We start from the raw sequence: 56,418 nt of genomic DNA, 5'->3' as shown, positions 1-56,418 counted from the left end.
CCAGTCACGCGTGTCTTCCCAACCGCGAAACCCGTTGTGCCACCATCCGAAATCTCCCCGGGCCAACGAGGGAGCATCAACGAATACGAGCTCGACGCCCGGACCGAAGTCACCGGCCAGCGGTGCGATCTGTCGACGCAGCATAGCGGCGGACCCGTGATAGCCGTGCAGGCACAGCATGCGCAATTTTCGCATTGTCACTCCTCCAGCCGATACGGAATTGGCGGTCATGGAAACGATCCTGCGGCGACCCGAATCATTTGTCCAACAAGTAGATAGTCTCGAACCTATAATCTGCGTGCATGTCGGTCTCACTGCGCCAGCTCGAATACTTCGTCGCGGTCGTCGATGAAGGCTCGTTCACCACCGCCGCCGCCCGGCTGCACGTCAGCCAGCCCGGCCTGTCGCACCAGATCCAGGCGCTCGAACGGATCCTCGGCGGACCGCTGCTCGAACGCCTCCCCCGCGGCGTGCGGCTCACTCCTGCCGGGCGCACCGCACTGCCCCATGCCCGAGCCAGTCTGGCGCATGCCGCCCGCGCGGCCAGTGCGGCAATGCGCGCCTCGGGAGTCGATGCCGGCGAGCTGCATGTCGGCACGCTCTATTCGATCAGCGTCGGCGTGCTGCCCGCCGCATTGCGGACCTGGCGGCGCAAATACCCCGATGTACAGGTGCGGCTGGTCGAGTTCCGGCATACCAACGACCTGATCGAAGCCATGGAGGCCGGGCGCGCCGATGTCGCGGTCGGCCCGACACCCACCGGCTGGGAGGGACCGGTCAGCGATATCGGCGTCGAACAATTCGTGCTGGCCGCAGCTCCGGACGCGGACCTGCCGGGCACCGCCACCGCCGTGCCCCTGGCCGAACTCGCGAATCATGATTGGGTGCACTTTACGCCGCCCAGCGGACTGGCCGATGTGCTCGACGCCGCCTGCGCCGCAGCGGGTTTCACCCCTCGTGCCGCCGTGCGCACCGAGCAGGCGCCGTCGGCGCTGAACCTCGCGCACGCCGGCCTGGGCGTCACACTGCTGCCCGGCAATGTGGTGCCCGCATCCTTCGACGGCACACTGCGGCACCCGAATCCGCCGGTGCAGCGAATGCTGTCGGTCTACACCCGCGTGCGGCCCGATCCCATCACCGCCGCATTCGTCGATGCAGTCTGCCACCACTGGCTGGCCACCCCGGAACACTTGGGCGCATTGCTGCGGCCGGAAGATGCCGTATAGGCGGTTCATGCACAGAGCTTATGAGAACGAGACTTACTACTTGTTGGACTTGTAGATGCGGCCGGAGCAGCATCGTTTCCAGATTCGCTCATCCGGAGCGAACAATGAAACCCTTTGCATTGGAGGCTTTTCCAATGGCTCTCAGGCTCCTCCGATACACCGTCACCGCCGCCGTCCTCGCATCGATCAGTGCCGCGACGGGCTGCTCATCCGGCGGCTCCGCCACTGGCACCCCGACGACAACACACACCGTCGCCCCTGCGGCCGACAACCAGGCCGCGCCGGGCGGAGTCGACCCGTACCGGTACCTCCCGAAGGTGCCGTCGTTCGCCCTCACCAGCCAGACCGTCCCCGGCGGAGCCGCGCTGCCCAAGCCGCAATGGTCCGGCATACTCAAAGTTCCCGGCGGACAGGATCTCTCGCCACAACTGTCCTGGTCCGGATTCCCCGCTGCCACGAAGAGTTTCGTCGTGTCCATGTACGACCCGCAGGCGCCGACCGGAAGCGGGTTCTGGCACTGGATCGTCACCGACATCCCCGCCGGCACCACTTCACTTCCGGAGGGTGCGGGCGTTCCGGACGGCACAGCCCTGCCCGCCGGAGCCGTCCAGCTGGGCGGCGATGCCGGCGCGGACCGCTATGTCGGCGCGGCGCCGCCCGCCGGATCCGGCGTGCACAACTACTACGTCACCGTGACCGCACTCGATATCGACAAGTCCGGCGTCGGCCCGACCTCGAGCGGCGCTCTGCTCGGCTTCACCATCGGGGGTCACACCCTCGCTCGCGCCACGTTGGTGTTCCCCACACCTGCCGACTGACGTTACGCACTTCGATGACAATGTAAGTTAGGCTAGGCTTACATACATTGAAGGGAGTGGGGCGTGCGCGTCATCGTTCTGTTCGGATCTGAACTGGGTACAGCCGAGATGGTCGCGGAGGCTCTGGCCGACGAGCTTTCCGCCTACGACGTCTCGGTGTTCGATATGTTCGACTTCGATCCCGGCGACCTCGACGCGCACGACTTCCACATCGTGGTCTGCTCCACCTACGGCGACGGCGAATTGCCCACGGGCGCAGAACCTTTCTTCACTCTGCTCGATGCCGCGCAACCGGATCTGACCGGGCTGCGCTTCGCCGTTTTCGGGCTCGGCGACTCCATCTACGGCGACACCTACAACCGCGGCGGGGAGATCGCCGCCGAGCAGCTCATCGCCCGCGGCGCGACGCAGGTCGGTGAGCATGCTCGCCACGACTCCTCGACCGAGGTGCGCCCGAAGGATATGGCGCGCGAATGGGCTGAGACGCTACCGATCCCGGCCCTCACGACCAGCTGAGTCGCGTCGGATCAGTCGCCGAGCGCGGTGAACGTTGTCAGCGCCGCCTGTGACGAACCGAAACGGATCCATTCGAGCGCTTGCACGCAGTATCTGCGCAGCGGGCTTCCCACCATGACGGTGGTCGGATCGCCCGACGGGGTCGGCGCATTCGGCAGGAGCGGCGCCGCACCGCCTCCGGCTTCCGGGGTGAGCCCGGGAATCGGTTCGGAGATCCAGCGGATCACCCAGCCCGAACGCACTTCGACGAGGGCTGTGTAGGAGCCGGAACTGCGCGCGATCCGGTTGGCGATATCGGCGTCGGCGGTTTCGATCTCCAGCAGCGGTTCCTGACCGAGCGCGGTCACGTCGTGATCGATACCGCGCAGCACAACACCGCAGGGGCCCGAGACGCTGCGGCGGACGTATCGGATCAGCCGGCGGCGGCCGCTATCGTGCCGCGCGATGAGATGCCCTGATCGGACGTCCCCGGCCACGGCGGAATCGACACCGTTCATGACGATCGCGACATCGGACATGCGCGGGATTCGCCTATACAGATCTGCCAGACCGAATTCAGCATCCTCGGCCCGATCGTCCTCGATGCCGTAGAGGTCGCGGAAGTCGCTGGTGAAAGGCGTGCGCATCGGCGCACCGATCGAATTCGTCCGCCAACTCCAGGCTGCGGCACGCGGCGGTAGCAGCACAGCGGCGTCGGGTTCGCCCAGATAGACATGCACACCGAAAACCTCACCGCACGGCGCTGTGATCGGATGCGCGATGAGCGGGCAGGCGTCGGCTTCAGTGCTGGAAAGGTCCCGGTAGAGCGGTTCGCGGGAACTGCGCACCTCCGCGACGACCTCACTGACCGATTCGAATATCTTGCCGCGCAGCACATTTCCGAGCGGGCGCAGTTGCCGCTGGCGATCGCCTTCCGCAATCACGGTCGGCACCTCGGAGAGTGTCTCGATCAATAACCAGTTACGACTGTCCCGTACTTCCAACACGGCCCCCTTCGACGACGTCGTACGCATCGTCGCACCAAGATGCGGCCGGGGCATTCCTTGGAAACTGTGATGAACGAAATAGTGCGCCGCCAAAGGTTCGACTTGTCTCGAACCTCCAGGCATGCGACTCTAGGTTCGATCACAGCCGAACCTTCTTGTCGCACGTCTGGCGCTCGTTACGCGGGAGGACGCACATGAGCACTGATCTATCCACGAACACCGACACCGGGGCGAAAACACCACCCTCGAAATCGCTGGTACTCGGCACCGTCCTATTGGCCGTTTTCGTCGTACCGATGTCGATCTCGGGCACCGCAGTGGCACTACCGGCGATCTCGGCGGATATCGGCGGCGGCACCGCGGGCCTGCAATGGGTGGTGAACGCGTTCAACCTGGCCTTCGCCTGCTTCACGCTGGTCTGGGGTTCGCTCGCCGACCGGTTCGGCCGCGGCCGACTGTTCGCACTGGGCGCGGCCACCTTCGCAGTCGGCAGCGCCGGGAGCGCACTCGCACCCGGAATCGGCACGCTCGATATCGCACGCGGCATCGCCGGACTCGGTGGCGCGGCGATCTTTTCGTGCGGCGCCGCCATTCTGTCCTCCTCGTTCGATGGGCCTGCCCGCCATCGCGCGTTCGCGCTCTTCGGCACCACGGCGGGCATCGGCGTGGCACTCGGACCGACAATCTCTGGCGCACTTGCCGATTCGGCCGGCTGGCGAGTGATTTTCGCGATCCAGGCCGCAGTGCTGGTGGTTGTGCTGGTGCTGTCGCCCGCGGTCGGCTTGCGCGCCCCGGCGGTCAAGGTCTCCGGAAGTTTCGATATCGCCGGCAGCGTGCTCCTGGTCCTCGGACTGTTCGCCGCGATGATCGGCATCGTGCAGGGCCGGCCCTGGGGCTGGGGCTCCCCCGGAGTGATCATCGCGTTCGTGCTCGCGGTGCTGTTGCTCGGCGCGTTCACCGTCGTCGAATCCCGGCTCGCCACACCACTATTGGATCTGCCGCTGCTTGTTCATCGGCGTTTTCTCGCGCTGTGCCTCGTCCCGGTGGCGGCCTCGTTCGGCTTCGTGACACTGCTGACCTACTTTTCGACGTATCTGCAGTTCGTCGCCGGTGATTCCTCGGCGAAGGCGGGCGCGACAATCGTGCTGCTGACAATCCCCGTCGTCGTCGGACCGCTGGCGGCCGGCCGGGCGGTCAGCGCGGGAGTGAATCCCCTCGTGGTGATCTGGCTCAGCCTCGCCGCGCTGGTCCTGGGCGATCTCGGGCTGTTGCTCGCCGGGCCGCACACCCTCGTCGCCGTCCTCGCTCTGCCACTACTGCTCGCCGGTTGCGGTATGGGCCTGTCCGCAGGTCTTGTCGATGGACAGGCATTGGCTCTCGTACCGGAGGAACAGGCGGGAATGGCTGCGGGCGTGGTGAATACGCTGCGACTCGGCAGCGAGGCGATCGCCGTCGCGGTATACGCGGCAATCCTGTCGGGACTCGCAGCGAGCCGGGCGCGGGACGGCCTCTCGGGTATCGCGGGTGTCGCCGATCCCGACGCCGTCGTCACGAAGACGGCTACCGGCGATCTCGGCAAGGCCCTCGATTCGGCGGGAACCGCTCGCGCCCAGGTGCATTCGGTGGTCGTGGACGCGTACAACGGCGCATTCCACACCACGCTGGTCACGATGACGGTGGTAGTCGTAGCGCTCTCGGGCGCCATCGCGCTCCTCCTGCGCGGCGGCCGTAAGGCATGACATCCAATTCGCACTATGAGGTCGTGGTCGTCGGTTCGGGCCCGGTCGGTTCGCTGCTCGCGGCCGAGCTCGGCCGCTGGGGTGTGCGGGTCGCGGTGATCGAGGCCGCGCCGGCCACAACACTGGTACCCAAGGCAGGCACGATCCATGCGCGGAGCATCCAATTGCTCACTCGGCGCGGCTATTTCAGCGCGCCGAACGTCGGTTTCGGCCCGCAGTCGACGGTATTCCACTACGCCGGACAACCCGGGTTGGAGATCTCCGTTCCCGGCGGAGAAGGCCCCGCGATCGTCGGCATCGGCCAGGGTCAGCTCGAAAGTTCTTGGAGCGCACTGCTTCCTCACCTCGGTGTCGAGGTGGTGCGACCGGCGACCGTGACCGGGGTATTCGACTCCGGCGACGGTGTCGAAATCCGTTACCGGCGTGCCGGAGTCGAGGAGTCCGTCTCGGCCGACTGGGTAGTCGGCGCCGACGGCGCGCGCAGCGTGGTGCGAACGAGTGCGGGTTTTCCGGTCACCGAAGTACCGCCGACGGCGGCGGCGCTGCTGGGCCTGGCCCGCTTGGGCAACCCGGCGCAGGTGGTGGACGGGTGGGTGCGCACCCCACGTGGCTGGACGGTGATCAACCGCTCGCCTGTGGGCCGCAGCCGGGTGATCACCTTCGACATGTCCGGCCCCGAGCGCGACCACCGGCGCCCGCTGACTCCGGCAGAACTGCAACAGAGCGTGGAACATATTGTCGGCCATTACGTTCCGATGCACGGCGTCACCCATTTGTCCCGATTCAGCGACTTTTCCCGTCTGGTCGACAGCTACCGGCACGGACGGGCGCTGGTGATCGGCGATGCCGCGCATGTGCACTTCCCGCTCGGTGGACAGGGGCTGAATCTCGGCATCGCCGACGCGGTACAGCTCGGCTGGCGGCTCGGCCTGATCACCCGGCTCGGTGCACCCGCGGCCTTGCTCGACGCGTTCTCGGCAGAACGCCGCCCGGCCGCCGCGCGTGTGATCGCGAATGTCGCCGATCAGGCGGACCGGATGCGGTCCGGCCCTGAGGGTGACGCCCTGCGTGCCGAAATCATCGACCTCTTCGGCGATCCCGCACGCAGCCGTGCCCTGGGTAATGAAATCAGTGCGCAGGTGGACGGCGTGCCGATGCCGATCGAGACACCCGCGGTGGGTTCCTTGCTGACCAACCGGCAACTCACCACGACACTGGGCGTCACCACGGTGATCGAACTGCTGGCGCAGCGTGCGGAGGCGGTCCTGTTGGTCGCGGCGAGCCGCGAGGACGAACTACGTGCCGAGCTGGGCCCGTGGCACGACCGGGTCGACATTGTCCCGGTGCTGTACCCCACGCTGGAATACGATGTGCTGCTTCGCCCGGACGGCTTCATCGCGTGGTCGTCGGCCGAACTCAGTGCACGACTACGCGAGAGATTGACCGAAGTATTCGGCGCGGCCCAGGAACTGCGGACGTCATTGTCCGCCGCTCCTGTCTCGTTACCAGCGCACCGGCAGTAGTGTCGGCCGCCGCAGCAGCACTCCCGAATCCCACGGCAGCGATTCGGGATTCGCAGCCAGCCGCAGCCCTGGATACTCGGTGGTCAGCCTGCGAATGACAACGGTGAGCTCCATGCGCGCGAGCGACGCGCCCATGCAGTGGTGCATGCCGTAACCGAATTGCAAGTGCCGCGGCCCTTTTCGTTCCGGATCGATGCGCTGCGGATCCGGATACTCGCTCGGATCGCGATTGGCGGCGAAGGCATCCGCGTAGACGACGTCCCCCTCAGAGATGACGCCGTCTCCCACGGGCAGATCGCGGGTCGCGACCCGCGGGAAGGTCGAGATGGTACCCAGTGGCAGCACACGCAGCAGTTCCTCGACCAATTCCGGTGTGCGGCTGGGGTTCTGCACCGCCCATTCCCACAGCGGCGGCGCCGACAACAGCACGTAGACCGCCTTGGCGAGCACCGACAACACATTGTGATCCGCGCCCAGCAACGAACCCATGAGCAGTCCGACCAGCTCGGCATCGGACAATCGCGGCTCCACAGTGTCGCGCCCCGCGATGAAGCGAGCCACCAAACCGCCCTCGAGCACCTCACGTTCGCCCGTGACGAGATCGGTGAGGTAGTCGTATACCAGCCAGAAATGCTCCAGCAGCCCGGGAACATCGGACTCGGGCGCCATTTGCACCACCCGCGACGAGGGCCGGAAGTAATCGATATCGCTGATCGGCAACCCGAGAAACGCCATATTGACCTCGACCGGGATCCGATTCAGCACGGTCCCGAAGAGATCCGGCTGCGCCTCACGCCGCAGATTCGACAGTGCGTCGTCCAATATCCGGGTAGTGGCCGATTCCAGCGCCGCCACACTGCGCGCGCTGTAGTCGGACGTGACATAGCCCTTCATCCGCGCATGGTCGGGCACATCCAGATTGAGCGGAAGTTCCGGCGGCATGGTCGTGGGCAGAAAACTCGCACCGTCATCGGTATTCGTGACACTGCGACTGAAGGTCGGGTCGGCCAGCACGGTGAGGACGTCCCGATACCGCGTCAGATGAACGGCGGTGTGTCCGCTGGGCAGCACGATCTGCGGCAGCGCTCCCTTGCTCAGTTCGGCGAGGGGTGTGTAGGCGGGCGGTGGGTCGAGATTCGGAATGTCGGTCAGTAGAACGGGAGCCGATGCGAAGATCGGCAGCTCGGCGATGGTCATGAGCCTTCTCCTTCGAGACGGTCGTCAAACGACGCTGTATGTTCCGGTGCGGTACGACAGTTCACGCAAGGTCTGTTCGTTGGATGTGAATCGGATGGCCTGCCAGCCGGATTCCTCGGCTGCCGCGCAGTTCTCGGCGAGATCGTCGATGAGCAGGCATTCGAACGGTGCGACACCGAGCGCTTCCTCGGCAATGCGGAAGATCCGCGGATCCGGCTTCCGCACTCCGACGAAGCACGAGTCGATCAGGGCATCGAGCTCGCCCGCCGGCTCGATCATCCGATGCCAATGCGGTTCCCATTCCACGACATTGTTCGAGAGCACGCCCACCAGGTGTCCCTGGGCGCGCATCGACCGGACCGTCGAGGCCATGAGGGAATTGCAGCGAATATTCGAGAACCATTGGCCGCCGAACATTTCCAGCTCGGCGCGGGAAAGGTCCAGCGCGGGATTCGCAGCGGCGAGATGGGTTCGCAGCCGGGATCCCCACTCGAACTCGGTGATCGAGGCCAGCTCGATCGGGGCCAGCGGATGTGCGCCGAGATCCGCGCCGACGGCGTCCATCGCGGCACGCAGCGCACGCGGCGTAATCCCGGTCTTCTCCTCGTACGCGTCGAAAAGATCGGACAGCGGCGGCGACAGCACTCCCCCGAAATCGAACCAGATCGCCCGCGGCGCTATGGCGTTCATGCCGGGATCCGAATGGCGTGTACCCGGGGTGACGTGCCGATCCGCTGCAGCAGGATGGTGGCGGACGCGATCTCCCGCCCCTCCTGGTGCAGCGAGGCGGCAAAGGCGAGCTGGTTACCGCATTCGGTGGTTTCGGTCGTCACGTCGCAGTCCACCGGCAGTTCGAGTTCACCGATGCTGACGAACCGTACGGCGCACTCGACCAGCACGATTCGATGCGGCGACAACCCGAACAGTTCGTGCGCCGCCACGAGCGCGGATTGCCGGACCGCTTCGAACAGCAGCGCGCCGGGCACGTGATCGAGGGGGTGATCGAACAGCGCCGGATGGTCCTCGTCGACGAGAATCCGCGTCGCGATCGCATTGTCGTGCACCTCGAAGCCCGCGACCAGAACATTGCCCGCCAAGCGCCGGGCAACCTCCCGCGCGTCGACACGAGTGTCGAGAGCATGGGCCCGGGCCGGTTCGAGCACCAACGGCGCCCGCACCTTCGTGCGCAAACGCGCCCATGCCTCCCGCGGCATCCACTGGATCACCATGTCCATATCCGCCGCGGGCCGGTTGTCGAGGGAGAGCGTCATTTTCAGCGTGATGCCGACAATGTGGCCGTCGCGGGTCTTCTCCTCGACGATCTCGGCATCGAGTACACCATCGGCGGGGCGCGGTCCGATGGTCAATGCCTCCAGCGAAACAATGCGGAGCTCACCGATATTGAAAATGAAGGCAGAATCCGCTGGTGCCTGGACATACCTGTGCGCAATGAGAATCGATGCCTGCCGAAACGTTTCGAGCAGTAGTAGCGGGTCGTACCGTTGTTCGACGGAATCGTGGTCGCTGTAGTAGCTGTGCACCCGTGGAAGTTGCGCTCCCAGACGGAATTTCGGATAGCGATCGCACACGATATCGGTGAGGAATACTTCACAGATGGCGGCGCGGTGTACGTCTTCGCGGGGTATCGAGGTGCGATAGGACAGTCTGGGTTCCACAAATGTGGTCACACGTATCTCCTCAACGTCGCTGGACCGAACGGGTGCAGGAGAATTCGTCATGCCGGACGCGGTGACGGATGCATAGACGGCAGTGGGGCTGTGCCGCATCGCTGCGCCGGGCATGGGGAGTCTCCGAGAAGGAGCGATCCTGCACCGGACGATGGGCACAGCGATCAGGGTCGCCGTGCTGTCCCAAGAGAGGGAGTCCGACTGAAGTAAAACAGACCATCCGGCACCCGGCAACCCGGGGAAGACCAGGTCACATCCGCCGCCTGGTTCGATGAAAAACGAACCACTGGTAAACTGGGTTCGTGCCCGATACCGAAGGTCACCCCGAGGTCAACGAGATCGAACTCGTCGATGTGTTCGCCGCTCTCGCGGACCCCCTGCGCCTGAAAGTCGTGCGCGACCTGCTCGCCGAACCCGATGGCGTAGAACGGCACTGCACTTCCTTCGGCCTCCCGGTCTCGAAATCGACGCGCAGCCACCACTTCAAAGTGCTCCGCGAAGCCGGCCTCATCCGTCAGGTCGATCGCGGCAATTCGCGAATGGCCACCCTCCGGCGCGCCGATCTGGAAACCCGTTTCCCAGGCCTGCTCAGCTCATTGAGTTAAACCCGCGCTGAAGACTGCGCCCATACTGCTTCGGCCAGTCGCCGATGCGAATTCAGGCGGGCCTCGCGGTCGTAGGTGCTGGTGTGTACGAGGATTTCGTCGGCTCGGGTGTGGGTGATGAGACGGTCCAACGCGGGGAGGACGGTTGACTCCGGGCCGTGGATGTGGCCACGGAGGGATTCTTCGAGGAGGCGGCGCTGACGGTCGGTCATGGGTTCGCGGTCGATGTCCTCGGGCGAGAGCAGCGGGGGGAATTCGCCGCGAGTGCGGGAGTAGGCGGCGGACCAGGCTTCGGGGAGCAGCAGGCGGTGAGCGGCTTCGGTGGTGTCGGCGACGACTACCGAGGTGGAGACGATCACGTAGGGGGCGTCACCCCATTCGGTGACACGGAAGCTGTTGCGGTAGTTGGTGATTGCTTCGACCATCGCCTCCTCACCGGAGACTGCCGCGATGACCAGTGGCAGGCCGAAGCGGGCGGCGCGCTCGGCGCTGGAACCGGTGGCGAGCAGATAGGCCGGGACGCGCAGACCTTCGGCAGGCCAGGCGTGCACACCGTTCCGCCCGCGGGTGAAGTAGTCGAGCAGTTCGGTCAACTGGGCGTCGAAGTCCTCGGCATCGTCTCTGCCGTGACCGAGTGCGCGGCGCACGCCGTCGGTGAAGCCCACCGAGCGGCCCACGCCCATATCGATGCGGCCGGGGTACAGCGATTCGAGGGTGCCGAATTGTTCTGCCACCACAAGCGGTTGGTGATTGGGCAGCATGACGCCGCCGGTGCCGACCCGAATGTGGTCGGTGGCGGCGGCAATGGCGGCGGCCAGCACGGTGGGCGCGGAGCCCGCCACGCCGGGAACGCTATGGTGTTCGGACACCCAGAAACGGTGGTACCCCCAGGCTTCCGCGAGCCGCGCGAACTCGACGGTCTCGCGCAACGCCTCCGGGTGCGACTGGCCCCGGCGGGTACGCGATCGGTCGAGAATCGAGAAGCGGGTCGCCTGCAGTCCGGAGGTCATATACATGACCAACGCGCTCCGCGCGTGTTGATTCCGCGCGCGTGAGCCTGCTCGCCACCCGTGCAAATGCACAAAAGCAGTGGTCAATGCTCGGCGTACCGCCGATTGCGCGCGCCATCGCAGTGGTGTGAGCTAGGTCGCATGGGCCGAAGTGTGTGATTCGGCTGTGTGGAAACAATGGAGTTTTTGGAGGCTCGGTGAACAGGTCTCGGATGCGGCGGCTGCTGGTTTTGGCCACGTCCGCATGTTTGGTGACGGTCGGGACGGGTGCGGTGTCGGCGCAGCCGGCCTATCCGCCGAATTTCCCGTCGGATCAGAATCAGATCCCGCAATTGCCGTCGGAACCGCAGATTTACGGCATGCTGCCGATTCCGTCGCCGGATCAGGACGCCTGGTACAACGATCCGCCGAACCTCGCGGACTTCAACCCGGGTGACATCGTGCGCTCGCGCGAAGTGCAGACCCGCATTCTGGGCATTCCGTTCCCCGTGTACACCAAGCAGCTGCTGTTCCGGTCGAACGATGTGCACGACAATCCGATCGTCACCGCGACAACCGTTATCGTGCCGGGCATTCCGTGGCAGGGCAGCGCGCGGCCGGTGGTGTCCTTCCAGGAGGCCATCGACTCCACCGATTCGGCGTGCAATCCCTCGCACACCCTGCAGGTCGGCACCATGAAGGAGTCGACGCTGGTCGCCGGTTGGCTCGCACAGGGTTTCGCCATCAACATCCCGGACTTCGATGGAAAGTTCAATACGTTCAACACCTTCGACGAAGGCAAGATGGTTCTCGACAGCCTGCGGGCGATGAAGAACGATCCGGCCCTGGGATTCGCCGATTCGGGTATCGCGCTCTACGGCTATTCCGGCGGCGGTTCCGGTTCCATTCGCGCGGCCGAATTGCGGGAGTCCTACGCACCGGATGTCCGGCTGCTGGGGACGGCCTTCGGTGGTACTCCCGGCAACCTGGTATCGGTGGCGAACTACGGTTCCGCGCGTGAGCCGGGCGTGACAGGGACCAGCAATTTCACCATGTGGCTGGGTTTCGCCTCGCTGTCGCGTGAATATCCGGATGTGTTCAAGGCCGAGGATTTCCTGACCCCCGAAGGTCAGGGGCTGCTCGCGGATATGCAGCACCGCTGCTATGCCACCATCGCGGCCGAGGGCGTCTACCGCCCGATCAGTGAGTATTTTCAGCCGGGTAAATCGCTCAATACCTCGCCCGAGGTGCTGAAGGTCCTCGAGGACAACAGTCTGGGCAAGCACATTCCGGATACTCCGCTGCTATGGTGGCACGGCGATTGGGATGAGCTGATTCCGCCGTCCGCAGTGCTTCCGACCGTCCAGTCCTACTGGGATCGCGGCGCGGACATGCGCTTCTACACCGATCCGCTGCCCGAACACCTGACCAATGCCGTCGTCGGCTGGGTGCCGGCGGTCGCATGGATCAGTGCCGTATTGCGCGGTCTGCCGCCCGGGCCCAGGTTCAAGGCCGATTTCCAGCCGCTCCCGCCGGGATTCCCGGGCAGCTGACCCCCGGGGGCTATCTGTAACGGCGTGTAGCGCCTAATGTGTGCTGACACACAGTTCAGACAGAGCCGGGAGGAAGCAGTGGACAACCGCATCGTGGCGGATCAGGTCCTCGTCGTGGAACCCGCCGCCACACTGGAACTCCTGCGAGCCCGCGCGGCAACGCTGGCCGGGGAGTTCAGCGGTGAGGTGGCGCCCTACGACACCCTCCCCCACTCCCTGCGGGACGCGGACTTCGTACCCAGCGCGAAGCTGAATCTCGAACTGTTCTTCCGCTACCTCATCGAGCAGGTCGAACCGTCCGTCGAGGACACGCAGCCGCTCATCGATCGTGCGGTGACGCTGGTTCACGACGGTATGGGCCTGACCGAGGTGCTCACCAATTACCGGGTCGGGGCCGCGTTCTTCTGGTCGCAGCTCATCCCCCTGATGGATCGCGACGAGTACCGGGTCGTTCCGGAGGTCGGCCTGCGGCTCACCGAGTACATGGGCCTGATCATGGCGCGCATTGCGACCGCACTGGTCGAAGATGCCCGCCAGCCCCGCTGGGATGTACTGGAACGGCAGCACGAGGTCGCGGACGCCCTGCTGTCCGGTCGTGAACCCGGCGGCTGGGCGGTGGATCCCGAATCACCTCCTGCCCCAGCATTTCTCATAGCGGTGGTGCGGCTCGGCGAACCGACCCCGGGCACACTGACCCGGCTGCGCAGCCGCATCGCGCATCTGCCCGGCACGCTGCTGCACCGCGACAGCGGGGGTTGGACTGCGCTGGTGCCGATGCCGTCGGATACCGACGATCCGGAGCGGCTGCTGCTCGACGCGCTGGTACTGCGCGACATTCAGCCGCATCCGCAGTTCTGGATCGGCGTGGCGCCGGCCCCGGCACACGCGGCCATTCCCGCCGCGTATGCCGAGGCCCAGATCGTGGCCGAGGTGGCGCGCTGCCTGCAACTCCCGGAGATCGTGTGCCGGCAGCAGGACATGATGTTCGAGTTCGCCATCGCGACAACCGGTTCCACCCGGCGCACCCTGGCGGCCCTACTCGATCCACTCGACGATCAGCCCATGCTGGCCCAGACCCTGGATGCCTTCATCGACAACCAGTTCAACCACAATGCCGTCGCCCGAACCCTTTTCATTCACCGCAATACGGTCACCTATCGGCTGACCCGCATCGCGGACCTCACGGGTTACGACCCGCTGCATCCGTCCGGCATCTCGACGCTCATGGCAGCGCGTACGGCTCGCCGGCTGGAGTCGAAGTCCTTCCAGCACGACGCCGAGCGCCGGCCTCGTGCTGGATGACCGCGATCGACAGCGCGACTTCCAGCACCGCCCCGAGGGTCGCCGGTCCCAGGCTCGACGAACCGCTGTGCGACATGGCCCCGCGCATCAGCACGGAGTGCACGACGACCATCACCGCACTCATCGCCCCGGTGACCGCCCACGCCCGGAGGGTCGGGCGGGTCCACAGATGCCATGCGCAGGCCAGGCACGCCAGAATCATGACGTTCATGAGCACGGTGAGCGGCGTGGGCCCGCAACCGTCCCCCGATAGTCCTGCCGCGTGCAGCAGTGCCGAGCAGGCGGCCAGGACCGCTCCGCACCGCCCCACCCAGCCCGACCGACCCGGCCGTGCCAACCGGACGGAACGCCTGGCCCGAGCGCCACGCCGTGCGCGGCCGCCGCGACGTTGCGGCACATGCACACTCGTGGTCACTGCGGCTCCGGGTGGCAGCAATGCGATGCGGTCGTGGCAGGGACGCCCATGACCGGGTTGCGGTCGAAGAAGCCGTAGGGCTTCAGGGTGAATCCCACATAGTCGACGGGCATGACCGGCCAGTCCTCCGGGCGCGGAAAATGGGTGAGGCCGAAGGTGTGCCACAGCACGATGTCCTCCCCCTCGATCGGCCGATTCGCCGCCATGTACGCGGGCAGCCCGTCGCCACCGGCGTGCTGATTCACCAGATCCCCTGCGGGATAGCGTTCCTCGGGCGCGTACCGGGTCACCCAGAGCTGGCGGGTGGTGAAGGCCGCCCTGGCCGCGATGGACGAGGACGGATCGGCGAGCAGCGTCGGCGTCTGCTGCGCGTGCAGGACGTACCCGGTCGGCTGACCCATGCGATTGGTCTGCTCGGTATTGACCACATGCCATACCCGCCCCACCGAGGCATCGGCATCACGTGCGCCCTCCGACTCACTGGTGAGCCGAGTCGTCTTGGCGGTGAAGGCGTTTCCGTACGGATTCCCGGGGCCGACCGGCACCCGGCTCACCTCGACCTCGTCCACCGCATTGGCGAGCCCGTCAACCGTCATATCGAGTCGCACGCTGAACAGGTGCTGGTGATACGGGAGCCCCAGGCCGGGCGCGACCTCGTTCTGATACGGCGAGCCCTCCGGCGGATAGGCCGCACTGAAGGCCACCCCGGTCAGCTTGGCCTCGCATTCGATGGTGCCATCGAGGTACAGGTACCAGTAGAAGCCGTAGTCGTAATTGCCGACAGTGGTGAAGAAGCTGATCACCAGCCGGCGCTGCCGCCGCACCTCGCTCACCCCGGTGAACAGGTCGGTGTGCTTCCAGAGCGTGCCGTAGTCCTCCTCGTGCAGGCAGATCGCGTTCTCGATGGTGCGCGGCATGCCGAGCTCATCGCTGAGAGTGGCGTCGAAGTAATGGATTTCGCCCAGGCAGTCGCAGCCCAGCCGCAGCGAATTGGTGAAGCGCCCGAACAGGTATTCCCCGGTGTCGAAGTAGTTCTGCCAGAACCGGCTCGGCGACGGATCTGCGTAGGGCACCACCATTTCCGCGATCGAAGCCCGGTAGAGGACCGGGCGGTAGCGCTCACCGTCCCGAAAGGCCAACTGGCGCAGGATCAGTCCCTCGCGGGCGTCGAATCCGATGCGCAGCCGCCAGTTCGCCCATTCGACGACGTCACCGTCGACGGTGAAGCTGGGGCCTTCGGGCTGGGTGATCTCGATGGGCTTGAGCCCCTCGTATCCCGGCAGGGCCAGCGCGGGGTCTTGGAAGTTCCCGTGTTCGTCGGGCACCTCGAAGGTCCGGTAGTCGATGAGATCGACGAGTTCGCGGTTGATGATGTCGACATAGGCGCACAGCCCGTCCACCGGATGCGCCCACGGGTGATCTTCCGGGTGATCCTGACGGAAGGCGAAGACGCGAATGATGCGCCGCCCCTCTTCATTCGGGATGTCGTAATGCCCGGCCGACAGCGGCACGCACACCGTCATCGCGGGATCGACGCCGCGTTTGCGCAGCGCCTCGCGCCAGGCCTCGTTCGCGGCGAGCACAACACCGACCTCCGCGAATTCCTCCTCCAGAATCGGTACCTGACCGTGGGCGGTGTCAATTTCGGTGTCCGAGTGCACTTCCCCCGTGGTGAGCGATACCAGCACGTCCCTGGACGCGCCGGTCGCGATGTCCAGCAGCAGGATTCGCACCAGCCGTTCCGGCGCGGGGCCGCCGTCCTGGTGCGCCAGCACCTGCGCCTTGCCGGGCTCGTCCAGGCCGACATAGACGAACCGGGAGGTAGGACCGATCAGATCGGCCCTGCTGAGGATTTCACGCACGGTGCTGATCTCTGCGGCGGACAGACTCTCCAGCACTCGCACCTCGACATCAGCTGCGGCCGAGAGGGATTCGACAGTGGACATAGGGCAACTCCTCGTGAGAAGGGCGGTGATTCCGAATGATGGTCAGGCGGCGATCGCGTCGACGATGCCGTCGTAGACATTCCGATTGGCGCGCCGCAGCGCATACGCCTGGGCGATACCGGCGAGCGGGAAGGCGGCGGTGATCAGCAGCAGCACCGTGGCCAGGGTGGTCGAGCCGCCGATCAGCGTCGGGAAATTGACAGCGATCAGCCAGGCGGTCAATACCAGTCCGATCAGCCCCAGTGCCGGTGCGACGCGGGTGTGCCAGATTCGCGTATCGGCGCGGGTGCGCGCGAAGTAGACGATCACCGCGGCACAGGTGAGTGCCATCAACACCGCCACCCCGAGGCTCGCGACACCCGAGAACCACGTGAACACCTCCAGTTCCGGATCGAGGCGGCAGAGTGCGAACACCACCACCACCGTGGCCGCGGTCGCCGTCTGCACCAGCGACGACAGATGCGGTGACGCATGCCGGGCGTGCACGCGGGCCAGTCCGGCGGGCAGCACATTCGTCGTACCCATCGAATGCTGATAGCGCGCAATAACATTGTGGAACGACAGGACGCAGGCGAACAGACTGGTGAGCAGCAGCACGTTCACCGCCACCGCACCTACCGAACCGAGATACTCCGAAGCGGTGCGCACGATGAGCCCGCCCGGGTCCTTAGCGGCCTCGTCCAGAATCCGGTCCGGCCCCCACGCCATCACCAGCGCCCAGGTGCCGAAGGTATAGAACAGCCCGATGGAGATCACCGCACCGTAGGTGGCGCGAGGAATGGTGCGGGCCGGATCGCGGGCCTCGTCCCGGAAGATGGCGGTCGCCTCGAAGCCGATGAAACCGGCCAGCGCCATCATCAGTCCGAGCCCCGGCGAGCCGGACAACGCGAGGTGCGGTGTGAACGGCTGCGCCGACAGTCCGGCCGCCCCGCCGCGCGCCACGATCACCACGCCGAGCAGCAGCACGATCCCGACTTCGGCGATCAGCAACGGCCCCAGCACTTTCGAACTGAATTCGATATGCCGGTAGCCGAGCGTGCCGACGATCGCGACCACGGCGAGCGCATAGACGTACCAGGGAATATCCGGACCGTGGATATCCATCACGGATCGGCGCAGCGCCGCGCCCAGGAAGCCATAGACCGCCACCTGGACCGTCGTATAGGTCAGCAGCGCCAAATAGGCCGCGCCCAGCCCGGCGGGTCGCCCCAGTCCGTAGCCGATATAGGTGAAAAAGGCACCAGCCTTGGGGACATGGCGGCTCATGGCGCTGAGTCCGACCGAGAACAGCAGCAGCACAACGGCGGCCACCACGAACATGGCAGGGAAGCCTGCCCCGTCGCCGATCATCATGGCGATGGGCGCGCTGCCGCCGATCACGGTGAGCGGTGCGGCGGCGGCCACCACCATGAAGATGATGGCGCCGGTCCCGAGCGAGCCGTGCAGCCCGGCGGGCGGTGCGGACGCGCTCGCGCCGGGCGGGGATATGGGGGTCACGGGGGCACCTCCGAGAAGCGGAAAATGGAACTCTCAATACTGTTGGCGCACACCTTTTCCGGACCGTGACCCGGCAGTAACGGTCATCGCTGCTGCTTTTGAGACCGCTGCGGTGACAGGCGTCTCGTTTGCCAACACATAGCGCTGACATTCCGGAAACATCTGCGACACACCACGTTCGTACGTTCCGAGCGTATGAACCCACGCGGCAGCGCACTGGATCAGGCGATCGCCGATCCACCCCCGGTCACCGGGGTGCGCGATACCTCGCCCATGTCCGGGCTGCACCGCCGCAGCCTCGGCTTTCCCGGTCTGCTGGCGCAGTCGGTCTCGGCCATCGCACCGTGTGCGGCGGCGGCCACGATTCCAGCCATGCTGGTAACCGCGAGCGGTGACGGGGCACTGTGGGCGGCGGTGCTGGGCGCGGGACTCACACTGCCGGTGGCGGCGGCGATCAATCAATTCACCAAACGCGTGGCCACCGCCGGATCGCTGTACACCTTCACCGCGAAGGGGCTCGGGACCACGGCGGCATTCCTGTGCGGGGTCGGCATGATCCTGGGGTATGCGTTCATCGCCATGTACTCCCTGGCGAATATCGGATTGCAGCTGTCGAATCTGCTGGCGGCCCTGGGTTTCGGCACCGGCGTGCTGGTGCCTGTGCTGTGCGTCCTGGGCTGCGGTACGGCGTGCGCGGTGGTGATGCTGCGCGGGGTGCGGGTGTCGGCGCGATTGAGTCTGCTGGTGGAATCGGTCGCGGTCGCCGTGCTGGTCGGGCTGGTGGTGGTGCTGTTCCTCGGGCAGGGGCGGCAGCCGATCGCACGGGATCTGCTGGCGCCGCAGCATCTGTCGTTCGCCGGTCTGGTGACGGGCGTGGTCATTGCGATCACCGCATTTGTCGGATTCGAGAGCGCGGCATCACTGTCGGTGGAGGCCCGGCGTCCGTTCGCCGCGGTGCCCCGGGTGCTGATCTGGTCTCCGATCGCCACCGGGGTGCTGGTGGTCGCCGCCACCTCGGTGCAGACCACCGGATTCCGGGCGGCGGGGGTGGCCCTGGACCAGGATTCCGCGCCGGTGCACGCACTCTCGTCGTTCTACGGGGTGGGCTGGATCTCCCCGATTCTCGACTGCGGTGTCGCGGCCTCGTTCTTCGCGTGTGCGCTGGCCTCCTCGACCGCACTGGTCCGGGTCTTGCTCAGCATGGGAATCGACGGTGTGCTGCCGGCGGCCATGAGTCGCACACATCCGAAGTTCCGGACGCCGCATCTCGCCATCGGGGTGTCCATGCCGATCGTCACAGCGGTGCCGCTGGTCTTGCTCGCGGTCGGCGTCACCAGCAAAACAGCGGTCGGCATTCTGCTGGTCGTGTCCGCGGGCGGATACGTGCTCGCCTACACGCTCGTATGTCTCGCCGTGCCGTTCTTCCTGCGCCGCATCGGCGAATTCACGCTCGGCCCAGCCGCAGTCGCGCTGGCGGCGGCGATCGGGCTGGCGGGCTGTCTGCTGGTGTTTCTGGGCACCGAATGGCGTGGCCCCCGATCCGCCGGGGTATGGCTGTTCCTGCTCGGTGTCGCACTCGGGCTGGCTGCATTCCGGCGCGCACGACAGCGCGGGGCGCTGCTGGTCGGCACGCACGACACCCCGATCGGCGCCGAAGTTCTGGGCGGGGCGGCGACGGTACCCGGTGACCGGGGGCCGGAGTGAGCACACCCGGCGGCATCGGCGGCCGGCAACCCAAGGCGGTCCTGAGCGCCCTCGTCGTGCTCGAGGAGGTGGCGGCGTGCGGGCCGGGGGTGAGTGCGCGCGAGATCAGCCGCAATCTCGCCATGCCGCGCGCCACCGCCTACCGGCTGCTGAATCTGCTGGTGCAGCAGGAGTATCTGGTGCGCACCCCCGACCTGAGCGGCTTCGCGCTCGGCAGCAAGGTGACCGAACTGGCCGGAATGGCCACGCCCGCACCGCTTCCCGTCGCAGCCCTCGAGGTGCTCGAACAACTGCGCGGGAATATCCGCGGCGGCGTGCATCTGGCCGGTTACCTCCGCACCGGCACCACCCGGCCCCGAGTTCGCATTCTCGACGCCGACCCGGACTATCCGATCGAGCACGAGCAGATGATCACCAGCGATCTGACCACCTCCGCCATCGGCCGCCTCGCGCTCGCCGAGTCCGATGCGCAGGCCCGCCGCCTCGGCTATGCGCTACAGGTGGACGAATTACGGCCCGGCAGTGGCTGTCTCACGGTGCCGATCCGCGACCGCCGCGGCACCCTCATCGCCGGGCTGACGCTCTCGACCACCTCGGCACGGCTGCGCGACCTCGGCGATGCGCTCGGACTGCTGACACCGGGCCGCGAACGGCTCGAAGCCGCCTTCACCGACCGCTGACCCGGGTGCGCTGCACCCCACTGGTTTTCAGCACCTCGATGACCATGGAGGTCTCCACCGATTCGACGTGCGCCACCCAGTCCGCGCCGGTCAGCAACTCATAGAGGCGCAGTTTGTCCGGTACCGCGACATCGGCGACGATCTGGTGGTCGCCCATGATCACCGCGGCGTACCGGACATAGGGCGATTCCAGCAGCAATCGGCCGACAAGCTCGACGGTGCTGGGCTGGGTGCGAATCCACAGCAGGGCTTCCACACCCAGGCCGAGCGCCGCCGGGGCCACCACGGCACGAATGTGCACGACCCCGGTGCGGCGCAGCGACTCCACCCGCCGCCGGGCGGTCGGCTCGGAAATGCCTGCGATACGGGCGATTTCGTCGTAGGTGCGGCGTCCGTCCTCGGCCAGCGCGCGCACGATGAGACGTTCCTCGCGGCCGAGTCGCTGCGCGCCCGCTCCGGTCGGCGCGGGGGTGAGCGGCGGAAGTTCGGTCAGCTCGGCGGCTTCGGTCGCCGTCAGCAGGGCGGGCTGCCATTCGTGCACGGTGCGGAAGTAGCGCAGCACCGGCAGGGTATTGCTCTCGACCAGGCCCGGGATACCCGGACGTTCCTGCAGCACCAGGTCGGCGACCCGTTCGGGCAGGCAGATGATCTCCGCGACACAGTCGACCGAACCGGTCAGGACGTAGCTGAACACCGCGTCGGGACGATGCGCGAGCGTGCGACCGCAGACACCGGCGGTGCCCGGCGTGCACCGGATACGAACCAGCACAGCGTCACCGCGCGGCGCGAGCGCGGTCACCGTGACGGCGCCGCTCTCCAGCAGGCGATTGCCGTGCCGGGCGACGGTGCGCTCGGGTTCACCGAGGACCGCGGCGATCCGGCTCCAGGCGGCGCGGCCGTCGATCTGGAGTGCACCGACGATTCTGCGGTCCAATTCGTCCAGCATCGGCCAAGTATGTGGCTGTATTCGTCAATCCGCCACTGGGTCCTGTCCGAAATCTCGCTCACCGGGCACGGTGGGTCCATGCGATTTCGGCAGACACTCACCGCCCTCGGTCTCGCGCTCGCCGCCGGACTGGCTTGTGCCGCACCGGCTCCCGCCGATCCGGCTCCCGGCCCGCCGGTGGTGCACACCGACGGCGGCGCGGTCCAGGGTGTGGCCACCGACACCGACCGGTCGTTCCTCGGGATTCCCTTCGCCGCACCGCCGGTCGGCGCATTGCGCTGGCAGCAACCACAGCCGGCGCTCCCATGGCTCGGGGTGCGCGATGCGACGCAACCGGGAAATGCCTGCCCGCAGGCCGCTTCACCCTTCGGTGGAGCGGATGTGACCACCGAGGACTGCCTGAACCTCAATGTTTGGACGCCCCGGCACGAGGCGCAGGGGCTGCCGGTGATCGTCTTCATCCACGGTGGATCGATGGTCAGCGGTTCGGGCCGCGAATATGCGGCGCATCGCATGGTGGCGCGCGGCGACGTCGTGGTCGTCACCATCAACTATCGACTCGGGGTGCTCGGCGGGTTGTCGATGACGCCCGATTCCGGCGCGGAAATCACCGGGAACTACGGCATTTCCGATCAGCAGGCGGCGCTGCGCTGGGTGCAGCGCAATATCGCCGCATTCGGCGGCGACCCGCGGCTGGTCACCATCGACGGCCAATCGGCCGGGGCGGTATCGGTGTGCTCGCAGCTGGGTTCGCCATTGGCGGCCGGGCTGTTCCAGCGCGCCATTGTGCAGAGCGCGCCCTGCGCCGGAGACGGATTCGGGGCCTGGCCGACCCGCGACCAGACCGATCGGAAGGGACAGGACTACGCGGCGGCCGTCGGCTGCCCGGATCCGCACACCGCCGGAATCTGCTTGCGCACCATGTCCGTCGGCGAGCTGCTCACCGCTCAAGCTCCGTACCAATGGTTTCCGGATATCGACGGTCACGTCCTGACGGAGCCGCTCCGGGAAGCGTTCGGGGACGGGCATTTCAACCAGGTGCCGGTGCTGATCACCGATGCCCACGACGAGGAACGCTTGATGGTGCTACCCCAATACGGTCTGGGCACCGCGCTCACCGCCGACGCCTATCCGCAGGCAGTGCGCGACTTCTTCGGGGCGGACCGTGCGGACCAGGTGATCGCGCACTATCCGCTGCGCAACTACGCGCAGCCGGTGCTGGCGTATGCGGCCGCCCGCAGCGACTTCGACTATATCTGCGGGGTTCCCACCACCGCGGGCCTGCTGTCACAACATGTTCCGGCCTATGCCGCCGAATTCGCCGATGAGACCGCACCGACGCTGCCCGGAATACCGCCGGCCAGCTTCCCACTCGGTGCGGCACACGCCTTCGACCTGCCTTATCTCTATGAAACCGATGGCGTCACACCGGCTTTCACCCCGGCACAGCAGCGACTGTCCGACAACATGATCGACTACTGGACCGCGTTCGCCCGCACCGGCGATCCCAATGGCCAGGGCCGCCCGGCCGCCCCGCGCTTCGATCCGGCGGCCGCGCACATGCTGCAGTTCGCACCGGACGGCCCCCGGCAGTACAGCGGGTTCGCCGCGGACCATCAGTGCCGCTTCTGGAATTCCTTCATCACCTGGTGACCATCCCTTTCGAAATATGCACGGAGCAGCCATGAATCGCACCCTGATGTCCCTGTCCCCCATCCTTCCCGTGGCAGCCCTGCTGTCGGCGATCTGGCTGCCGTTCGTCAATTCCAGCCACCTGTGGTTCGGCATGCCCGCGCTGTTCGTGTGGCTGTCGGCGTGGGTCCTGCTGATCACCCCGACGCTGCTGCTCGCCGAGCGCGCACGCACCGGCGGGCAGGGCGACCGATGATCCTCACCATTGCGCTGATCGGTATGGCCGTGATCGCCGCGCTCGGGCTTCGCGGCCGCCGCGGCACCCATGACCTCGCCGAATGGACCGTCGGCGGCCGGAATTTCGGCAAGAGCGCCACCTGGTTCCTGCAAGCCGGGGAGGGCTTCACCACCTTCACCTTTCTCGGAGTGGCCAACCGGACCTTTATCGGCGGGGCCACCGCCACCTATGCCATTCCTTATATCCCGCTGTCCTACATCGGGGTGTATTTCCTCGGACCACGCCTGTGGCGGCTGGCCAAGGAGAACGAATACCTCACGCAGGCCGACTATTTCGCCGACCGTTACCGCAGTCCGCTGTTCGGCAAGCTGGTCGCGCTGATCGGTGTGGTGTTCCTGCTGCCGTACCTCCAGTTACAGATCACGGGGCTGGGCACCATCGTCCAATTGGTCACCGGCAGCCGGAGTTCCGGCAACTGGAGCATGGCGATCGCGACCGGGCTGATGGTGGCCTTCGTCCTGTGGTCGGGGATTCGCGGCATTGCGAGCACCGCCTATCTCAAGGACGCATTGATGATCCTGGCGATGGTGGTGCTGGTGATCGCGGTACCGGCGCATTTCGCGGGCGGTGTCGGCGATATGTTCCACGAGATCCGGCGCAGCGCACCGCAATTGCTGACCGTGCCGCTCAATGACGGTCCGGCCGGGAGCAATTGGTGGATCAGCGGTGTGCTCATCTCGGCCATCGGGAGCGCCTTCTTCACACTGCCGCACCTGTGGCCGCCGCTGCTGGCCTCCCGGGACGAGCAGGTCATCCGCAGCAACAACACCTGGCTGCCGCTGTATCAGGTGGTCATCATTCTGCCGATCATCGTCGGCTTCACCGGGCTACTGGCCAAGTTCCACGGGTATCACGTGCCGCCCGGCGGCGTACTGCTGTGGCTGGCCGGTGAGTCGCTCCCGAAATGGATGATCGGAGTAATCGCGGTAGCGGCGGCCGCCGCCGCCATGGTGCCCGCCGCAGCGATCAGCCTGGGCATCTCTTCACTGGTGGCGCGCAACCTGATTCCACTGCGCGGTGAGCGGGCCAGGCTGGCGCTCAATCACGGCACGGTCATCGTTGTCGCCGGTCTGACACTGCTCCTGGCCGTGCACCGGCCGAGTGCGCTGGCCGATCTGCTGCTGCTGACCTTCAGCGGGCTCGCGCAAACCGCACCGGCATTCCTTGCGGCACTGGGTGATCGACGCTGGCTGGACAAGTATCCGGCCATGGCTGGCCTACTGTCCGGGATCGCCGTCGTGGCTTGGGCGGAGATCGGCAAACACGCTGCCGCACTGCACAACATCAGCTCCGGAATTGTCGGCCTGGTGGTCAATCTCGCGGTATGCGTCGTGGCGCAGACCCTCTGGACGATGATCCGTAAGCGGACCGCGCCCGGCGCTACGGCTCCCGCCGAGACCGGCGTGCGCGCCGCCGAGAAATGAGGAAAGCCAGTGGATTCCGAAATCTGTTTCACCTCGGCACAGGAGCTGGCCCGGCTCGTACGCACTCGGGAGCTGTCTGCCACCGAGATCACACAGGCCCACCTGGACCAGATCGAGCGGATCAACCCGCAGGTCAATGCGATCGTCACCCTCGTCGCCGAACAGGCCCTCGATCGGGCCCGCGCGGCCGATGCACAGACCGCAGCGGGTGCGCCGACCGGTCCACTGCACGGCATTCCCATGGCGCACAAGGACACCCATGACACCGCCGGCATCCGCACCACCCACGGCAGTGTCCTATTGGCAGACCATGTGCCCGCACAAGACGAGCTGATCATCGAGCGGATCACCGCGGCGGGAGCAATCACGCTGGGCAAGACCAATGTGCCCGAGTTCGCGGCAGGCTCACATACGGTCAACCCGGTGTTCGGCGCCACCCGCAATCCCTACGATCTCGGCAGATCGGCGGGCGGGAGCAGCGGCGGCGCGGCGGCCGCACTGGCCTGCGGCATGCACGCGCTCGCCGACGGCAGCGATATGGGTGGATCCCTGCGCAATCCGGCATCGTTCTGCAATGTTGTCGGGTTCCGGCCCGCACCCGGCCGGGTCCCGAGCTGGCCGACCTCGGCCGCCTGGTCGACGCTCGCCGTGCAGGGCCCGATGGCCCGCACGGTCGGCGATGTGGCCCTACTGCTTTCGGTGCTGGCCGGACCGGACCCGCGCAGTCCCATCACGATCGCGGAATCCGGGTCGATATTCGCGGGCCCGCTCGATCGCGACCTGCGCGGGCTGCGGGTGGCCTGGTCCCCTGATCTGGGCGGCTCGGTGCCTGTCGATCGGGCGGTGCGCGATGCCCTCGAACCGGCAGTGGCCGTCTTCAGCGACCTCGGCGCCATCGTCAGCGAGGACTGCCCTGACCTCGCCGGGGCCGAGCAGGTCTTCCGGACACTGCGGGCCTGGCAGTTCGCACTCATACTGGGCCCGCTACTCGAGCACCGGCAGCGGATCAAAAAGTCGGTGGTCTGGAATATCGAGGCCGGGCTCGCCCTGCGCGGGACCGATATCGCCGATGCCGAAATCCTGCATACGGCTCTGTTCCACCGGGTCCGCGAATTCTTCGACCACTACGACATTCTGCTGCTGCCGGTCAGTCAGGTCGTGCCGTTCGACGTGGACCTCGAATACCCTACCGAGATCGACGGCGAGCCGATGCACACCTATCTCGACTGGATGCGCTCCGCGTATTTCATCAGCACCACCGGCTGCCCGGCACTGTCGGTGCCGGGCGGATTCACCGCGACCGGACTGCCGGTCGGCTTGCAGATCGTCGGCCCGCACCGGGCGGATCGCCGGGTGCTGGAAGTAGGTCACGCTTTCGAACTGGCCACCGGATTCGGGAAGAGAAGACCCACAATCGGAGGTTGACCCGAGGGTAGGAACATCTCGTTCCGACGGGAATTTCACTCTCGGGCATGACAATCCGCGCCCCACAGGTCAAGATGATCAATGGCCCAGGCCACCAATTGACATCGTTCCAGCACAGTTCCAGCGCTTCGGCCTCTCGCGGCGCGGACAGGAGAGCCCCGTGGCAACGTCGCCGCAGACCTCGGTATCCGTCACGTCCGTGATCGTCGAAACCAGCCCACCGGCCCGGATCGGCACCCGCATAGCACATCCCGTACTGCGCACCACCCTGCAGCAATTTCTGCGGGCCGGCGCGTGGGTGGCCGATTTCGGGCCGGGCCCCGCGGAGCTGATCTTCCGGGCCACCCGGCTCTCGGAGGCGCCCGCCCGCATACTGGGCACGCCGCGCGGGCTGCACCGGCACCCGGTGTTCTTCGACAATTTCCAGGCCGAATGGCTCTGGACCGCACCGATTCCCGACCCGCGCATCGCACGGGATGCGGTGATCCTCTACTTCCACGGTGGCGCGTTCATCGCCGGCGGCCTCAACAGCTACCGCCGCCACACCGCACGACTGGGCAGCATCAGCGAACTGCCGGTGCTCACGGTCGATTACCGGCAGCTGCCCGACGCGCACCCCAATGACAGCCTCGACGATGCGCTCGCCGCCTACCACTACCTGCTCGATCAAGGCTTCGCGCCCGAAAAGATCATCGTGTCAGGAGATTCCGCGGGCGGCGGCCTCGCATTGCGCCTGGCGTTGACCGCACGCGATCAGGGTCTCCCACTGCCTGCGGCCATTTCGGTCACCTCGCCGTGGGCCGATTTCGACTCCACCGCCCGCATGGCACATGCCAACGCCAACGCCGACGCGGTCCTGCCGGCGGCCGGTCCCGCCATGGTGGTGCGGCGCGGGATCGCCATCAATGGCGTGCTCGACCCCAGTTGGTCGGTGGTCAATCACGATTTCACCGGACTGCCGCCCATCCTGCTGCAGGTCGGCTCCCGCGAAATGCTGCTCGCCGACGCGCTTGCGGTGGCTCAGCGCTGTGCAGAAGCGCAGGTGTCGCTGCGGCTGCAGATCCGGGCCAGCGCCCCGCACACCCTCATCCATCTCGGGGCAGGCCTGCTCGCCGACGGCCGCGATGCCGCCTGCGACGCGGCCGAGTTCCACCGTGCGATGATCGATTCGGCCGCCACCGGCCGCAGCGCCGCCTGAATCGACCGCGAGAGGCTCGAATGTCTCAGCCTGCCAATGTTTCGCAGCCCGCCGTCTTCATTACCGGCGCGGCAGCCGGCATCGGCCGCGCCATTGCCGCCCGGTTCGCGGAGGCGGGCTGGACGGTGGGGCTCTACGACATCGACGCCGACGCGGTGCGCCACACTGCCGAGGAGATCGGCGGTGCGACCGTCACCGGAGCCTTCGACGTGACCGATCCCGCGGGCTGGGAGCAGGCGCTCAACGAGTTCACCGATGCCACGGGCCGCCTCGACCTGCTGGTCAACAATGCGGGCATCCTCTATTCCGGAGCTTTCGGCGATATCTCGCTGGAACGCCAGCACCGCCTGGTGGACGTGAACGTCAAGGGCGTCCTCAACGGCTGCTACACCGCGCTGCCGCACCTGCGCCGCACTCCCGGCAGCCAGGTCGTCAATCTGGCGTCGGCTTCGGCCTTCTACGGCCAGCCTGGACTGGCCACCTACGGGGCCACCAAGGCGGCCGTCCGTAATCTCACCGAGGCGCTCGACCTGGAATGGCGGCAGTACGGCATCCCGGTGCACGATCTCCTGCCGCTGTTCGTGGCCACCGGCATGATGGACGAGGTATCGCGCGGCTCGAAGTCCGCCGCCACCCTCGGTGTCCACCTGACCCCCGACGATATCGCGGAAGCCCTGTGGCGCACCGCCACTCACCAGCACCGCCTGCGCGGACCACACGTCCTCATCGGCCTGCAGACCAAACTCACCGGCATCGCGGTCCGGCTCGGCCCGGCGTGGGTGACCCGTGCGGTCGTCGGCTGGCTCAGCAAAGCCGATTCGCTCTAGCGGTAACCTCAACCTAGTCGCCGGATAGGTGGAAGCCCCCGCGCCAGCCCGGCCAAGACAATCCACGTTGTCGGCTCGAACCCCTGGCCGCCGGCTCCCTCAGGATGCCCAGCAGGTCAATCTGTATGGCGCGTACATACTTCCCGCCTCCGGCGAACAAGGAAGCGTCCCCCAGCTCGGCGCATTGCCCTACGGTGTCGCTTGCCGGCGTGAAGGGACCACCACGTTGCCAGTCGTGGAACCACCGGCAATAGATGGTCCTCATGGGAAAGGTGTTCCAGATTTGCCGTGCGGGCCGATCCTGGCCGGGATCAGGCCCTGACACCAGTGTTAAGTAGCCGACTAGTGTGCATCCGCTTCAGCTCGCGCCTGGCAACACAGATGATTCAATTGTGCTATGACGAAAGATGCTCGCTCAGAGTCCAATTCAGTAGAAGCTTCCGTCGAGGAACCTGAAGTCGACTACAAGATCGTCGCCTTCGGAGGCGTCGAGGTGATACCCGAGGACGTGGAGGAAGAGGTGGAGAGGTTGTGATTCCGAACCGGACTGCGCGCGCCTGGCACGCGCTGCGCAGTCCTCGGAGCATTCCAACCAGCTCCTGACCCGTTGTGGGCCGGATGTCGCCGGTTCGGTCCACAACGATTGAGCCAGCCGCATGTCGCGCCGCGAACCGGACAGGCAAGCAGGTATGCCAGCAGATGAACAGTCAAGGACAGACGCGCATCCGGGATGATCGCATATGGCTATGACTGCCGGATGGCTTCGCTGGCCCCGTGCGGTAGTCGGCTGGCTCAGCAAGGCCGATTCGCTGTAGCGGTAATCTCGATCGATGTCCCGCACTGTCACTCCACCACACCCGTTCGATATCGCCACCGAACTGTCCTATGACGGCGACGGGAAATTCAGCGGCCAGACCACGCCGGACTACGCCAATATGGTGGGTCCGTTCGGTGGGATCACCGCCGCGACGCTGCTCCGTGCGGCGCAACAGCATCCGGAGTGCATCGGTGAACCGCTCTCGATCACCGTCAACTATGCCGGGCCGATTGCCAACGGGCCCTTCATCATTTCCGCGGACCCGATCCGCACCAACCGGAATACGCAGCACTGGACGCTCACTCTGAGCCAGGACGGTGTCATCGCGACGACCGCGACAGCCGTATTCGGCAATCGCCGCCAGACGTGGTCCTCCACTGAGGTCACCGCACCGGTCGTACCGCCCGCCGACACCATCGAGCCCGAGGCGCTGCCCGAGTTCATCAACTGGGTCCGCAATTACGACATGCGATTCGTCGAGGGCGCCATCGCCATTCAGGACGCGGACCCGAACCACAGCTCGACTACCACGCTGTGGGTACGGGAGACGCCCGCCCGGCCGCTGGATTACCCTGGCCTGACCGCGCTCAGCGATGTGTTCTTTCCGCGGGTCATGCTGCGCCTGGGCCGGATCGTGCCCGCCGGGACCGTCTCACTGACGGTCTATTTCCACGCCGACAATGAACTGCTGGCAGCACAATCCGACCTGCCGGCGCTGGCCACCGCTCGCTCACAGCACTTCGGCAATGGCTTCTTCGACCAGTCCGCCGAACTGTGGGCGAATAACGGCACCCTGCTGGCAACGAGTCACCAGATGGTCTATTTCAAGGACTGAGGGAGCCTGAGCAGTAGACCCATTTATTCGACAGACACACGTGGGACTGATCTGCTCATCAAGCGGATCGCCAACAGCGCAATCCACATGCCGCCGCCGATGATGCCAATACGTTCAATGAGTCCTGTTGGTCCCCCGTCTGACAATTTGGCGGTGAGGACGAAGGCAATATAAGAGGCGGCGACAAGGAGACCAGTGGCAACCGAATACCAAGACCAGCCGCGCCTTTCGCGCGCCTCATCGCGCCGTGCCAGCACGAAGCAAGCCGCAATCAGCGAAGCGAACTGAAGCAGACCAAAGACAGTATGAACAGCTCCGTGAACGGTTAGCGCGCTCGACGCTCCTGGTGGGTAACCGAGCGACGGGTCGGGAAGGATAGGCCCGATGACGATGAAGGTGAGGCCATAGCTGCCGAGCAGGATAGGTCCCCAGGTGGAACCACGCCCGGTACGCAGGCGCAGCCTCATCCCGAGGGCAAAACCGAGCATGAGCGCTCCGGTGACGATGTAGTTGGTGATTTGTATCCACCCACCATCCCCCAGTTCGAGGTTGCTGTCGGGGACTATCCAGGCGTTGTAGCCAGGGCGTATGGCCCCGAGGATGAGAATGACAACAATGTTGAGCAGCGGAGCGATGACACCGCAAGCCAGCAGCAGTCTCATCGCCACCGACTGCTCTCCAGTGCATTGTGCTGAGGTTTCCATGCGTTTCTCCCTTGCCGTAAGACACCACTATCGAACGGCAGGTCGCGCCCTGTATTGGAAAAATGTCCCCCAGGCCCGGGCAAGGACTGACGCTCAGAGGATCGCGACCGGGGCTACCGGAGTTCCGGTCGCGCCCACGAAGGGCTCGGGCATGGCAGAGAGCAGGAATTCATAGCGGCTCTCCTGCGCGCAGACCTCGGAGAGCTCCTGCAGATTCCAGTTCTGCCCCTGCAGCATGCCCATCTCCACGAGGTGCAGGGCGTGCACGGCCAGCATCAGATTGCCGATTTCCGGCGGGAAGATTTCGAACGTGAGCGTGTCGTTGGCTACCGCCGCGACATCGCGCGCATGGAACCATTCAGGGCACCGCACGGACAAGCCCGGCGCCGGTACGGCATAGCCCTGGCGGTCCCCGGCCAGGAACAGTCGCATCTGACCGGTGCGGACGAGCACGATATCGCCCGCACGCACCTGGACGCGGCCGAATTCCTCGGCGGCCTCCAGATCCTCCGGCGTTACCGCGTGATCACTCGCGAGACCGTCCACCCCGCGCGCTCGCGCCACATCGAGCAGGACGCCGCGGGACACGATGTGCGGCACCTTGTCGATCCCGCTGAAGGCAGCGCCCTTGTGTGCGGTGATGGTGTCGGCGGAACGGCCGTTGTAGATCCGCCCCGAATGCGAGATGTGAGTCAAAGCGTCCCAATGGGTTCCGGCCTGCAATCCCATCGTCACCACGTCATCGCTGGTCGCAATGGTGTCCGGCCCGAACATCTCCCAGTTCACCGCGGTCATGGTGTGCAGCGCATTGACGCGGCCCGGAATCATGCCGGTCTGCACTCCGTGCTGACTCAACGGCAGCGCCAGCGCCACCCGGCGCCCACTGCGCACCGTGCCCGCCGCCGCCCGCACCACCTCATCGGTAATAAGATTGAGGGTGCCGATCTGATCGTCGGAACCCCAACGGCCCCAGTTGTTCACACGCTTTGCGAGGTCGAGAAATTCCGGTGGAAACGCCATGCACCCGAACTTACAGACCGGTGGAACACGACGACGCCCCGGCTGCGCCCTCATCGCGCCGCCGGGGCGTCATCCCAGGTTCGAGTTACTTCGCTGCTGCGGCCGAAAGGGCCCAGCGCAGGTTTAGCAAGTGACGAGCAAACTCTAAGTTCATATTCGTCTTGCGACAATGCGTAGGACTGTGACCTGCATGACCGCACCGGTTCGGTGAACGGCGGGCGACCAGTACACGGGTACCGTGGACTGCTGGTCACCGTGGTGTTTGCCCACTGGTAACCCTTATGTGAAACAACGGACATCGAAACGCCGGACAGTTCGCTGACCGGGCAGTTCTCTGAGAGGTGGGCAGGACTTGATGGTGCAGAACGAGGTCGACACCGCGACGGGCGTGAGTCCGATGCTGCGGGCCGCACTCGCACCACCCGCCCGCACCCTGGTCGATATCTTGGCCGTGACCGCACAGGAACACCCCGACGCACCCGCCATCGACGACGGCGAGGTAGTGCTCAGCTATGCCGAGCTGCTGACGGAGATCGACCTCGTGGTGGACAAGCTGGCTGCGGCCGGCGTGCGCGCCGGTGACCGTGTCGGGGTGCGGATGCCGTCGGGCACCGCGGAGCTGTACCTGACGATTCTGGCGGTACTGCATGCGGGCGCGGCCTATGTACCGGTTGATGCCGACGATCCCGATGAGCGCGCCCGCCTGGTCTTCGGCGAGGCGAAGGTCACGGCCATGGCCACCGCCGGCGGTATCGAAAGCACCGCTGCGGCAAATGAATCGACCGCCGAGTCGACCGCGCCGCCCGCGCCGGCCGATGACGCCTGGATCATCTTCACCTCCGGTTCCACCGGAACCCCGAAAGGTGTTGCGGTAACCCACCTCAACGCCGCCGCCTTCGTCGATGCCGAGGCCCGGCTCTTCCTGCGGCAAGCCCCGATCGGTCCCGGCGACCGTGTCCTCGCGGGTCTTTCGGTCGCCTTCGACGCCTCCTGCGAGGAAATGTGGCTGGCGTGGCGGCACGGGGCCTGCCTGGTGCCCGCACCCCGCGCGCTGGTGCGTACCGGTGCGGACCTCGGCCCGTGGCTGGTGCGGCGCGAGATCAGCATTGTGTCCACGGTGCCCACTCTCGCCGCCACCTGGCCCGCGGAAGCGCTGGACTCGGTGCGACTGCTCATCTTCGGCGGTGAGGCGGTGCCGCCGGAACTCGCCGAACGCCTCGCGGGCACCGACGAGCGCGAAGTCTGGAACACCTACGGCCCCACCGAAGCCACCGTGGTGGCCTGCGCCGCGCTGCTCGACGGCTCCTTCCCCGTGCGCATCGGACTGCCTCTGGACGGCTGGGACCTCACCGTCGTCGACGCGGCCGGAAACCCGGTGGGCGAGGGCGAATCCGGGGAGTTGGTCATCGGCGGCGTCGGTTTGGCCCGCTATCTGGACCCGGCCAAGGACGCGGAGAAGTACGCGCCGCTGGCCTCGGTCGACTGGGAACGCGCCTACCGCAGTGGCGATCTGGTCCGCAACGACAGCGAGGGACTCGTTTTCCTCGGCCGTGCCGACGATCAGATCAAGCTCGGCGGCCGCCGTATCGAACTCGGCGAGATCGATAATGCCCTGCAGCACCTGCCGGGGGTAACAGGGGCGGCTGCCGCCATCCGAACCACCAAGGCGGGCAATAAGATCCTGGTCGGCTATCTGACCGGACCAGGTGCGGACTACGACATCAAGGCCGCCAGAGCCCAACTCGGGGAACAGCTCCCGGCGCCGCTGGTGCCCCGACTAGCGGTGGTCCCGGAACTGCCCACCCGCACCTCCGGCAAGGTCGATCGCGACGCCCTGCCGTGGCCGCTGCCGAAGGCGACCGACGCCGATCCGGGACTCTCCGCCACCGAGCAATGGGTTGCCGGACTGTGGGATTCGATCCTCGGCGCCGAGGTCAGCGATCCGAATGCCGACTTCTTCGATCTGGGCGGCGGTTCGCTCGCGGCCGCGCAGCTGGTCACCGCACTGCGGGAGCGGCAGCCGCGCATCACCGTCGCCGACCTGTACGACCATCCCCGCCTCGGTGCGCTGGCAGCACTACTGGATGCGAGCGCCCCGGCCGTCGCAGTCGTGGACCGCGTGGTGCGGCCGGTCCCCTTGCGCGCCCAGTGGTTCCAGGTGCTGGCCACCATCCCGCTGACCACCCTGACCGGGCTGCAATGGCTCACCTGGCTGGCCATTGTCGGCAATATCGGGGCCTGGACCGGGTCGCTGCCCTGGCTGCCGCGCCTGTCGTGGTGGTGGGCGTTGATCGCCTTCCTACTCTTCATCTCCCCGCCCGGGCGCATGACACTGTGTGTGGCCGGTGCCCGAACCCTGCTGCGCAATCTGAAACCGGGCAGCTACCCGCGCGGTGGCTGGGTGCACCTGCGGCTGTGGACCGCTGTTCGGCTCTCGGAGGCCAGCGGGGCCGAGAACCTTTCCGGCGCACCGTGGATGGTGCCGTTCGCCCGGGCGCTCGGCGCGAAGATCGGCAAGGGCGTGGATCTGCACACCCTGCCGCCGGTGACCGGCATGCTGGAATTGGGCGACGGCTGCAGCGTCGAACCCGAGGTGGATCTGTCCGGCTACTGGATCGACGGCGACGTCGTGCATATCGGCCGCATCGAGATCGGTCCGGGCGCGGTGGTCGGTGCGCGTTCGATCGTGTTGCCCGGCAGCAAAATCGGCAAGAATGCCGAGATCGCGGCCGGTTCCGCGGTGTCCGGCAAGGTCAAGGCCGAGCAGTCGTGGGCGGGATCTCCGGCGGTGAAAGTCGGCAAGGCGCAGCACCGCTGGCCCGACCAGACGCCCCCGCGGGCCCGGCACTGGGTCGCGATCTTCGGTATCACCTCCATGCTGCTGGCGGCCGTGCCGATTCTCGGCCTGGGTACCGGCGGGCTCTTCATCGCCTGGGAGATTCGCAAAACCACCACGCTGACAACGGCTCTCGGCCAGGCGTTCGCCATGCTGCCGATTGCGACGCTGCTCAGTTTGGGCGTATACGCCGTGGTGACGATTATCGCGGTGCGACTGCTCAGCATCGGACTCACCGAGGGCTATCACCCGGTGCGCAGCCGCATCGGGTGGCAGACCTGGGCTACCGAACGCCTACTGGATTCGGCACGCACCTTCCTGTTCCCGCTGTACGCGAGCCTGCTGACCCCGGTGTGGCTACGCCTGCTGGGCGCGAAGATCGGCAAGGGCGTCGAGGCCTCCACCGTGCTGCTGCTGCCGAAGTTCACCACGGTCGCCGACGGCGCGTTCCTGGCCGACGACACCATGATCGCGAGTTACGAACTCGGTGGCGGCTGGCTGCATATCGGCGAGTCCAAGGTCGGTAAGCGTGCCTTCCTGGGCAATTCGGGGATGACCGCGCCGGGCCGCCGCGTACCGAAGAACGGTCTGGTCGCGGTGCTCTCGGCCGCGCCGTCCAAGTCCAAGGCGGGCTCGTCGTGGCTGGGCAGCCCGCCGGTGCGCCTGCGCCGCACGGCCGGAATCAGTGACACCGCACGCACTTTCGATCCGCCGCCGCGCCTGCTCATCGCCCGCGGCATTGTCGAGACCTGCCGTCTGATTCCGGTGCTGGTGACCTTCGCGATCGGCCTGGGCGTGCTGTTCGCGCTCGCCTGGTTGGCGCAGACCCTCGGACATCTGCCCACCGCACTGCTCAGCGGCCTGGTCCTGCTGACCGCCGGCGCAGTCGCGGGCGCGAGTTCCGTTGTGGCCAAATGGGTTCTGGTGGGACGTATTCGCGCCGAAGAGCATCCGCTGTGGAGCTCGTTCGTCTGGCGCAATGAAGTCGCCGACACCTTCGTGGAACATGTTGCGGCACCGTGGTTCGCGCGGGCGGCGACCGGTACGCCCGTACTCAATTTGTGGCTTCGCGGACTCGGCGCCGAGATCGGCCGCGGGGTATGGTGCGAGTCCTACTGGCTACCGGAGGCGGACTTGGTGACTCTGGGTGACGGCGCGACCGTGGAACGGGGCTGCGTGGTGCAGACCCACCTGTTCCACGATCGAATCATGGCCATGGACACCGTCACCGTCGGCGCGGGCGCGACCCTCGGCCCGCACTGCGTCGCACTGCCCGCCGCGAGCATCGGCCCGGGCGCCACCGTCGGCCCTGCCTCGCTGGTCATGCGTGGTGACACCGTGCCGCCGTCGACCCGGTGGTGGGGCAATCCCATTGCGCCGTGGCCCGATCGGGCGGAGGCCGGCGAATGATGCCGAACAAGTTCTCCGAAGAGGCCATCGACGATTACCTGCCGCAGAACGGAAACCGCGGTTACCGGGTATCGCGGTACGACCTGGAACTGATCTACAAGGTCTCCAGCAACCGGCTGGCGGGCCGGGCCGAGATCACGGCGGTGAGCACCGGCGTGCGGGATCGTTTCGCGCTGGACCTCTCCCAGGCGCTGGCCGTGTCCAAGGTCTTGGTCAATGGCTACAAGGTCGCGAAATACACGCACCAGCAAGGCAAGCTGGTGATCACGCCGTCGATCAAGATCCCCGCGGGCGGCGCGCTGGCGCTGGTCGTCCAATACGCGGGCACGCCGAAGCCGGTGCGCGGCCCGTGGGGTGAGGTCGGCTGGGAGGAACTGACCGAGGGCGCGCTGGTGGCCAGTCAGCCCAATGGCGCCGCCTCCTGGTTCCCGTGTGACGATCACCCGAGTTCCAAAGCCAGCTACCGCATTTCGATCACCACGGACACCCCGTACTACGCGCTGGCCAACGGCACCCTGATGCGTAAGCAGACCAAGGCCAGCCAGACCACCTGGGTGTACGAGCAGCCCGAACCGATGGCGACCTACCTGGCCACCGTCCAGATCGGGCCGTACCGCAAGCATCGGCTGGAAGCCCCGCGCGGCGCGGTGCCCATGCAGGCCGTACTGCCGCAACGCCTGCGTGTCGCATTCGATCACGACTTCGCGCGCCAGCCGGAGATGATGGCGGTCTTCACCGACAAGTTCGGCCCGTACCCGTTCGACGGTTACACGGTCGTGGTCACCGACGACGACCTGGAAATCCCCATCGAAGCGCAGGGCATCTCCATCTTCGGCGCCAATCACTGCGACGGCCACCGCGGCTCGGAACGCCTTGTCGCACACGAGCTTGCGCACCAGTGGTTCGGCAACAGCCTCACCATCCGCCAGTGGCGCGATATCTGGCTGCACGAGGGCTTCGCCTGCTATGCCGAATGGATCTGGTCCGAGGCCGCCGGTGGCTCGACCGCCGACCACCTGGCCCGCACCGCCCGCCTGCGCCTGTCCCACCAGCCCCAGGACATCCTGCTCGGCGATCCCGGTCCCACCCGCATGTTCGACGACCGCGTCTACAAACGCGGAGCCCTGACCCTGCACGCCCTCCGCCTGCAGCTGGGCGACCCGAAATTCTTCAATCTGCTGCGCGAGTGGACCACCCGCTATCGCCACAGCTCGGTCACCACCGACGAATTCATGGACCTGGCAGGGCATTACAGCGCAGCGCCACTGCGCGCACTGTGGGACGACTGGCTACACAGCCTGCCGCTCCCCCAGCTGCCGCCGCCCGCCGCCGCATCGGCCTGACCACCACGGGCGGCCGGTCTCCACGACGGCCCGCCCGTGCCCCTGGTGGCAATCGGCGAATGCGCGCAGGATGTAGGTGTTGGCGATCTTGTGATCGCGCATCGACAGGAGGAACACCATGTTCCGCACTCGACACCCCGCGCGTGCCGCGGTCCTCATCGCAGCCACCGGCTGCCTGGGAATCACCGCCGCACTCGCGTCCGCACAACCGCCGGCCTCCATTTCCGTCGACCGGCAAATGACCTACAACGTCACCACCTTGACCGTCAATGGGTCGGCCACCTGCGCAGGAGGTGGCACCGCCGGAGTCAATATCGTGAGCGGCTCCCTGGAACAAATGTTCCAGGGCGGCATCGGCGGCCCCATCGCCGTACAGCTCGACGGATCGGTCCTGGTCACCTGCGACGGCGCACCGCACAACTGGTCCGGACAGCTGACCGCACCCGGCCGCGCCCTGCCCAACGATTCCGGCGGCACCCTCACGGCGAACCTCTCCCAAGGCTCGACGGTCATAGCCACCACAGGAGCCCAGGGCGTCTACATCGCCCACTGACCGCACGCTCTACCGTCCAGGTGACCATGAGCGCGGCGTGATGAATAGACCAGCCACGGTGGCCGGTGATGGGCGTGACGAGTGACCGGTTTTCTCGGCACACTCGAAAAACTGGCACCGGTCGCGCTGATCTGCGGAATGGGCGTGTTGTTCGCTCGCCCCCTGGCTGAGCTACCTCACCGTGATCGCAGCCATGCCCGCCCCGCAAAACCTGTTCATCTTCGCCGCCCAGTACGACACAGACGTCGACCTCGCCGCGTCCGTGGTCATCAAAACCTCGGTTGTCGCACTCTTGCTCCTGCCGATGTGGGTGGCCCTCGCGCACTGAACCCGTCCGATCCCGCCCCTCGCTCTTGATCACGATAGGCCGCTGATTACGAGCGAAGCCGTTGCGCACCAGCGCATGTTGAGTCACTGAACGCGGCGGCCATCCGCAATGCCGAGTCCGATATCCGCGCGTATCGGATGGGGGTGGCGGACAGACTGGGTTGTATGGGTGAGGCTTTCGATGGGATCGTCGACCGGTTCGTATTCGCGAGTAGGGAATTCGAGCGGAGGCTGCGGACGGTGCGGGGTGGTCAGTGGGTGGGGCCGACGCCGTGCACCGAGTGGAATGTGCGCCAGTTGGTCAACCATATGGTTCGGGGAAATCTCAACTACGTTCTGCTTGTGAACGGTGGTGGCCGCGAGGAATTTCTGCGTATGCGGGAGGTTGATGCGATGGGCGATGATCCGGTATCCGCGTATGTCGCGTCGGTGCGCGAGAGCAGGGAAGCGTTTGCGGCGCCTGGGGTTCTGGATCAGGTTGTCGATTACCCGATGGGGCAGGCTTCCGGCCGGCAGGCCCTCGCCGTGCGTACTGCCGATACCGTCATTCATACCTGGGATCTGGCTCGGGCCATCGGTGCGGAGGATCTGCTCGATACCGACCTGATCGCCTGGATCGACGGCCATCTCGAGGAGATCTACGCCGGCCTCTCCGAAATGCCGGCGTCCGTGGACACGTCCCACCGGTACTTCGCGGTCCCCGAGAGTGCGAATGCCGGTGCCGAGACGCGACAGGACCGGCTGCTGCGGCTGATGGGCAGAAACCCGGACCGCAGCGGTGACGGAATTGCTTCTGCGCGTGCCGATCGACAGTTGCTATCCGATCGGCACCGACTGCAGGACGTCACGCACGGTGCCGAGCGCCTGCGGGAGATCCGCCAGGGCGGGTGAACCCACGGCGATCCGAAGTCCGTGTGGCACATGGGCGGTGGTGGCGAACAGGTCGGCCGTGGAGATGCGGACGCCGCGGCGGGACAGCTCAGCGGCAATGCGGTCCATGCGCTGTTCCGGGTCGACACGCAGCCAGCCGAAGTACGAGTGGGGGTGGGCGAGCACGTCCATACCCGCGAGTTCGCGGCGTAGCACCTGCTGATGCGCGGCCGCGGTATCGCGACTCACCTGTTCCAGCGCAGTGACCGTTCCATCGGCGAGCCAGCCTGTCCCGACCGCGGCGACGAGACCCGGCGGGCTCGACATGGTCGCGCGCACAGCGGATTTCATCAACTCGCAATGGCGGTGCGGGACGATCATCATGCCGAAGCGCAGACCGGCGGCGACGCTCTTGGACAGACTCGACACCCAGAAGGCGCGCTCCGGAGCTCGCGTAACCAGCGCTGCCGGAGCTGGATCGGTCAGGAAGGCGTACGCCGCATCCTCGAACAACAGGAGATCGTGTTCGCGGGCAAGCTCGACCAACCGCGTACGGGCCGTCTCGCCGAGTACCCATCCGAGCGGATTGTGCAGCGAGGGCATCGAATACAACGCCCGCACGCGCCGGCGACGGCACAGCTCGGCGAGCGCGTCGAGGTCGGGACCGTCGGCTCCGGCAGGTATCGGAGCCAGCTCCAGCCGGTGCAGAGCCGCCAGTGACTTGAATCCGGGATAGGTCAGGGCATCAACCGCCACGACATCGCCGGGTGAAAGTACCGCGCGCCCAATCAGATCCAGTCCGTGCTGCACACCGGAGGTCAGGAAAACCCGATCGGCCTCGACCTCGATATCGCGGTCGGCGAGAAAAGCCGCCGCCACTTCCCTATCCCGAGGTCGCCCGCCCGGCGGTTGCTGTCGCAGCAGCGCGTCGAGATCACCGCCGGCGGCCAGGTCTCGCAGCGCGGAACGCAGCAATTCGCCCCGCCGCGGCGATATCGGTTGTGTCATAGACAGATCCGCCCACACGGTATCGGGCCCGGGCCCGTACTCGGCGGGCACCAGCCGCACGGAGAGGTCGCGAACGAATGTGCCCCGACCGGGCTCACCGACCGCGAGCCCGGTCCGTTTGAGCTCCGCGAAGACGCGGGTCGCGGTCGCCACCGCGACCCCCCATTCTGCCGCGAGCTGCCGGTGCGTCGGCAGTCGCTGACCGGGAGCCCACCGCCCAGCGCGGATGTCGGCCGCGACAGCATCGACAATGTCCAGGTACGAGCCCATGACCGCACTGTACTCAGGACAATTTATTGATTGTCCCAAGCGATGATCTCTACAGTCACCGCTCATGACCACCACCACCCGGGAGCTTCCGGTGCTCGAATTCCTGCGCAGGCATATCGCCGGAACCCTGGCCGAGGGCGAGTGCAGCCAATTCCGTTATCCGACAGCCATTTCGCGCACCCTCGGCATCCGGCTGGCCGAGGTCGAACTCGGCTGCGCGACGGTCGAGATCGAGGTGGATCCGGAGATCCACGGCAATCAGCAGGGCACGGTGCACGGCGGCCTCATCACCGAGCTCGCCGACGCCGCGATCGGGACGGCGCACTCCACAGTCGTCGCCGCCGGAGAGTCGTTCACCAGCATCGAGCTACGCACAGTCTTCCTGCGCCCGGTCTGGCGCGATACCCTGCGCGCGATCGCCCGCCCCACCCATTCCGGGCGCAGCATCACCCATTACACCTGCGATGTAGTGCGGAGCGACGGTAAGCCGGTCGCGACCGTCACCAGCATTGTCACAACGCTGCGGGGTGATCGGTCGCAGGGCCGCTGAGGAATTCCAGGACATGCCCGCCGAACTGCTCCGGGTACTGGAACAGGAAGCCGTGGCCCGCGTGGGGGTAGAGGATGAGCTGGGCGTCGGGCAAATGCTGCGACAACACGAAGGATTCGTAAGACGGGACCATCACATCGTGGGTGCCATTCGCGACGAGGGTCGGCATCGGGATCTTCTCCAGGTGCGGATAGGCAGCGTCATTGCTCTTGTAGCCACCGATCGCGGCGACCTGCGCCTGGACCGACTCGAAGCCGACAACCGAACCCGATTGCGCCAGACGTGAATCGAGGCGGCGCAGGTGAGTGTGGCCGGCGCGGCGGCCGATGCCGTCCTCCGTGAAAAACAGGTATAGAAAGTCCTCATCGTCATTGACGGGCTTGCCGGCGACCTGCCACACCTTCGCCGGAACGGCAGGTGAATCCGGCACCGCTCCGGGTCCGGTTCCGGCGAGCACGAGTCGGCGCACCAGATGAGAGTGGTTCAGTGCCAGCCACTGTGCGACCGTGCCACCCATGGACCAGCCGAGCACGTCCACCTGGGTGTAGCCGAGCGCTTCGATGAATGCCGCCGCCGACCGCGCCATCTCCGGAATGCTGCCGGACACCTTACCGCCCGAGATCCCTACCCCCGCATTGTCGAAGACGATGACCCGGCGCTCGCGGGCGAGCACGTCCAGCAGTGCCGGATCCCAGTGATCAATGGTGCCGCGGAAGCGCTGCGCCAGCACCAGCGGAACACCCCGGTCGGGGCCGAACTGGCGATAGCCGATCGGGACTCCGCTCACATCGACGAATTCGGTCGGGGCAGCTGCAGATACAGACATGTGAATTCCTTTCGGAGTGCTCCGCACGAGCAACTCATTCCTGACTATAGTTAACAATAGTTAGCCTGCCAGCACGACTTCGGCCTGTCAATCCAGCCAAGGGGTTGGCGACTGGGCGCCCCTGATACATAATCACCGTTATGCCAAAACAGGTCGACCTTGTGGAGCAGCGGCGGACGATCGCGGCTGCCGCTGTCGCGGTGATCGACAAGGCCGGGATCGACGGGGCACGGCTGCGCGATGTGGCGGCCGCCGCCAATGTCACCACCGGCGCGGTCACGCACTATTTCGACGGCAAGGACGCGGTGCTGGAAGCGGCATTGGCGGAGGTTGTCCGGCGGATGCTCGAGCGGCCTGCGCCCGCGACCAATGCACCGTTCGACAGCGCGAGCTGCATCGAGCTGTTCTGCGGATACCTTCCGCTCGATGCGCAGGGGCTCGGCGAATGGCGGGTGTGGCTCGCTTTCTGGGGCCGGGCGATGACCGATGAGCGGCTTGCCGCGGTGCATCGCCGCTACTACGAGGAGATCGTCGAGCGCATTACGCACCGGCTTTCGACGATTCCGGGTGCACCCGCGCAGCAGGAATTGGGCATCTACGCAGACTCGGTGCTTTCGGCGATCGACGGCGTCGGCACCCGAGCCACGCTGGAGCCGCAATCATGGCCCGCCGAACGCCAGCGCCGCACGCTGTCGGCGCTACTTCTCCCCCTACTCACCACCCTCGCGAACGGAACCCGGGAAGTCTGACGATGACGCAGCAGAACCTGTCCGCCGATGATGCACTGGCGGACTTCACCATTCGCGAGATCACCCTCGAAAACGTCACCAAGAGGGTGTATGTCGCCGGAGTCGGCCCGGCCGTGATCGTGATGACGGAGATGCCGGGCATCAGCCCGCATGTCGCTCGCTTCAGCCGCTGGGTACGCGATGCCGGATTCACCGTCTACATGCCCTCCCTGTTCGGCAGGGACGGAGCGGTAGCAAGCGCCGAGGAAGGTGCCACGGTGTTCCGAAAGGCCTGCGTCAGTGCCGAATTCCGTGCCTTCGCCGCCGACGAACCCAGTCCCGTCACCAGTTGGTTGCGTGCGCTCGCGCGGCTGGCCCACGAGCAGTGCGGCGGACCAGGAGTCGGCGCGATCGGAATGTGCTTCACCGGCAATTTCGCACTGTCCATGATGCTCGAACCCGCCGTGCTCGCCCCCGTACTTTCCCAGCCGACGCTGCCGATGGATAACCCGGCGGGCCTCGAAAGTCCCCCCGATGAGCTTGCCGCCGTACGCAATCGGCTGGAGCGAGACGATCTCACAGTGCTCGCCTACCGATTCGCGGGCGACAAGTTCTGCCGCGCCCAGCGTTTCGCCGCCTACCAGCAGGCCCTGGGCGACCGATTCATCGGGAAAGTACTTCCCGACCATGCGGCCAATCCCGAAACGGCACCGTTCTTTTCGGTACACGTCGCGAGCCCGCACAGCGTCGTCACCGCCCACCTGATCGATGAGGCAGGCCAGCCCACCATCGCCGCCCGTGATGAAATCCTGGCCTTCTTCCAGCAGCGCTTGACCCCGGATGCCGCGCCGAGGCCCTGATGGCTACGGCAGTATTCCGTTGCGGTTGATCCGGTTCAGAGCCAGGGCGATATGCAAGCGGTTACGGCCGGGTGCCGTATCGGGCCGATAACCTAGAACTGTTGCGAGGCGCGGAATTCGGGCCTGCAATGTGGAGTGGTGGAGGTAGAGCGCTGTCGCCGCCGCGCGCAGGCTGTCATGTTCGGAGAGTGCCGTCAGGGTCGGCAGCGCCCCGGGGATCTGATCCTGCGCAGCTCGAATCGCCAGCACGTCGTCGACCAGTGCCTCTGCTGGTGAGATCCGCTCAGCGATGATGCCCAACCCACCGAGGTCGTCATACCGCAGCCGCGGGGGGCCGTCAGTTCCGGTGAGCCGCAACGCTTGTAGCGCACCCTGCCACGAGCGCGGGAGATCCACGGGCTCGACCGCGGGCCCGAGCCCGATCCGCGCGGACGTCTCGGGCTCGAGGTCGGCGGGCACGATCGCTGCCAGCACTCGGCCCAGTTGCGCACTCCATCTACTGAGGTCCGCGGACTTCGGCGCGACCGAATCCGGCTCGGCGAGAATCGCGACCACCTTGACCATGAGATCCGTGGGCAAGGCAATGCGACGCGCGGCCTGCCGGCGGGCACTCGCCGAGGTATCCGGGCTGAGCAGCGCCTCGACACTGGCCGGATCACGAGCGGGTCCGCGCCCGCGCGTGCGGTCCAGCCCGACCCGGACGCCGACGGCCAGCCGTTCCAGGATGATCGCATCGGTCGGACTCGGATCGGCCTGCCGTTCCAGCCAGACGCGCCCGCCGTCTCCCCCCGCAAGCTCGACCATCGGCCATTCGTCGAGGAAGGCACCGGCTTCGAGCCGGTGCCCGTCAGGATGCATGCGAACCAGCACATGACGATCCGGATCATGCAATCCAGCCGGGCAACCCGCAAGGATCGCCGCAGCGCGGACGAAGGCCTCGAGCCCCGCTCGGCCCTCCACGAGTTTGTCGAAGTAGGCGATCGCCCGCACCGCGCCCTCGGCGGCGGGATCGAGCGATGCGAGCCGTTGGAGTAGTTCTTCCATATCCACTCCTCGCTGCGACGACCGCCGAATCATACCGCCAATCGGCGGTCAGTAGAATCGGAGCACCGCCATATGGCGGTGACCGAGCGGTGTCATCCGCGGGAAGCTGGATGAACCATCCGACAGGAGACACCGCAGATGACCACTCGCCCGCCGTTCGATCCAGAGCTGGAAGCCATCCTCGCTTCCTACCCGCTGGAAATGCGGGAGCTCGGCTGGACAGCGCCACGCGCACTGGCCGAGTACCGAAAGATGAACTCCAGCACCGCGAATCCGGAGGAGCTGCGGCGTCATGGCGCGGTACAGATCGAGCAGCGCACGATCGCGGGCGCCGACGGCGGGCCGGAGTTGCCCGTAGTCATCATGCGCCCGACTCGCGGACCCGGCCCGTGGCCGTGCGTCTATCACACGCACGGCGGCGGAATGATCGCCGGCGACGAGTGGGAGCTCGCCGATACCCTGGCCCGCTGGGTCGATGAGCTCGGCATCGTCGCGATCTCGGTCGGCTATCGCCTGGCCCCGGAACATCCGTTCCCCGCCTCGGTCGAGGACTGCTATGCCGGCTTGCTCTGGGTCGCAGCGCAAGCCGAGGAACTGGAGATCGACGCCGAACGGCTGATCATTTTCGGCAGCAGCGGAGGCGGCGGGCTGGCCGCCGCGACCGCACTGCTGGCGCGCGACCGGGTCGGTCCGGCGCTCTCCCACCAAATCCTCTGGTGCCCAATGCTCGACGACCGCGGCCGTACACCCTCCAGTCAGGAACTCGATCGCGAGGGCTTCTGGGATCGCACTGCCAACACAGAGGCGTGGGCAATGTACTTGGGCGAGACACCCGGCGGCCCCGATGTGTCGCCCTATGCGGCCCCCGCGCGCGCGACCGAATTATCCGGCCTGCCACCGACTTTCCTCGATGTCGGACAGGTCGAGACCTTCCGCGACGAGGTGCTGGACTATGCCGCACGCCTATCGCAAGCCGGAGTACCCGTCGAGCTGCACCTCTGGCCGGGCGCATGGCACGGATTCTCCATTGCCGCACCACAAGCCGCGCTCTCACAGCTCGCCGATGCCGCACGAACCGCCTATCTGCAACGCGTGCTGAGCTAGGCCCCCGAGAGTCCGTCAGCGTCCGGGCAGGGCGCCGAGCGATTGGGAGCGGCGCTCGACGAGTTCGGCATAAGTGCCGTCACGCTCTGCCCACCGATGCATAAGAACGCCGTTGACCAGGATCTCGTTCGACGTCGGGTTCACGCTGAGGAGTTCGATGACCTCATCGAGGAAGCCATCCAGTGGCAGCGCGGCGGGGTTGACCTTCTCCTGGCCCGCCGTCGCGACAGCCGGCGGAATAAGCTCGGTGACCTCGACGCCCGTACCCGCGAGCTGCGCCCGAAGCGATTCGGTATACGCGTGCACTCCTGCCTTCGACGCGGCGTAGGTGGGCATGAGCGGGAACGGAAGGAAGGCAATGCCGGAAGTAACCGTGATGATGGTGCCGCCACCGCGCTCGATCAGGTGCGGGGTGAAGGCATCGATCACCCGGATGGTTCCGAGGAGGTTGATCGCGATGGTGGTCTCCGCCTGGGTGATGTGGGCGGGGTCGCGCAGGTCCTCGACGAGCATGACGCCCGACATCGTCACCACGACATCGAGACCGGGGTGTCTCGCGAGCACCTCGTCGCGGGCACGAACGATGGAGTCGGGGTCGGCAACGTCGATCTCGACGGTCTCGACGGTCTCGAGATCATCCACCCTGCCCGTATTGCGCCCTCCGACAATGACCGTGCTGCCCGCCGCGACGAAGAGTCGTGCCAGTCCGAGCCCGATGCCGGAGGTGCCTCCGACGATCAGGACGGTACGTCCGCTGATGTCCATGTCTGTCTGCTTCCTGTCCGATGACGGATACATCAGAATGGTCACGCCGAACGGCCCGGTCAGGAAGGGAGCGACAGTCCCCCTCTCGATCACGGACCCGCAGTCAGCCGCGCCGAACCGGCAAGCGCATGAATGTGTGCCGCCCGAACAGTGCGGGCAGCCAGCGCCGCACCGGCTGCTCGAAGACCAGCCTCAGTTTTCGGAGCAGAACATGCGGCGGCAGGCGCCACTTCGACATGCGCTGGAAGCCGTGGCGGGCGAAGTAGACCGGCTTCGCGGTCGCGAGCCAGACCGAAGTCGCCCCCACCCCATCGGCCAAACACGCCCGCATGAGCATCGTGCCGACACCGCGGCCGTGCGCGACCGGGTCGACCGCAACCGCCAGGATTTCCGCATAGGCCCACCGGTGGTGGTGCAGCGCAGCACAACCCACCAATTGACCAGCGTCCATCACGACCACAAAGTCGTCGAGGTCGCGGCGGATCCGGCCCGTGGACTGCTGGAACAATGACGTGTCGGCTGCATTCGCGACGAGCACTCGGTGGATCGCCTCGACATCGGTTTGCACCGCCCTTCGCACGGTGAACTGTTCGAACTGGGTCGCCACCTGTCGAATTCAACCATCCGCGCAGGCGCTACTTACACAAGTTGCGTTGCAGTACTAGGGCGTTGGAGATTTGGGTGGGGTTAGGCGGTGGTGGAAGAAGGTGAGGATTTCGTCTCGGGCGGCGACGGTGGGTTGGCCTGCTTCGTCTATGAGGTGGGCGGTGACGACGCTGTGGGGGGTGGTTACGTGGGTGGTGAAGAAGGGGGCGGTGTCGGGGTTGGCTGCGGTGTCGGGGAGGACGCGGGGGAGGAAGCGGTCGCCTAGGGCTTGTTCGTAGGCGGCGAAACGTTCGGCGCGGCAGAACTTGTCGCCGGCGAAGCGGTAGGCGAGGACGGTTAGGTCGTCTCGGTCCAGGCGGGTGCGGACGGCTTTGAGCTCGTCGGGGGAGATGTGCAGGCCGGCGGGGTTGTCCAGGGGGAGGGTGGGCTGGGAGAGGACGGGGGCGAGCATGGCGGGTTCCAGCATCATGGTGAGGGCGAAATTGCCGGTGAAGCACATGCCGATGGCGCCGACGCCGGGGCCGCCGGACTCCTGATGCGCCAGGCGGGCGAGGGCGCGGAGCCAGGTGGTGACGGGGCTGGATTCGTCGGCGGCGAAAGCGCGGAATTCGGCGCTGACGCAGGCTTTTCGGAATACTTGGGCGCCTTCGTCGGCGGTGGCGACCACGCCGTCGCGGCCGAAGAGGGAGGGCATGTAGACGGTGAAACCGGCGTCGCGGACCCAGCGGCTGAAACGTGCGACGTGCGGGCTGATGCCGGGCATCTCGGTCATGACGATCACGGCGGGGCCCGATCCGGCGAGATAGACCTTCTTGGTGACGTTTTCGAGGGTGATGTCGCGAATGGTGAAGTCCGCCAGTGCGTCATCGGCGGACATGTCCTGCTGTGTCATTGGTCAGAATTCCTCGGATCCATCAGCGAAGGCGGTGAGCATGGGCAGTAAGAGCATCGAGAGGGCCTTGCGCTGGCGGTCCGCCGGCCACGAATCCGACTCCAGCACAGCGCGACTGCCGACGCCGTCGATGGCGGCGAGTACCGAGTCCGCGCAGGTGGTCAACGCGATGCGCGAGGCCGGAGTTGCCGTTCGGATTGTGGAGAGACGACCGGAGATGCGGTCGATGATGTCGGCGTAGTAGCGGCGGTGCACCGCGCGCAGCCGCTCATCGGTCATTGCCCGGCCCCAGAAGGCAAGCCACACACGCCATTCGCCGAGACCGTCGGCATCGAGGGGTAGGTAAATGCTGAAGAGGTCGATGCAGCCGCGAACGTCGATCGGTGTGGTGGCCGACGGCGCGGGCCGGTCCAGGACCCGTCGGACGACCTCTTCCAGGGCTGCTTCCAGTACGGCGTCCTTGCCGTCGAAATAGTGGGTGACCGCGCCGGTGGTGACATTGGCGGCGGCGGCGACATCGCGCAGGCGGGCCCCGTCGATGCCTGCGGAACCGATCACCGCGACCGCTGCGGCCGCGATCATTCGGCGTTGCTCCGCCACCTCGACCTGTTTTGGCATAACGGCGATTATGTCTCGAGCCCGGGTAGTTGCCAAGACCACATTGGCGTCCCGGGCGTCGGGTGCGATCGAAACACCGGGCCCTGCACGGAATTCCACGTCGGAGGACTGGGTTTCGCGGCCGTCCTCGTCGACCAGCGCCAGGCGGAGGATCTTGCCGGTGGCGGAATCGGTCGCGATCACGGGAGGCCGATCCGGGTCGTTCACCTGCGAGTCGCCCCAATGCATCAAAGCGATGAGCAGGGGGATCAGCTCGTTGCCGGCTGCGGTCAGGTGATAGCTGTCCCGGGCGCGACGCCCGGGCTCGCGATACGGGCGCTTCTCCAGAATTCCGGCGTGCACCAGCTTGCGCAGGCGATCGGTGAGCACGTCGGGTGGTAAGCCGAGCCGTTCGGCGAAGTCGGAGAAGCGGGTTGCGCCCCGGGAGGCATCGCGCACGACCAGGAGCGTCCACCGCTCGCCGAGCAGGTCCAGGGCTCCGGCGATCGAGCAGGGCGGCGTCGGGGAGGTGCGCTCGACGGCCATGGGCGAATCCTACTCAGCTGGATTGACAATTCAAAGCCAGCCTGACACGCTGACTATCGCTCAGTATAGTCAAATAGGGAGATCGCATGTCGACATCTGTATCCGCCGCAGCCCCAACCGAATTCATCGACGTGCACGGGGCCTCGATCGCCTATCGCCGCTTCGGGCCCGATTCGGGTGTTCCGCTGGTACTCACGCAGCGCTTCCGCGGCACCATGGACCACTGGGACCCGGCCCTGCTGGACGTGCTCGCCAGCGAGCGGCGCGTCATCGTCTTCGACAATGCCGGGGTTGGTGCCTCCGAGGGGGAGACCCCCGGCAGCATTCCGCAGATGGCGCAAACCGCCGCCGCCTTGATCGAAGAGCTCGGTTACGCCGAGGTCGACCTACTCGGCTGGTCGATGGGCGGAACAGTCGCACAGTGGTTGTCGCTCAACCACTCTCACCTGGTGCGGCGACTCGTCCTCGCCGGTACGGGACCGGGAGCGGTACCGGATTCGCCCGCCGTCCCGGCGAAGGTCTGGCAGGTCGCGGGAAAGCCCGTCAATGACGACGAGGATTTCCTCTACCTGTTCTTCACCGAAGACGGCATCGGCCGCAGCGCCGGCCTCACGCATCTGCGCCGCCTCGATGCGCGCCTGGAGCAATCGGGTTCGGTCGTCAGCCCGCAGGCGGTCCAGGCGCAGGTCGCCGCGATCGGTGGATACAAGACGGCCGATGCCGCGTACCCGCACCTGGGCAAGATCACCGTGCCGACATTCGTGGCCAACGGCGCGCACGATGTGATGGTCCCGTCGTACGAGTCCTTCGTCCTGTCCCAGCGGCTGCCCGAAGCCGGGCTCATTCTGTATCCGCAAGCGGGGCACGGCTTTCTGTTCCAGTACCCCGAGCAGTTCGGGCAGCACGTCCTGGAATTCCTCGACACTCGTGCGACCGTTCAGCTCGTAGCGCGCTGACAACGCTGTCGATCGCGGCATGTGGCAGGTCTGCCGTAGCGGAGACACGTATGATGTACCCGCCACGGCGACAAGGAGTTTCGCGTTGAGGATTCGTTATCCCGCCATAGCGGCGCTCCTGTTCGGCACGGTCATCGCGTTGATCACCGCGTTCGCGGCCCCGCCCGCATCGGCCGAATCGGACACCACCTGGCTGTGTCAGCCGGGTCAGGCCAACGATCCCTGCGGCGGACGCTCGGGCGCGCCGATCGACTGTTTCTACGTGTACCCAACGGCTTCGCTGCAACAGTCGACGAACACGAACTTCGATGCCTCACTGGAACTGCGGGAGGTTGCTCGCGCACAGACAGAACCCTTCGGCGCGAACTGCAATGTGTGGGCGCCGGTGTACCGGCAGGTGACGCTGAACGCACTGTTCAACCCGCCCGCTGGAGGTGTCGCCGCCGCACGGGATCTCGCGTACCAGGATGTCGAACGCGCGTGGGACGACTACCTCGCCAACCACAATGGCGGCCGCGGCGTCGTCCTCATCGGCCACTCGCAGGGCAGCCGTATGCTGCGGACCCTGATCCGCAACCGCATCGACGGGAAACCGGTGCAGTCCCAACTGGTTTCGGCCCTCCTGATCGGTGGCGACGTCCTGGTCCCCAAGGGCGCGAAGGTCGGCGGCGATTTCACCTCCATCCCGGCCTGCACCGACCCGGCCCAGACCGGTTGCGTCGTCGCGTACTCGTCCTTCACCCGAACCCCGCCCTCGAACACGCGCTTCGGTCTCCCACCCCAGGTGCCCGACACCTCGGAAATTCGCGGCACTCTCCCGTTCGGCCCCGACTACGAAGTCCTCTGCACCAATCCGGCATCGCTGCGCGACAACGCCAGTGCCCCGATCCACTCCATCGTCGCGGGCCGTCAACTGAACGGCCTCAACGCCCAGTGCACCGACGGCGATGAACCGCACGTCCTCCTGGTCGACGGGCCTGGCGCGGCACTCTTGCCAGCCGTTCCGGACGCAACCTGGGGAACGCATCTGCTCGACATCAACCTCGCGCAGCATGACCTGCTGGACTTGGTCGCCACCCAGACCACTGCCTACCAGCACCACTGACCTCGCCTCCACGGGCTCGTGTGATCGGGCCGCGCGAGAACCGGCCTGAGCGGTCAAAATCCGAGCCTGGAAGGCAAATTCCACCCTCTCGCGAGGATTTTTGACCGCGTAGGCCGGTTGTTCGGCTACCTCGACGGCATTGAACGTCGGCGATACCTCCGGTTTTGGCTTCGACGACGACGGCGGCCGCCCATCGCAGGGCTTCGACCGGCTCGAGGTCGGCGACACGGTGGCCGGGGACTGGCTGCGGGCGTGGGGATCGGGAAAGGTGGGCGTAGTTGATCTTCGGGGTATACGGGAGGAACGCTATGACCGAACCGATACCGGCGGCGCCCGCGATTCCGCTGCGGCGGCGCGGGCCGATGCTGGGGCTGCTGGTGATTCCGGGGGTGCTGTACTGCCTGGCGCCGGTGATCGCCGACCGGATCGAGCCGCGGATCTTCGGTATCCCCTTCCTGATCTTCTACCTGCTGGCGGTGACGGCATTGACCGGACCGCTGGTGGCGCTGGTCGCGCGGTTCGATCCGGCGTACCGGGCGGGTGCGGAGGAATTCGTGCCCGCTGATGAGAATGACGGTGTGCGGGAGGATCTTTCGTGACGGGGCGCGCGGTGGTGGCGGTTTCGCTGTTCGCGGTGGCGATGCTTGCGACGGTGGTGGTCGGCGTGCTGTCCGGGCGCGGGCGGGAACGGTCGATGGCGGAGTGGTCCGTTTCCGGGCGCGGGCTGGGGACCTTGTTCGTACTGCTGCTCATGGCGGGGGAGACGTATACGAGCTTCTCGTTTCTGGGCGCGGCCGGGTGGTCGTACCGGTATGGGATACCGATCTTCTATCTGATCGCGTACCTCAGCACCGGACTGGTCGTCGCCTACTTCGTGGCGCCGCTGATCTGGACCTACTGTGCGCGGCACAAACTGCTGTCGATCGCCGATATTGCCGAGCATCGGTTCGGGTCGCGGCGGTTGGGTGTGGCGGTCGCGGTGATCTGCACGATCTTCCTGGTTCCCTACGTGCAGTTGCAGATTCAAGGCATGGGCGTGGTGGTGCACGCCATGTCCTATGGCGCAGTCGATTTGAAGGTCGCCGCCGTGGTGTCGTTCGTGGTGGCCGAGACCTTCGTGTTGGCGTCCGGATTGCGTGGTTCGGCGTGGGTGAGTGTGCTCAAGGACGGGCTTGCGGTGCTGTCTGTGTTGTTCCTCGCGATCTATGTGCCGTGGCACTACTTCGACGGGCCGGGTGAGTTGCTCGATCGCCTCGTTGCCGAAAAGCCCGAGTGGCTGACGTTCCCGGGCGCCGGCGGCGGCACCTTCGGTGCGGCCTGGTTCGTGTCGACCATCGTGCTGAATGCCGCGACCATATGCATCTTCCCCACGACGGTAGCCGGATATCTCTCAGCCGCGAATCCCACAGCGCTGCGCCGGAATTCGATGCTGCTGCCCTGGTATCAGTTGCTGCTGGTGATTCCGATTTTCATCGGCGCGGCCGCGTTGTTCGTGGTGCCCAAGCTGGCGAATCCTGATCTGGCGCTGTTCGATTTGGTCACCGATTCGCTGCCGCCCGCGGTGGTGGCGGTGATCGGCATCGCCGGGGCGTTGTCGGCCATCGTACCGATGAGCGTATTCCTGGTATCCATCGGAACCCTCTGGGGCAGAACAATTCTCGGCGGGGGTCTGCAAGGTGGCCGGTCGCCCGCGGACGGCGGACGCGGGCGCTCCCAGCTGGTCTGCTTCATCGTCGGAGCCATCGCGCTGGCGGGGGCCCTGATCTATCCCAAGGCGCTGGTCAACCTGTCGGTGGTGTCCTACGAGGGCGTCGCCCAACTGGTTCCCGCGGTGCTGCTCGGGCTGTATTGGCGGCGGCTCTCGACCCGCGGAGTTACCGCAGGACTCATCGTCGGCACCGCTGTCGTACTGCTCCTGCACGCTCTCGGCCGTGATCCACTGTTCGGGATCAATGGCGGGCTGATCGCGCTGCTCGCGAATATCACTGTGGCCGTGCTCATTTCACTGAGCGGGCCGGACAAGTCTGTGATCGGGAAGCACGAGCGCCCAGCCAAGGCGCTCCAGCTCGGAAGCTGAGGTCTCCGGCCCAGCCGCTGAGAGATGCTCGACGATGAGCTCGATCGCCGCCGCCGCGCCCAGCGGAATGGGCTCGCCAACACCGCCGCTGAGGCAAGATGCCTGGCATGAAGGTAATCCTCTTCGGCGCGACCGGCATGATCGGGCAGGGGGTGCTCAACGAGTGTCTCCGGGACGCGCGGGTCGAGCAGGTCCTCGCCGTCGGACTCAGCTCGCTGGGCATCGAGAACCCCCAACTGCGCGAGCTGGTCCAGCCCGATCCGACCGATCTCTCCGCGATCGCCGGTGAACTGCCCGAGTTCGACGCCTGCTTCTTCTGCCTCGGCGTCTCCTCCGTCGGCATGAAAGAGGAGGACTACCGCCGGATCACCTACGATCTGGCGTTGCGGGTCGGTCGCACGCTGGCGGCCGCGAACCCGAAGCTGACGTTCATCTATGTCTCCGGGCAGGGCACCGACAGCACCGAGCAGGGCCGCTCGATGTGGGGGCGGGTGAAGGGCAAGACCGAGAACGATCTGCTCGCACTTCCCTTCCAGGCGTACATGTTCCGGCCCGGATTCGTCCAGCCGATGGACGGCGTGGTTTCCAAGACCCGGCTCTATCGTGCCGCGTATGCGATCACGGGGCCACTGATCCCGCTGTTCAAGCGGCTGGCGCCGAACGCGGTCAACGACAATCGGGAGATCGGCCGCGCCATGATCGCGGTCGCTGCCAACGGATCGGAAACCCGCGTGCTCACACCCCGCGAGATCAACGCGCGCGCCCAAGGCCCTGTCTCCCGATGAGGTGAATCCACTGGCGGCGACAACGTTTACAGTCGCCGAACGCGCAGCACGCAGGTCAGCATCGGAAGGGTGAACTCGCCGCTGGCAGTCTCGGGTCGACTCGCCAGGAAACCGCGAATCCGACCCAGCGTGGCCTCTTGTTCCCGTTCCGACATGACCAGCATCCCGGCCCGCGTCGCGAGTGTCGCGACGAGCGAGTCGGCGGTGCGCCGCTGCCCGTGCGGGAACTCGGCCTGCTCCGGCGAGCCGAACCGAACGGCCTCACCGGTCTTCGGCAGATGCATCTCGGCCGTCGCAGCACGCCAACTGGCGGGCGTGTCCCGCGGGCCGATAACCGCACTCCCACTGACCCGCGCGAGCCCGGCAACCCAGTCGACGCGGTCATCCATAACGTTCCACAGACCAGCGAGAACGCCGGCGGGTGCGAGAACCCTTGCTATCTCGGCTCCCGCGACGCTCATGTCGAACCAGTGCATGGCATTACCTGCCACCACGGCATCGACCGACGCATCCGGCAACGGTATCGCCTCGGCGCTACCCGCCAGGGCACGAACCCCCGGCAATGCACGGCGCAACTCGCTCAACATCGCCGAATCAGGCTCGACCGCAACAACTTCGACATCCGTCGCGAGCACCGTGGCAGTCAGCTTTCCAGTTCCTGCCCCGAGATCGAGCACTCGCGCCCCGGACGCGCCCTCGAGCGCCCACCGCACCGCATCCCGCGCATAATCCGGGCGATGCTCGGCGTACGCCGCCGCCGCGGTACCGAACGACGATCCAAGAACTATCCGGTCATCCTGGTCCACCCAATCACCCTACCTACCCGTGATATCGAGTACGTCCGATACAAATTCACCGCCCCCTCGACGCCTGCTGGAATGCGTTTACCGCAGCCACCTCCATTGCCGGGCAGCGGAAACCCGGTTGCAGACCCCAGTTCTGCCCAACACACTGCTCGTGTGAACGATAAGACCTCGGCGGACGAACTCGTCCTTGCCGAGAGGATCGGGGAATGGCGATGGATGGGCACGAGACACTGACTTTGTGGCGGCCGACCGGGCCGGAAGAGTTGGCGCTGGTCGAGGAATCGGGGTGGACGGCGTGGCCGGCGCGGTTGCCCGATCAGCCGATCTTCTACCCGGTGCTGAACGAGGACTACGCGATACGGATCGCGCGGGACTGGAATGTTCCGGCGTCCGGCGTCGGCTATGTGACTCGGTTCGAGGTCGAAGCCGACTTCGCGGCTAGGTATCCAATCCAGCAGGCAGGCGGCCGCACGATCCTCGAGCTGTGGGTGCCCGCGGAGGAACTCGAGGAGTTCAACCGCCACATCGTGGGCAAAATCGAAGTGGTTCAGGAGTTCCGGTAGGCCAACTCCAGCTCCAGGATCGGCGAGGGGGCCTATTGTCCGCATCCTGGCGGGTTATGTCCCCGAGGCGGTGTGGGACTCCGGCCTAGGTTCGGGGTATCGAACCTGGATTGGAGCTTGTTCAATGCCTTTTGCGCGCATCACCATTGCCGATATGGATGTCCCCTCTGAGGTGCAGGCTGACCTTGCCGCCGACATCACCGGACTTCTCGAGCGGGACTTGCTGAAGGAGCCGGAGGTTACCGTTGTTCAGGTGAATTTGACTCCGGCGGATCGGTGGTTTGTTCAGGCGGTTCGCCCTGTGGAGGCCACCGGTGTGCATTTGGAAGTGAGTATCACGCTGGGCACCAATACCGCTCAGGAGAAGGCCGCGTTCATTGAACACGCCTATGCCGCGCTGGCGAAGCGGCTCGGCGCGCTGCCCGGCGCGGCATATGTCGCGCTCTATGAGCTCGATGGCGAGAGCTACGGGTACAACGGCGTGACCCAGCTGGCACGGCGTCGCCTGGATCCTGCCGAAAAGGATTGAGCGGCAGCACCTTGGAGAGGCTCGCGGGTCTCGAGCCCCTGCACGCGGGGTCAGGGGTTCGGTGCACCGGCCGGGGGGAGTTGGGGGAGGGGGAGGGTGTAGAGCCAGGTGTCCCAGAGGTCGCGGAGTGCTGTTGCGGTGTAATGCCCTGCGAGGTCGGTGAATTCGTCGGTGGTTACCGAGGTGTACCGGTAGCGGGTGGTCCATTCGCGCAGGAGGTTGAAGAATTTGGCGTCGCCCAGGTGCAAACGGAGGGCGTGCAGGGCGACCGCGCCGCGTTTGTAGACGCGGTCGTCGAACATGCGGGTGGGGCCGGGGTCGCCGATGAGGATGTCCTGCGGATGGCGCGAGAGCATGTGGTGGGCGGCGCGGGCGAGGTGGTCGGCGGTTTGGCCGCCGGCGGCCTCGGACCAGATCCATTCGGCGTAGCAGGCGAAACCCTCGTGTAGCCAGATGTCGCGCCACTGGCGCAGGGTGAGGCTGTTGCCGAACCACTGGTGTGCGAGTTCGTGTGCGACAAGGCGTTCCGAGCCGCGGCGGCCGTCGCAGTGGTTGGCGCCGAAGACCGAGATGCCCTGGGCCTCGATGGGGATTTCCAGCTCGTCATCGGTGACGACGACGGTGTAGCCGTCGAACGGGTACGGCCCGAACTTCTCGATGAAGACCTCCATCATCTGCGGTTGCCGCGCGAAGTCATGATCGAACGCGGCCCGCAGGCGAACGGGAACCACGGCCTGCATGGGCACGGTGCCGCGCGGAGCGTCGATCCGATGCTTGCGGTACGGGCCGATCTGCACGGTGGCCAGGTAGGTGGCCATCGGTTCGGGCTGCTCGTACACCCAGGTGGTCTGACTCGCCTTGGTCACCTTGCGCATGAGCGTGCCATTGGCCAGCGCGTAGTACGGCGTATCGGTGGTGATCGAAATCCGGTAGCTGGCTTTGGAACTCGGGT

Annotated in this window: 55 protein-coding genes (1 of these 55 only partly in view); 34 read left to right on the top strand and 21 right to left on the bottom strand. The window is 66.3% G+C overall.

The window, feature by feature from the left end:
* Positions 1 to 195, bottom strand: partial view of a hypothetical protein gene (locus tag JWN03_RS21925; RefSeq protein ID WP_297618060.1) — the 5' end (the start) only. 387 nt of this gene lie to the left of the window's left edge; only the first 195 of its 582 coding nucleotides appear in the window; its start codon is at positions 193 to 195; its stop codon lies beyond the left edge, outside the window.
* A gap of 107 nt (positions 196 to 302) precedes the next feature.
* Here JWN03_RS21925 and JWN03_RS21920 point away from each other — a divergent pair, with 107 nt between their 5' ends.
* The 3 genes from JWN03_RS21920 (at position 303) to JWN03_RS21910 (ending at position 2,560) form a co-directional block, all read left to right on the top strand.
* The gene (locus tag JWN03_RS21920; RefSeq protein ID WP_297618057.1) at positions 303 to 1,226 is read left to right on the top strand and encodes a LysR family transcriptional regulator; all 924 of its coding nucleotides are present in this window, start codon (positions 303 to 305) and stop codon (positions 1,224 to 1,226) included.
* Positions 1,227 to 1,543: 317 nt separating this feature from the next.
* The gene (locus JWN03_RS21915) at positions 1,544 to 2,044 is read left to right on the top strand and encodes a YbhB/YbcL family Raf kinase inhibitor-like protein (protein WP_297618098.1); all 501 of its coding nucleotides are present in this window, start codon (positions 1,544 to 1,546) and stop codon (positions 2,042 to 2,044) included.
* 63 nt (positions 2,045 to 2,107) lie between these two features.
* The gene (locus JWN03_RS21910; RefSeq protein WP_297618054.1) at positions 2,108 to 2,560 is read left to right on the top strand and encodes a flavodoxin family protein; all 453 of its coding nucleotides are present in this window, start codon (positions 2,108 to 2,110) and stop codon (positions 2,558 to 2,560) included.
* An 11-nt stretch (positions 2,561 to 2,571) separates the two neighbouring features.
* On the opposite strand, the gene JWN03_RS21905 is transcribed toward JWN03_RS21910, so the two are convergent.
* The gene (locus JWN03_RS21905; RefSeq protein ID WP_297618051.1) at positions 2,572 to 3,573 is read right to left on the bottom strand and encodes a GAF domain-containing protein; all 1,002 of its coding nucleotides are present in this window, start codon (positions 3,571 to 3,573) and stop codon (positions 2,572 to 2,574) included.
* A 167-nt stretch (positions 3,574 to 3,740) separates the two neighbouring features.
* Here JWN03_RS21905 and JWN03_RS21900 point away from each other — a divergent pair, with 167 nt between their 5' ends.
* Together JWN03_RS21900 and JWN03_RS21895 are read left to right on the top strand one after the other, a co-directional pair.
* The gene (locus JWN03_RS21900; RefSeq protein WP_297618049.1) at positions 3,741 to 5,285 is read left to right on the top strand and encodes an MFS transporter; all 1,545 of its coding nucleotides are present in this window, start codon (positions 3,741 to 3,743) and stop codon (positions 5,283 to 5,285) included.
* Positions 5,282 to 6,808 carry an FAD-dependent monooxygenase gene (locus tag JWN03_RS21895; RefSeq protein WP_297618047.1) on the top strand — a complete coding sequence of 509 codons (1,527 nt, stop codon included), beginning with the start codon at positions 5,282 to 5,284 and terminating at the stop codon, positions 6,806 to 6,808. The genes JWN03_RS21900 and JWN03_RS21895 overlap by 4 nt, the downstream gene beginning before the upstream one ends.
* Here JWN03_RS21895 and JWN03_RS21890 read toward each other — a convergent pair.
* From JWN03_RS21890 to JWN03_RS21880, 3 genes are read right to left on the bottom strand one after another with little or no spacing between them, the layout of a single operon-like run.
* Entirely contained in the window at positions 6,788 to 8,005 is a 1,218-nt protein-coding gene (locus JWN03_RS21890) for a cytochrome P450 (protein ID WP_297618045.1), read from the bottom strand. The two genes, JWN03_RS21895 and JWN03_RS21890, sit on opposite strands and share 21 nt — an antisense overlap.
* Positions 8,006 to 8,029: 24 nt before the next feature.
* Positions 8,030 to 8,695 (bottom strand): HAD family hydrolase, encoded by a 666-nt coding sequence (locus JWN03_RS21885; RefSeq protein ID WP_297618043.1) that lies wholly within the window; start codon positions 8,693 to 8,695, stop codon positions 8,030 to 8,032.
* Entirely contained in the window at positions 8,692 to 9,693 is a 1,002-nt protein-coding gene (locus JWN03_RS21880) for a ScbA/BarX family gamma-butyrolactone biosynthesis protein (RefSeq protein ID WP_297618041.1), read from the bottom strand. Before JWN03_RS21880 ends, JWN03_RS21885 begins: the two co-directional genes overlap by 4 nt.
* A 302-nt stretch (positions 9,694 to 9,995) precedes the next feature.
* Between JWN03_RS21880 and JWN03_RS21875 the strand changes: the two genes are divergently transcribed.
* Positions 9,996 to 10,298: an ArsR/SmtB family transcription factor gene (locus JWN03_RS21875; RefSeq protein ID WP_297618039.1), complete on the top strand. Its 303-nt coding sequence runs from the start codon at positions 9,996 to 9,998 to the stop codon at positions 10,296 to 10,298.
* Here JWN03_RS21875 and JWN03_RS21870 read toward each other — a convergent pair.
* Complete coding sequence (locus JWN03_RS21870; RefSeq protein ID WP_297618027.1) at positions 10,295 to 11,308, bottom strand: LLM class flavin-dependent oxidoreductase; 1,014 nt, start codon at positions 11,306 to 11,308, stop codon at positions 10,295 to 10,297. The genes JWN03_RS21875 and JWN03_RS21870 overlap by 4 nt on opposite strands.
* A gap of 212 nt (positions 11,309 to 11,520) precedes the next feature.
* Between JWN03_RS21870 and JWN03_RS21865 the strand changes: the two genes are divergently transcribed.
* Together JWN03_RS21865 and JWN03_RS21860 are read left to right on the top strand one after the other, a co-directional pair.
* The gene (locus JWN03_RS21865) at positions 11,521 to 12,840 is read left to right on the top strand and encodes a lipase family protein (protein WP_441343037.1); all 1,320 of its coding nucleotides are present in this window, start codon (positions 11,521 to 11,523) and stop codon (positions 12,838 to 12,840) included.
* Between the two features lie 78 nt (positions 12,841 to 12,918).
* Positions 12,919 to 14,142 (top strand): PucR family transcriptional regulator, encoded by a 1,224-nt coding sequence (locus tag JWN03_RS21860; protein WP_297618023.1) that lies wholly within the window; start codon positions 12,919 to 12,921, stop codon positions 14,140 to 14,142.
* Here the strand turns inward: JWN03_RS21860 and JWN03_RS21855 are convergent.
* From JWN03_RS21855 to JWN03_RS21845, 3 genes are read right to left on the bottom strand one after another with little or no spacing between them, the layout of a single operon-like run.
* Entirely contained in the window at positions 14,063 to 14,557 is a 495-nt protein-coding gene (locus JWN03_RS21855) for a hypothetical protein (RefSeq protein ID WP_297618022.1), read from the bottom strand. The genes JWN03_RS21860 and JWN03_RS21855 overlap by 80 nt on opposite strands.
* Entirely contained in the window at positions 14,554 to 16,503 is a 1,950-nt protein-coding gene (locus JWN03_RS21850) for a primary-amine oxidase (protein ID WP_297618019.1), read from the bottom strand. Before JWN03_RS21850 ends, JWN03_RS21855 begins: the two co-directional genes overlap by 4 nt.
* A 42-nt stretch (positions 16,504 to 16,545) precedes the next feature.
* Complete coding sequence (locus JWN03_RS21845) at positions 16,546 to 18,000, bottom strand: APC family permease (RefSeq protein WP_297618018.1); 1,455 nt, start codon at positions 17,998 to 18,000, stop codon at positions 16,546 to 16,548.
* Between the two features lie 195 nt (positions 18,001 to 18,195).
* Here JWN03_RS21845 and JWN03_RS21840 point away from each other — a divergent pair, with 195 nt between their 5' ends.
* Positions 18,196 to 19,704: an APC family permease gene (locus JWN03_RS21840; protein ID WP_297618017.1), complete on the top strand. Its 1,509-nt coding sequence runs from the start codon at positions 18,196 to 18,198 to the stop codon at positions 19,702 to 19,704.
* Entirely contained in the window at positions 19,701 to 20,384 is a 684-nt protein-coding gene (locus tag JWN03_RS21835) for a helix-turn-helix domain-containing protein (protein ID WP_297618016.1), read from the top strand. Before JWN03_RS21840 ends, JWN03_RS21835 begins: the two co-directional genes overlap by 4 nt.
* Here the strand turns inward: JWN03_RS21835 and JWN03_RS21830 are convergent.
* The gene (locus tag JWN03_RS21830) at positions 20,371 to 21,330 is read right to left on the bottom strand and encodes an Lrp/AsnC family transcriptional regulator (protein WP_297618015.1); all 960 of its coding nucleotides are present in this window, start codon (positions 21,328 to 21,330) and stop codon (positions 20,371 to 20,373) included. The genes JWN03_RS21835 and JWN03_RS21830 overlap by 14 nt on opposite strands.
* A gap of 78 nt (positions 21,331 to 21,408) precedes the next feature.
* Between JWN03_RS21830 and JWN03_RS21825 the strand changes: the two genes are divergently transcribed.
* The 8 genes from JWN03_RS21825 (at position 21,409) to JWN03_RS21790 (ending at position 29,786) form a co-directional block, all read left to right on the top strand.
* Positions 21,409 to 22,983 carry a carboxylesterase/lipase family protein gene (locus tag JWN03_RS21825; RefSeq protein ID WP_297618014.1) on the top strand — a complete coding sequence of 525 codons (1,575 nt, stop codon included), beginning with the start codon at positions 21,409 to 21,411 and terminating at the stop codon, positions 22,981 to 22,983.
* A 31-nt stretch (positions 22,984 to 23,014) separates the two neighbouring features.
* A complete protein-coding gene (locus JWN03_RS21820; protein ID WP_297618013.1) occupies positions 23,015 to 23,218 on the top strand; it encodes a hypothetical protein in 204 nt (67 codons plus the stop codon).
* Positions 23,215 to 24,684, top strand: coding sequence for a sodium:solute symporter family protein (locus JWN03_RS21815; protein ID WP_297618012.1), 1,470 nt, complete (start codon positions 23,215 to 23,217; stop codon positions 24,682 to 24,684). Before JWN03_RS21820 ends, JWN03_RS21815 begins: the two co-directional genes overlap by 4 nt.
* A gap of 9 nt (positions 24,685 to 24,693) precedes the next feature.
* Positions 24,694 to 26,109 carry an amidase gene (locus JWN03_RS21810; RefSeq protein WP_297618011.1) on the top strand — a complete coding sequence of 472 codons (1,416 nt, stop codon included), beginning with the start codon at positions 24,694 to 24,696 and terminating at the stop codon, positions 26,107 to 26,109.
* Between the two features lie 160 nt (positions 26,110 to 26,269).
* Positions 26,270 to 27,307 carry an alpha/beta hydrolase gene (locus JWN03_RS21805; RefSeq protein WP_297618009.1) on the top strand — a complete coding sequence of 346 codons (1,038 nt, stop codon included), beginning with the start codon at positions 26,270 to 26,272 and terminating at the stop codon, positions 27,305 to 27,307.
* A gap of 20 nt (positions 27,308 to 27,327) precedes the next feature.
* A complete protein-coding gene (locus JWN03_RS21800; RefSeq protein ID WP_297618007.1) occupies positions 27,328 to 28,134 on the top strand; it encodes an SDR family oxidoreductase in 807 nt (268 codons plus the stop codon).
* A 397-nt stretch (positions 28,135 to 28,531) separates the two neighbouring features.
* The gene (locus JWN03_RS21795; RefSeq protein ID WP_297618005.1) at positions 28,532 to 28,669 is read left to right on the top strand and encodes a hypothetical protein; all 138 of its coding nucleotides are present in this window, start codon (positions 28,532 to 28,534) and stop codon (positions 28,667 to 28,669) included.
* A gap of 295 nt (positions 28,670 to 28,964) precedes the next feature.
* Positions 28,965 to 29,786, top strand: coding sequence for an acyl-CoA thioesterase (locus tag JWN03_RS21790; protein ID WP_297618003.1), 822 nt, complete (start codon positions 28,965 to 28,967; stop codon positions 29,784 to 29,786).
* Positions 29,787 to 29,809: 23 nt separating this feature from the next.
* Here the strand turns inward: JWN03_RS21790 and JWN03_RS21785 are convergent, their stop codons facing one another.
* Complete coding sequence (locus tag JWN03_RS21785; RefSeq protein WP_297618001.1) at positions 29,810 to 30,490, bottom strand: DUF998 domain-containing protein; 681 nt, start codon at positions 30,488 to 30,490, stop codon at positions 29,810 to 29,812.
* Between the two features lie 93 nt (positions 30,491 to 30,583).
* Positions 30,584 to 31,510, bottom strand: a complete 927-nt coding sequence (locus JWN03_RS21780) for a cyclase family protein (protein ID WP_297617999.1) — start codon at positions 31,508 to 31,510, stop codon at positions 30,584 to 30,586.
* 355 nt (positions 31,511 to 31,865) lie between these two features.
* Between JWN03_RS21780 and JWN03_RS21775 the strand changes: the two genes are divergently transcribed.
* From JWN03_RS21775 to JWN03_RS21755, 5 genes are all read left to right on the top strand, one after another.
* Positions 31,866 to 35,756, top strand: a complete 3,891-nt coding sequence (locus tag JWN03_RS21775) for a Pls/PosA family non-ribosomal peptide synthetase (RefSeq protein ID WP_297617996.1) — start codon at positions 31,866 to 31,868, stop codon at positions 35,754 to 35,756.
* The gene (locus tag JWN03_RS21770; RefSeq protein ID WP_297617993.1) at positions 35,753 to 37,099 is read left to right on the top strand and encodes a M1 family metallopeptidase; all 1,347 of its coding nucleotides are present in this window, start codon (positions 35,753 to 35,755) and stop codon (positions 37,097 to 37,099) included. Before JWN03_RS21775 ends, JWN03_RS21770 begins: the two co-directional genes overlap by 4 nt.
* A 118-nt stretch (positions 37,100 to 37,217) precedes the next feature.
* Positions 37,218 to 37,652, top strand: coding sequence for a hypothetical protein (locus JWN03_RS21765; RefSeq protein WP_297617990.1), 435 nt, complete (start codon positions 37,218 to 37,220; stop codon positions 37,650 to 37,652).
* A 193-nt stretch (positions 37,653 to 37,845) separates the two neighbouring features.
* Entirely contained in the window at positions 37,846 to 37,980 is a 135-nt protein-coding gene (locus JWN03_RS21760) for a hypothetical protein (protein WP_297617987.1), read from the top strand.
* 164 nt (positions 37,981 to 38,144) lie between these two features.
* Complete coding sequence (locus JWN03_RS21755) at positions 38,145 to 38,870, top strand: TIGR03086 family metal-binding protein (protein ID WP_297617984.1); 726 nt, start codon at positions 38,145 to 38,147, stop codon at positions 38,868 to 38,870.
* Here the strand turns inward: JWN03_RS21755 and JWN03_RS21750 are convergent.
* On the bottom strand, positions 38,796 to 40,127 hold the full coding sequence (locus JWN03_RS21750) for an aminotransferase-like domain-containing protein (protein ID WP_297617982.1): 1,332 nt from the start codon (positions 40,125 to 40,127) through the stop codon (positions 38,796 to 38,798). The two genes, JWN03_RS21755 and JWN03_RS21750, sit on opposite strands and share 75 nt — an antisense overlap.
* Before the next feature lie 64 nt (positions 40,128 to 40,191).
* On the opposite strand from JWN03_RS21750, the gene JWN03_RS21745 reads away from it, so the two are divergent.
* On the top strand, positions 40,192 to 40,677 hold the full coding sequence (locus JWN03_RS21745; protein WP_297617980.1) for a PaaI family thioesterase: 486 nt from the start codon (positions 40,192 to 40,194) through the stop codon (positions 40,675 to 40,677).
* Here JWN03_RS21745 and JWN03_RS21740 read toward each other — a convergent pair.
* Positions 40,640 to 41,503 (bottom strand): alpha/beta fold hydrolase, encoded by an 864-nt coding sequence (locus JWN03_RS21740; RefSeq protein ID WP_297617979.1) that lies wholly within the window; start codon positions 41,501 to 41,503, stop codon positions 40,640 to 40,642. The two genes, JWN03_RS21745 and JWN03_RS21740, sit on opposite strands and share 38 nt — an antisense overlap.
* 140 nt (positions 41,504 to 41,643) lie before the next feature.
* On the opposite strand from JWN03_RS21740, the gene JWN03_RS21735 reads away from it, so the two are divergent.
* A complete protein-coding gene (locus tag JWN03_RS21735; RefSeq protein WP_297617977.1) occupies positions 41,644 to 42,252 on the top strand; it encodes a TetR/AcrR family transcriptional regulator in 609 nt (202 codons plus the stop codon).
* A gap of 2 nt (positions 42,253 to 42,254) precedes the next feature.
* Entirely contained in the window at positions 42,255 to 43,091 is an 837-nt protein-coding gene (locus JWN03_RS21730; protein WP_297617975.1) for a dienelactone hydrolase family protein, read from the top strand.
* A gap of 3 nt (positions 43,092 to 43,094) precedes the next feature.
* Here JWN03_RS21730 and JWN03_RS21725 read toward each other — a convergent pair whose 3' ends face one another.
* A complete protein-coding gene (locus tag JWN03_RS21725; protein WP_297617969.1) occupies positions 43,095 to 44,135 on the bottom strand; it encodes a helix-turn-helix domain-containing protein in 1,041 nt (346 codons plus the stop codon).
* A gap of 138 nt (positions 44,136 to 44,273) precedes the next feature.
* Here JWN03_RS21725 and JWN03_RS21720 point away from each other — a divergent pair, with 138 nt between their 5' ends.
* Positions 44,274 to 45,239 (top strand): alpha/beta hydrolase, encoded by a 966-nt coding sequence (locus tag JWN03_RS21720; protein ID WP_297617966.1) that lies wholly within the window; start codon positions 44,274 to 44,276, stop codon positions 45,237 to 45,239.
* Positions 45,240 to 45,254: 15 nt separating this feature from the next.
* Here JWN03_RS21720 and JWN03_RS21715 read toward each other — a convergent pair whose 3' ends face one another.
* From JWN03_RS21715 to JWN03_RS21700, 4 genes are all read right to left on the bottom strand, one after another.
* Positions 45,255 to 46,004 (bottom strand): SDR family oxidoreductase, encoded by a 750-nt coding sequence (locus JWN03_RS21715; RefSeq protein WP_297617963.1) that lies wholly within the window; start codon positions 46,002 to 46,004, stop codon positions 45,255 to 45,257.
* 103 nt (positions 46,005 to 46,107) lie between these two features.
* Complete coding sequence (locus tag JWN03_RS21710) at positions 46,108 to 46,611, bottom strand: GNAT family N-acetyltransferase (protein ID WP_297617960.1); 504 nt, start codon at positions 46,609 to 46,611, stop codon at positions 46,108 to 46,110.
* A gap of 54 nt (positions 46,612 to 46,665) precedes the next feature.
* The gene (locus tag JWN03_RS21705; RefSeq protein WP_297617958.1) at positions 46,666 to 47,502 is read right to left on the bottom strand and encodes a dienelactone hydrolase family protein; all 837 of its coding nucleotides are present in this window, start codon (positions 47,500 to 47,502) and stop codon (positions 46,666 to 46,668) included.
* 3 nt (positions 47,503 to 47,505) lie between these two features.
* Positions 47,506 to 48,645, bottom strand: coding sequence for a winged helix-turn-helix transcriptional regulator (locus JWN03_RS21700; protein ID WP_297617956.1), 1,140 nt, complete (start codon positions 48,643 to 48,645; stop codon positions 47,506 to 47,508).
* Positions 48,646 to 48,731: 86 nt separating this feature from the next.
* Between JWN03_RS21700 and JWN03_RS21695 the strand changes: the two genes are divergently transcribed.
* The 5 genes from JWN03_RS21695 to JWN03_RS21675 all read left to right on the top strand — a co-directional run bounded on the left by JWN03_RS21695 (position 48,732) and on the right by JWN03_RS21675 (position 53,568).
* Positions 48,732 to 49,601: an alpha/beta fold hydrolase gene (locus JWN03_RS21695; protein ID WP_297617953.1), complete on the top strand. Its 870-nt coding sequence runs from the start codon at positions 48,732 to 48,734 to the stop codon at positions 49,599 to 49,601.
* 85 nt (positions 49,602 to 49,686) lie between these two features.
* Positions 49,687 to 50,706, top strand: coding sequence for a DUF3089 domain-containing protein (locus tag JWN03_RS21690; protein ID WP_297617950.1), 1,020 nt, complete (start codon positions 49,687 to 49,689; stop codon positions 50,704 to 50,706).
* Between the two features lie 308 nt (positions 50,707 to 51,014).
* Positions 51,015 to 51,305: a DUF3311 domain-containing protein gene (locus JWN03_RS21685; RefSeq protein WP_297617947.1), complete on the top strand. Its 291-nt coding sequence runs from the start codon at positions 51,015 to 51,017 to the stop codon at positions 51,303 to 51,305.
* Positions 51,302 to 52,783, top strand: a complete 1,482-nt coding sequence (locus tag JWN03_RS21680) for a sodium:solute symporter family protein (protein WP_297617944.1) — start codon at positions 51,302 to 51,304, stop codon at positions 52,781 to 52,783. The genes JWN03_RS21685 and JWN03_RS21680 overlap by 4 nt, the downstream gene beginning before the upstream one ends.
* 107 nt (positions 52,784 to 52,890) lie before the next feature.
* The gene (locus JWN03_RS21675) at positions 52,891 to 53,568 is read left to right on the top strand and encodes an epimerase (RefSeq protein WP_297617942.1); all 678 of its coding nucleotides are present in this window, start codon (positions 52,891 to 52,893) and stop codon (positions 53,566 to 53,568) included.
* A 26-nt stretch (positions 53,569 to 53,594) separates the two neighbouring features.
* Here JWN03_RS21675 and JWN03_RS21670 read toward each other — a convergent pair whose 3' ends face one another.
* Entirely contained in the window at positions 53,595 to 54,374 is a 780-nt protein-coding gene (locus tag JWN03_RS21670) for a class I SAM-dependent methyltransferase (protein ID WP_297617939.1), read from the bottom strand.
* A 206-nt stretch (positions 54,375 to 54,580) separates the two neighbouring features.
* Here JWN03_RS21670 and JWN03_RS21665 point away from each other — a divergent pair, with 206 nt between their 5' ends.
* Both JWN03_RS21665 and JWN03_RS21660 read left to right on the top strand, forming a co-directional pair.
* The gene (locus tag JWN03_RS21665) at positions 54,581 to 54,937 is read left to right on the top strand and encodes an ADP-ribosylation/crystallin J1 (RefSeq protein WP_297617936.1); all 357 of its coding nucleotides are present in this window, start codon (positions 54,581 to 54,583) and stop codon (positions 54,935 to 54,937) included.
* 124 nt (positions 54,938 to 55,061) lie between these two features.
* Positions 55,062 to 55,466 (top strand): tautomerase family protein, encoded by a 405-nt coding sequence (locus tag JWN03_RS21660; protein ID WP_297617933.1) that lies wholly within the window; start codon positions 55,062 to 55,064, stop codon positions 55,464 to 55,466.
* A gap of 50 nt (positions 55,467 to 55,516) precedes the next feature.
* Here JWN03_RS21660 and JWN03_RS21655 read toward each other — a convergent pair.
* On the bottom strand, positions 55,517 to 56,418 hold a 902-nt coding region (locus JWN03_RS21655; protein ID WP_297617930.1), incomplete at its 5' end, for a M1 family metallopeptidase.

Source organism: Nocardia sp. (genome assembly GCF_025465275.1).
Taxonomy (GTDB): Bacteria; Actinomycetota; Actinomycetes; order Mycobacteriales; family Mycobacteriaceae; genus Nocardia.
Note: the sequence above shows the minus strand (reverse complement) of the source record. Positions and strands in the feature narration are given on the sequence as shown.

Coding starts and splice junctions, on each gene's coding strand:
- JWN03_RS21920 (WP_297618057.1), top strand. CDS start 303: ATGTCGGTCTCACTGCGCCAGCTCGAATACTTCGTCGCGGTCGTCGAT.
- JWN03_RS21905 (WP_297618051.1), bottom strand. CDS start 3,573: ATGCGTACGACGTCGTCGAAGGGGGCCGTGTTGGAAGTACGGGACAGT.
- JWN03_RS21900 (WP_297618049.1), top strand. CDS start 3,741: ATGAGCACTGATCTATCCACGAACACCGACACCGGGGCGAAAACACCA.
- JWN03_RS21895 (WP_297618047.1), top strand. CDS start 5,282: ATGACATCCAATTCGCACTATGAGGTCGTGGTCGTCGGTTCGGGCCCG.
- JWN03_RS21890 (WP_297618045.1), bottom strand. CDS start 8,005: ATGACCATCGCCGAGCTGCCGATCTTCGCATCGGCTCCCGTTCTACTG.
- JWN03_RS21885 (WP_297618043.1), bottom strand. CDS start 8,695: ATGAACGCCATAGCGCCGCGGGCGATCTGGTTCGATTTCGGGGGAGTG.
- JWN03_RS21870 (WP_297618027.1), bottom strand. CDS start 11,308: ATGACCTCCGGACTGCAGGCGACCCGCTTCTCGATTCTCGACCGATCG.
- JWN03_RS21865 (WP_441343037.1), top strand. CDS start 11,521: ATGCGGCGGCTGCTGGTTTTGGCCACGTCCGCATGTTTGGTGACGGTC.
- JWN03_RS21850 (WP_297618019.1), bottom strand. CDS start 16,503: ATGTCCACTGTCGAATCCCTCTCGGCCGCAGCTGATGTCGAGGTGCGA.
- JWN03_RS21840 (WP_297618017.1), top strand. CDS start 18,196: ATGAACCCACGCGGCAGCGCACTGGATCAGGCGATCGCCGATCCACCC.
- JWN03_RS21830 (WP_297618015.1), bottom strand. CDS start 21,330: ATGCTGGACGAATTGGACCGCAGAATCGTCGGTGCACTCCAGATCGAC.
- JWN03_RS21825 (WP_297618014.1), top strand. CDS start 21,409: ATGCGATTTCGGCAGACACTCACCGCCCTCGGTCTCGCGCTCGCCGCC.
- JWN03_RS21820 (WP_297618013.1), top strand. CDS start 23,015: ATGAATCGCACCCTGATGTCCCTGTCCCCCATCCTTCCCGTGGCAGCC.
- JWN03_RS21815 (WP_297618012.1), top strand. CDS start 23,215: ATGATCCTCACCATTGCGCTGATCGGTATGGCCGTGATCGCCGCGCTC.
- JWN03_RS21800 (WP_297618007.1), top strand. CDS start 27,328: ATGTCTCAGCCTGCCAATGTTTCGCAGCCCGCCGTCTTCATTACCGGC.
- JWN03_RS21795 (WP_297618005.1), top strand. CDS start 28,532: ATGACGAAAGATGCTCGCTCAGAGTCCAATTCAGTAGAAGCTTCCGTC.
- JWN03_RS21790 (WP_297618003.1), top strand. CDS start 28,965: ATGTCCCGCACTGTCACTCCACCACACCCGTTCGATATCGCCACCGAA.
- JWN03_RS21785 (WP_297618001.1), bottom strand. CDS start 30,490: ATGGAAACCTCAGCACAATGCACTGGAGAGCAGTCGGTGGCGATGAGA.
- JWN03_RS21780 (WP_297617999.1), bottom strand. CDS start 31,510: ATGGCGTTTCCACCGGAATTTCTCGACCTCGCAAAGCGTGTGAACAAC.
- JWN03_RS21775 (WP_297617996.1), top strand. CDS start 31,866: ATGGTGCAGAACGAGGTCGACACCGCGACGGGCGTGAGTCCGATGCTG.
- JWN03_RS21770 (WP_297617993.1), top strand. CDS start 35,753: ATGATGCCGAACAAGTTCTCCGAAGAGGCCATCGACGATTACCTGCCG.
- JWN03_RS21765 (WP_297617990.1), top strand. CDS start 37,218: ATGTTCCGCACTCGACACCCCGCGCGTGCCGCGGTCCTCATCGCAGCC.
- JWN03_RS21760 (WP_297617987.1), top strand. CDS start 37,846: ATGCCCGCCCCGCAAAACCTGTTCATCTTCGCCGCCCAGTACGACACA.
- JWN03_RS21755 (WP_297617984.1), top strand. CDS start 38,145: ATGGGTGAGGCTTTCGATGGGATCGTCGACCGGTTCGTATTCGCGAGT.
- JWN03_RS21750 (WP_297617982.1), bottom strand. CDS start 40,127: ATGGGCTCGTACCTGGACATTGTCGATGCTGTCGCGGCCGACATCCGC.
- JWN03_RS21745 (WP_297617980.1), top strand. CDS start 40,192: ATGACCACCACCACCCGGGAGCTTCCGGTGCTCGAATTCCTGCGCAGG.
- JWN03_RS21740 (WP_297617979.1), bottom strand. CDS start 41,503: ATGTCTGTATCTGCAGCTGCCCCGACCGAATTCGTCGATGTGAGCGGA.
- JWN03_RS21735 (WP_297617977.1), top strand. CDS start 41,644: ATGCCAAAACAGGTCGACCTTGTGGAGCAGCGGCGGACGATCGCGGCT.
- JWN03_RS21730 (WP_297617975.1), top strand. CDS start 42,255: ATGACGCAGCAGAACCTGTCCGCCGATGATGCACTGGCGGACTTCACC.
- JWN03_RS21725 (WP_297617969.1), bottom strand. CDS start 44,135: ATGGAAGAACTACTCCAACGGCTCGCATCGCTCGATCCCGCCGCCGAG.
- JWN03_RS21720 (WP_297617966.1), top strand. CDS start 44,274: ATGACCACTCGCCCGCCGTTCGATCCAGAGCTGGAAGCCATCCTCGCT.
- JWN03_RS21715 (WP_297617963.1), bottom strand. CDS start 46,004: ATGGACATCAGCGGACGTACCGTCCTGATCGTCGGAGGCACCTCCGGC.
- JWN03_RS21705 (WP_297617958.1), bottom strand. CDS start 47,502: ATGACACAGCAGGACATGTCCGCCGATGACGCACTGGCGGACTTCACC.
- JWN03_RS21700 (WP_297617956.1), bottom strand. CDS start 48,645: ATGGCCGTCGAGCGCACCTCCCCGACGCCGCCCTGCTCGATCGCCGGA.
- JWN03_RS21695 (WP_297617953.1), top strand. CDS start 48,732: ATGTCGACATCTGTATCCGCCGCAGCCCCAACCGAATTCATCGACGTG.
- JWN03_RS21685 (WP_297617947.1), top strand. CDS start 51,015: ATGACCGAACCGATACCGGCGGCGCCCGCGATTCCGCTGCGGCGGCGC.
- JWN03_RS21675 (WP_297617942.1), top strand. CDS start 52,891: ATGAAGGTAATCCTCTTCGGCGCGACCGGCATGATCGGGCAGGGGGTG.
- JWN03_RS21665 (WP_297617936.1), top strand. CDS start 54,581: ATGGCGATGGATGGGCACGAGACACTGACTTTGTGGCGGCCGACCGGG.
- JWN03_RS21660 (WP_297617933.1), top strand. CDS start 55,062: ATGCCTTTTGCGCGCATCACCATTGCCGATATGGATGTCCCCTCTGAG.